Source organism: Marinitoga sp. 1197 (assembly GCF_001021165.1).
Taxonomy (GTDB): Bacteria; Thermotogota; Thermotogae; order Petrotogales; family Petrotogaceae; genus Marinitoga.
On the sequence record NZ_AZAY01000045.1, the window covers coordinates 1 to 56,778 of the forward strand.

At 27.9% G+C, this 56,778-nt stretch carries 55 protein-coding genes, 5 tRNA genes and 1 other RNA gene; 28 read left to right on the plus strand and 33 right to left on the minus strand.

What is annotated here, in order from left to right:
• Positions 1 to 256 precede the first annotated feature (256 nt).
• Entirely contained in the window at positions 257 to 2,455 is a 2,199-nt protein-coding gene (gene rnr, locus X275_RS09315) for a ribonuclease R (protein ID WP_047268555.1), read from the minus strand.
• Positions 2,456 to 2,651: 196 nt separating this feature from the next.
• Positions 2,652 to 4,046: a replicative DNA helicase gene (gene dnaB, locus X275_RS09320; RefSeq protein WP_047268556.1), complete on the minus strand. Its 1,395-nt coding sequence runs from the start codon at positions 4,044 to 4,046 to the stop codon at positions 2,652 to 2,654.
• Between the two features lie 81 nt (positions 4,047 to 4,127).
• Here dnaB and X275_RS09325 point away from each other — a divergent pair, with 81 nt between their 5' ends.
• Positions 4,128 to 4,319, plus strand: coding sequence for a hypothetical protein (locus tag X275_RS09325; RefSeq protein WP_047268557.1), 192 nt, complete (start codon positions 4,128 to 4,130; stop codon positions 4,317 to 4,319).
• 88 nt (positions 4,320 to 4,407) lie between these two features.
• On the plus strand, positions 4,408 to 4,881 hold the full coding sequence (locus X275_RS09330) for a QueT transporter family protein (protein WP_052913827.1): 474 nt from the start codon (positions 4,408 to 4,410) through the stop codon (positions 4,879 to 4,881).
• Between the two features lie 43 nt (positions 4,882 to 4,924).
• On the opposite strand, the gene X275_RS09335 is transcribed toward X275_RS09330, so the two are convergent.
• The 7 genes from X275_RS09335 to X275_RS09365 form a co-directional block, all read right to left on the minus strand.
• Positions 4,925 to 5,653 (minus strand): ABC transporter ATP-binding protein, encoded by a 729-nt coding sequence (locus X275_RS09335; RefSeq protein WP_047268559.1) that lies wholly within the window; start codon positions 5,651 to 5,653, stop codon positions 4,925 to 4,927.
• Positions 5,637 to 6,479: an ABC transporter ATP-binding protein gene (locus X275_RS09340; protein WP_047268560.1), complete on the minus strand. Its 843-nt coding sequence runs from the start codon at positions 6,477 to 6,479 to the stop codon at positions 5,637 to 5,639. The genes X275_RS09335 and X275_RS09340 overlap by 17 nt, the downstream gene beginning before the upstream one ends.
• Positions 6,476 to 7,564, minus strand: coding sequence for a branched-chain amino acid ABC transporter permease (locus tag X275_RS09345; protein ID WP_047268561.1), 1,089 nt, complete (start codon positions 7,562 to 7,564; stop codon positions 6,476 to 6,478). The genes X275_RS09340 and X275_RS09345 overlap by 4 nt, the downstream gene beginning before the upstream one ends.
• Positions 7,565 to 7,568: 4 nt before the next feature.
• Positions 7,569 to 8,477, minus strand: a complete 909-nt coding sequence (locus tag X275_RS09350) for a branched-chain amino acid ABC transporter permease (protein ID WP_084825178.1) — start codon at positions 8,475 to 8,477, stop codon at positions 7,569 to 7,571.
• Between the two features lie 63 nt (positions 8,478 to 8,540).
• Positions 8,541 to 9,647 carry an ABC transporter substrate-binding protein gene (locus tag X275_RS09355; protein WP_047268562.1) on the minus strand — a complete coding sequence of 369 codons (1,107 nt, stop codon included), beginning with the start codon at positions 9,645 to 9,647 and terminating at the stop codon, positions 8,541 to 8,543.
• A gap of 211 nt (positions 9,648 to 9,858) precedes the next feature.
• Positions 9,859 to 10,866, minus strand: a complete 1,008-nt coding sequence (locus tag X275_RS09360) for a 6-phosphofructokinase (protein WP_047268563.1) — start codon at positions 10,864 to 10,866, stop codon at positions 9,859 to 9,861.
• Positions 10,867 to 10,878: 12 nt separating this feature from the next.
• Positions 10,879 to 12,858 carry a sodium-translocating pyrophosphatase gene (locus X275_RS09365; protein ID WP_047268564.1) on the minus strand — a complete coding sequence of 660 codons (1,980 nt, stop codon included), beginning with the start codon at positions 12,856 to 12,858 and terminating at the stop codon, positions 10,879 to 10,881.
• 123 nt (positions 12,859 to 12,981) lie between these two features.
• Here X275_RS09365 and X275_RS09370 point away from each other — a divergent pair, with 123 nt between their 5' ends.
• The gene (locus tag X275_RS09370; RefSeq protein ID WP_047268565.1) at positions 12,982 to 13,320 is read left to right on the plus strand and encodes an STAS domain-containing protein; all 339 of its coding nucleotides are present in this window, start codon (positions 12,982 to 12,984) and stop codon (positions 13,318 to 13,320) included.
• 37 nt (positions 13,321 to 13,357) lie between these two features.
• Here X275_RS09370 and X275_RS09375 read toward each other — a convergent pair whose 3' ends face one another.
• The 8 genes from X275_RS09375 to X275_RS09410 all read right to left on the minus strand — a co-directional run bounded on the left by X275_RS09375 (position 13,358) and on the right by X275_RS09410 (position 21,889).
• The gene (locus tag X275_RS09375) at positions 13,358 to 13,789 is read right to left on the minus strand and encodes a hypothetical protein (RefSeq protein WP_047268566.1); all 432 of its coding nucleotides are present in this window, start codon (positions 13,787 to 13,789) and stop codon (positions 13,358 to 13,360) included.
• Positions 13,789 to 14,361 (minus strand): aminoacyl-tRNA hydrolase, encoded by a 573-nt coding sequence (gene pth, locus X275_RS09380; protein WP_047268567.1) that lies wholly within the window; start codon positions 14,359 to 14,361, stop codon positions 13,789 to 13,791. Before pth ends, X275_RS09375 begins: the two co-directional genes overlap by 1 nt.
• Positions 14,362 to 14,364: 3 nt before the next feature.
• Entirely contained in the window at positions 14,365 to 14,979 is a 615-nt protein-coding gene (locus X275_RS09385) for a 50S ribosomal protein L25 (protein WP_047268568.1), read from the minus strand.
• A 37-nt stretch (positions 14,980 to 15,016) separates the two neighbouring features.
• The gene (locus X275_RS09390; RefSeq protein ID WP_047268569.1) at positions 15,017 to 15,973 is read right to left on the minus strand and encodes a ribose-phosphate pyrophosphokinase; all 957 of its coding nucleotides are present in this window, start codon (positions 15,971 to 15,973) and stop codon (positions 15,017 to 15,019) included.
• Positions 15,974 to 15,977: 4 nt separating this feature from the next.
• Complete coding sequence (glmU, locus tag X275_RS09395; RefSeq protein ID WP_047268570.1) at positions 15,978 to 17,327, minus strand: bifunctional UDP-N-acetylglucosamine diphosphorylase/glucosamine-1-phosphate N-acetyltransferase GlmU; 1,350 nt, start codon at positions 17,325 to 17,327, stop codon at positions 15,978 to 15,980.
• Positions 17,328 to 17,395: 68 nt separating this feature from the next.
• Positions 17,396 to 17,953 (minus strand): Holliday junction branch migration protein RuvA, encoded by a 558-nt coding sequence (ruvA, locus tag X275_RS09400; RefSeq protein WP_047268571.1) that lies wholly within the window; start codon positions 17,951 to 17,953, stop codon positions 17,396 to 17,398.
• On the minus strand, positions 17,953 to 19,269 hold the full coding sequence (locus X275_RS09405; RefSeq protein WP_052913829.1) for a bifunctional folylpolyglutamate synthase/dihydrofolate synthase: 1,317 nt from the start codon (positions 19,267 to 19,269) through the stop codon (positions 17,953 to 17,955). The genes ruvA and X275_RS09405 overlap by 1 nt, the downstream gene beginning before the upstream one ends.
• 1 nt (position 19,270) lies before the next feature.
• Positions 19,271 to 21,889, minus strand: a complete 2,619-nt coding sequence (locus X275_RS09410; RefSeq protein WP_047268572.1) for a valine--tRNA ligase — start codon at positions 21,887 to 21,889, stop codon at positions 19,271 to 19,273.
• Positions 21,890 to 22,085: 196 nt separating this feature from the next.
• On the opposite strand from X275_RS09410, the gene X275_RS09415 reads away from it, so the two are divergent.
• Together X275_RS09415 and X275_RS09420 are read left to right on the plus strand one after the other, a co-directional pair.
• Positions 22,086 to 22,523 (plus strand): hypothetical protein, encoded by a 438-nt coding sequence (locus X275_RS09415; protein WP_047268573.1) that lies wholly within the window; start codon positions 22,086 to 22,088, stop codon positions 22,521 to 22,523.
• A 9-nt stretch (positions 22,524 to 22,532) separates the two neighbouring features.
• Entirely contained in the window at positions 22,533 to 23,342 is an 810-nt protein-coding gene (locus tag X275_RS09420; RefSeq protein WP_047268574.1) for a DUF4895 domain-containing protein, read from the plus strand.
• 42 nt (positions 23,343 to 23,384) lie between these two features.
• On the opposite strand, the gene rplT is transcribed toward X275_RS09420, so the two are convergent.
• From rplT to X275_RS09480, 13 genes are all read right to left on the minus strand, one after another.
• Positions 23,385 to 23,741: a 50S ribosomal protein L20 gene (gene rplT, locus X275_RS09425; protein WP_047268575.1), complete on the minus strand. Its 357-nt coding sequence runs from the start codon at positions 23,739 to 23,741 to the stop codon at positions 23,385 to 23,387.
• Positions 23,742 to 23,768: 27 nt separating this feature from the next.
• Entirely contained in the window at positions 23,769 to 23,963 is a 195-nt protein-coding gene (locus X275_RS09430) for a large ribosomal subunit protein bL35 (RefSeq protein WP_047266916.1), read from the minus strand.
• An 18-nt stretch (positions 23,964 to 23,981) separates the two neighbouring features.
• Positions 23,982 to 24,533, minus strand: coding sequence for a translation initiation factor IF-3 (infC, locus tag X275_RS09435; RefSeq protein WP_231588316.1), 552 nt, complete (start codon positions 24,531 to 24,533; stop codon positions 23,982 to 23,984).
• A gap of 237 nt (positions 24,534 to 24,770) precedes the next feature.
• A tRNA-Lys gene (locus X275_RS09440) sits at positions 24,771 to 24,846 on the minus strand.
• Positions 24,847 to 24,859: 13 nt separating this feature from the next.
• Positions 24,860 to 24,935 (minus strand) — tRNA-Trp (locus X275_RS09445).
• A 20-nt stretch (positions 24,936 to 24,955) separates the two neighbouring features.
• Positions 24,956 to 25,029: transfer RNA gene (locus X275_RS09450), tRNA-Gln, on the minus strand.
• 52 nt (positions 25,030 to 25,081) lie between these two features.
• Positions 25,082 to 25,876 carry an energy-coupling factor ABC transporter ATP-binding protein gene (locus X275_RS09455; protein ID WP_047268577.1) on the minus strand — a complete coding sequence of 265 codons (795 nt, stop codon included), beginning with the start codon at positions 25,874 to 25,876 and terminating at the stop codon, positions 25,082 to 25,084.
• Positions 25,867 to 26,646, minus strand: a complete 780-nt coding sequence (locus X275_RS09460) for an energy-coupling factor ABC transporter ATP-binding protein (RefSeq protein ID WP_047268578.1) — start codon at positions 26,644 to 26,646, stop codon at positions 25,867 to 25,869. Before X275_RS09460 ends, X275_RS09455 begins: the two co-directional genes overlap by 10 nt.
• On the minus strand, positions 26,643 to 27,365 hold the full coding sequence (locus X275_RS09465) for a class I SAM-dependent methyltransferase (RefSeq protein WP_084825179.1): 723 nt from the start codon (positions 27,363 to 27,365) through the stop codon (positions 26,643 to 26,645). Before X275_RS09465 ends, X275_RS09460 begins: the two co-directional genes overlap by 4 nt.
• Before the next feature lies 1 nt (position 27,366).
• Complete coding sequence (locus X275_RS09470) at positions 27,367 to 28,035, minus strand: hypothetical protein (protein WP_047268579.1); 669 nt, start codon at positions 28,033 to 28,035, stop codon at positions 27,367 to 27,369.
• A gap of 21 nt (positions 28,036 to 28,056) precedes the next feature.
• Positions 28,057 to 28,156, minus strand: an RNA gene (gene ffs / locus X275_RS11400) — signal recognition particle sRNA small type.
• Positions 28,157 to 28,200: 44 nt separating this feature from the next.
• Complete coding sequence (gene glnA / locus X275_RS09475) at positions 28,201 to 29,526, minus strand: type I glutamate--ammonia ligase (RefSeq protein ID WP_047268580.1); 1,326 nt, start codon at positions 29,524 to 29,526, stop codon at positions 28,201 to 28,203.
• Between the two features lie 89 nt (positions 29,527 to 29,615).
• Entirely contained in the window at positions 29,616 to 31,928 is a 2,313-nt protein-coding gene (locus X275_RS09480) for a methyl-accepting chemotaxis protein (protein WP_047268581.1), read from the minus strand.
• Positions 31,929 to 32,373: 445 nt separating this feature from the next.
• On the opposite strand from X275_RS09480, the gene X275_RS09485 reads away from it, so the two are divergent.
• Positions 32,374 to 33,867: a hypothetical protein gene (locus X275_RS09485; protein WP_047268582.1), complete on the plus strand. Its 1,494-nt coding sequence runs from the start codon at positions 32,374 to 32,376 to the stop codon at positions 33,865 to 33,867.
• Positions 33,868 to 33,899: 32 nt separating this feature from the next.
• On the opposite strand, the gene X275_RS09490 is transcribed toward X275_RS09485, so the two are convergent.
• The 3 genes from X275_RS09490 to X275_RS09500 form a co-directional block, all read right to left on the minus strand.
• Positions 33,900 to 33,976, minus strand: a tRNA-Arg gene (locus tag X275_RS09490).
• Between the two features lie 20 nt (positions 33,977 to 33,996).
• Positions 33,997 to 34,086: transfer RNA gene (locus X275_RS09495), tRNA-Ser, on the minus strand.
• A gap of 26 nt (positions 34,087 to 34,112) precedes the next feature.
• Positions 34,113 to 35,858, minus strand: coding sequence for a proline--tRNA ligase (locus tag X275_RS09500; protein WP_047268583.1), 1,746 nt, complete (start codon positions 35,856 to 35,858; stop codon positions 34,113 to 34,115).
• 404 nt (positions 35,859 to 36,262) lie between these two features.
• Here X275_RS09500 and metG point away from each other — a divergent pair, with 404 nt between their 5' ends.
• The 22 genes from metG to X275_RS11575 form a co-directional block, all read left to right on the plus strand.
• The gene (metG, locus tag X275_RS09505; RefSeq protein ID WP_047266925.1) at positions 36,263 to 38,206 is read left to right on the plus strand and encodes a methionine--tRNA ligase; all 1,944 of its coding nucleotides are present in this window, start codon (positions 36,263 to 36,265) and stop codon (positions 38,204 to 38,206) included.
• A gap of 19 nt (positions 38,207 to 38,225) precedes the next feature.
• Positions 38,226 to 40,655 (plus strand): DNA gyrase subunit A, encoded by a 2,430-nt coding sequence (gene gyrA, locus X275_RS09510; protein ID WP_047268584.1) that lies wholly within the window; start codon positions 38,226 to 38,228, stop codon positions 40,653 to 40,655.
• A complete protein-coding gene (locus X275_RS09515) occupies positions 40,648 to 41,016 on the plus strand; it encodes a hypothetical protein (RefSeq protein ID WP_047268585.1) in 369 nt (122 codons plus the stop codon). The genes gyrA and X275_RS09515 overlap by 8 nt, the downstream gene beginning before the upstream one ends.
• Positions 41,017 to 41,033: 17 nt before the next feature.
• Positions 41,034 to 41,489 (plus strand): HTH domain-containing protein, encoded by a 456-nt coding sequence (locus X275_RS11190; protein ID WP_052913832.1) that lies wholly within the window; start codon positions 41,034 to 41,036, stop codon positions 41,487 to 41,489.
• Positions 41,467 to 41,910, plus strand: a complete 444-nt coding sequence (rpiB, locus tag X275_RS09525; protein ID WP_047268586.1) for a ribose 5-phosphate isomerase B — start codon at positions 41,467 to 41,469, stop codon at positions 41,908 to 41,910. Before X275_RS11190 ends, rpiB begins: the two co-directional genes overlap by 23 nt.
• Positions 41,907 to 42,875 carry a histone deacetylase family protein gene (locus X275_RS09530; protein ID WP_047268587.1) on the plus strand — a complete coding sequence of 323 codons (969 nt, stop codon included), beginning with the start codon at positions 41,907 to 41,909 and terminating at the stop codon, positions 42,873 to 42,875. Before rpiB ends, X275_RS09530 begins: the two co-directional genes overlap by 4 nt.
• Before the next feature lie 10 nt (positions 42,876 to 42,885).
• Positions 42,886 to 43,881 (plus strand): hypothetical protein, encoded by a 996-nt coding sequence (locus tag X275_RS09535; protein WP_047268588.1) that lies wholly within the window; start codon positions 42,886 to 42,888, stop codon positions 43,879 to 43,881.
• Positions 43,881 to 44,645 carry a hypothetical protein gene (locus X275_RS09540; RefSeq protein ID WP_047268589.1) on the plus strand — a complete coding sequence of 255 codons (765 nt, stop codon included), beginning with the start codon at positions 43,881 to 43,883 and terminating at the stop codon, positions 44,643 to 44,645. The genes X275_RS09535 and X275_RS09540 overlap by 1 nt, the downstream gene beginning before the upstream one ends.
• The gene (locus X275_RS09545; RefSeq protein ID WP_047268590.1) at positions 44,632 to 45,138 is read left to right on the plus strand and encodes a ComEA family DNA-binding protein; all 507 of its coding nucleotides are present in this window, start codon (positions 44,632 to 44,634) and stop codon (positions 45,136 to 45,138) included. The genes X275_RS09540 and X275_RS09545 overlap by 14 nt, the downstream gene beginning before the upstream one ends.
• The gene (locus X275_RS09550) at positions 45,135 to 45,932 is read left to right on the plus strand and encodes an epoxyqueuosine reductase QueH (RefSeq protein ID WP_052913834.1); all 798 of its coding nucleotides are present in this window, start codon (positions 45,135 to 45,137) and stop codon (positions 45,930 to 45,932) included. Before X275_RS09545 ends, X275_RS09550 begins: the two co-directional genes overlap by 4 nt.
• Before the next feature lie 9 nt (positions 45,933 to 45,941).
• Positions 45,942 to 46,361 (plus strand): ATP-binding protein, encoded by a 420-nt coding sequence (locus X275_RS09555; RefSeq protein WP_047268591.1) that lies wholly within the window; start codon positions 45,942 to 45,944, stop codon positions 46,359 to 46,361.
• Positions 46,362 to 46,364: 3 nt separating this feature from the next.
• Complete coding sequence (locus tag X275_RS09560; protein ID WP_052913837.1) at positions 46,365 to 47,747, plus strand: DUF342 domain-containing protein; 1,383 nt, start codon at positions 46,365 to 46,367, stop codon at positions 47,745 to 47,747.
• A 7-nt stretch (positions 47,748 to 47,754) separates the two neighbouring features.
• Entirely contained in the window at positions 47,755 to 48,951 is a 1,197-nt protein-coding gene (locus X275_RS09565) for a hypothetical protein (RefSeq protein WP_047268592.1), read from the plus strand.
• Positions 48,944 to 49,627, plus strand: a complete 684-nt coding sequence (gene thyX, locus X275_RS09570; RefSeq protein WP_047268593.1) for an FAD-dependent thymidylate synthase — start codon at positions 48,944 to 48,946, stop codon at positions 49,625 to 49,627. Before X275_RS09565 ends, thyX begins: the two co-directional genes overlap by 8 nt.
• The gene (locus X275_RS09575; RefSeq protein ID WP_047268594.1) at positions 49,624 to 50,001 is read left to right on the plus strand and encodes a DRTGG domain-containing protein; all 378 of its coding nucleotides are present in this window, start codon (positions 49,624 to 49,626) and stop codon (positions 49,999 to 50,001) included. The genes thyX and X275_RS09575 overlap by 4 nt, the downstream gene beginning before the upstream one ends.
• The gene (locus tag X275_RS09580; protein ID WP_231588320.1) at positions 49,985 to 50,932 is read left to right on the plus strand and encodes a CBS domain-containing protein; all 948 of its coding nucleotides are present in this window, start codon (positions 49,985 to 49,987) and stop codon (positions 50,930 to 50,932) included. The genes X275_RS09575 and X275_RS09580 overlap by 17 nt, the downstream gene beginning before the upstream one ends.
• 17 nt (positions 50,933 to 50,949) lie before the next feature.
• A complete protein-coding gene (locus X275_RS09585) occupies positions 50,950 to 51,285 on the plus strand; it encodes an iron-sulfur binding hydrogenase (protein ID WP_047268596.1) in 336 nt (111 codons plus the stop codon).
• Between the two features lies 1 nt (position 51,286).
• On the plus strand, positions 51,287 to 52,006 hold the full coding sequence (locus tag X275_RS09590; RefSeq protein ID WP_047268597.1) for a PHP domain-containing protein: 720 nt from the start codon (positions 51,287 to 51,289) through the stop codon (positions 52,004 to 52,006).
• Positions 51,994 to 52,545 carry an ATP-binding protein gene (locus X275_RS09595; protein ID WP_052913839.1) on the plus strand — a complete coding sequence of 184 codons (552 nt, stop codon included), beginning with the start codon at positions 51,994 to 51,996 and terminating at the stop codon, positions 52,543 to 52,545. The genes X275_RS09590 and X275_RS09595 overlap by 13 nt, the downstream gene beginning before the upstream one ends.
• On the plus strand, positions 52,542 to 54,821 hold the full coding sequence (locus X275_RS09600) for a POTRA domain-containing protein (RefSeq protein WP_047268598.1): 2,280 nt from the start codon (positions 52,542 to 52,544) through the stop codon (positions 54,819 to 54,821). The genes X275_RS09595 and X275_RS09600 overlap by 4 nt, the downstream gene beginning before the upstream one ends.
• Before the next feature lie 143 nt (positions 54,822 to 54,964).
• A complete protein-coding gene (locus X275_RS09605) occupies positions 54,965 to 55,630 on the plus strand; it encodes a hypothetical protein (protein ID WP_047268599.1) in 666 nt (221 codons plus the stop codon).
• 10 nt (positions 55,631 to 55,640) lie between these two features.
• On the plus strand, positions 55,641 to 56,778 hold a 1,138-nt coding region (locus tag X275_RS11575), incomplete at its 3' end, for a hypothetical protein (protein ID WP_047268600.1).

The following is a 56,778-nucleotide window of genomic DNA, read 5'->3' on the forward strand; positions in this document are numbered from 1 at the left end:
AAATACCTCTCTGCTTGATTTAGCAAAGAGGTTTGTCTTCAATCTGAAATAAAAAAATCCTGCTTTGCAGGATTTTTTTATTATATTTTTGTATTTTGTGATTAAAAATGACTATGTTACAAAATTTTGAATTTAAAAAGTCAAGTGTTACTTTTTTGTGTTTTTATGGTATAATAAATAATGAAAATAAAAAATACCTAAGGGGGGTATAGGGGCCGCCGCATTGGTAATCCATGCCGTGCGGCTCTTTTTTATTTTATTTTCTTTTTTTCTTTCTTTTTATTTTAACTTTTGCATTAGGAAATGTTTGTTTCAATTTCTTTTCGATATTGTCTTCATCTTTTTCAACGATTTCAAAATCTATTTCAGCTGTTAATTTATTTGCGTTTATAACTTTAGCATTTAATTTATCTCCAAGCCTATATATCTTTTTAGTTTTTTCTCCAATCAAAACATTTTGTTTTTCATTATATACATAATAATCATCCATTGAAGAAACATGTATAAGTCCCTGTATAAATTTTTCTGGTATTTCAACAAACATACCAAATTTCATTATATTTGTTATATAAACCTCAAATGTTTTACCTAAATGATTTGTTATATATTCAACTTTTTTCATATCATTCAAATCCCATTCGGCTTCATTAGCAACTCTTTCTCTTTTAGAACTATGGGAAGCTATTTCTGGAAGTAATTTAGAATATTTTTCAATTTCTTTACTTTTTAGAGTACCTTTATTTTTTAAATATTTTTTTAATAGCCTATGTACAATTAAATCCGGATATCTTCTTATTGGGGATGTAAAGTGTGTATAATTTTGTGATGCTAATCCAAAATGTCCAACATTTAAATCAGAATATACTGCTCTTTTTAAAGATCTTACAAGCAATTTTTGAATGCTTTTTCTTAGTGGATGATCCTTTAAATGTTCCAACATATCCTGCAATAATTTAGGATGTATGTTTTTAGGAAATTTATATCTCAATCCCACTATTTCTAAGTAATTTTTAAGTTGTAATAACATATCAGGGTCAGGTTCTTCGTGAATCCTATAAATAAAAGGTAATCCCTGAGAATCGAATATGGAAGCAATTGTTTCATTAGCTTTTATCATAAATTCTTCTATTATAACTTCTGATATACCTCTTTCAACAGGAATAATATCTTCGACATTACCTTTTTCATCAAAAATAAATTTAACCTCTCCACCTTCTATGTCTAAAATAGCACCTCTTCTTCTTCTGTTTTCTCTTATAATTTCCATTAATTCTTTCATTAATTCCAAGTTTGGTCTTAACCATCCAATTTCTTTTTCGAGTTCAGAGTCAGCATCATTATTTAATATTTTATTCACCTTATTATATGTTAATCTTTTTTTACTATTAATAATGCCATTATATACATCAAAATTAACAACTTCTCCATCCTTATCTATCTCCATTAACAAAGACATAGTTAATCTATCTTCACCTTCAACCAGAGAACAGATCCAATCAGATAGTTCATGAGGTAGCATAGGTATAACTGTATCTATTAAATAAATACTTGTACCTCTTTTAAATGCCTCTTTGTCTAAATTAGACCCTTCTTTTACATAATTTGAAACATCAGCAATGTGAACACCTAATAGATAATTTCCGTTGTCTAATTTTTTCACCTGAACAGCATCATCGAAATCTTTTGCATTATCACCGTCAATAGTTACGATTAATTCGTCCCTGAAATCTTTTCTTCCTTTTAAATCTTTTTTCTGAATTGTCTTAGGTATAGATAAAGCTTCTTTCATAACATTTTCAGGAAATACACCAGGTTCTGGTAGATCGTGTTTTATTATTACAATAGGTAGATCAACCTTTGGGTCATTAACATTTCCTATAATTTTAGTTATCTTTACTTCAGGGTTTTTTCTTGTATATTTTATTATTTTAGCTTCAACTATTTGTCCCGGTTTGGCTTTATTGAAATTTTCAGGTGAAACATAAAAATCTGTATTTATTTTTTGATCAATTGGCAAGACAAAGCCAAATAACTTTTTTTGTTCAAAGATACCAACAATTTTTGTAATATTCCTTTTTAATACTCTTAAAACTTTTCCTTTTGGCAAATCACGCCATGACCCTACTATTTCTATTAATACCAGATCTTTATGCATAGCATTTTTTGTATTTTCTAAAGTAATGGCAATCTCTTCTCCTTTTTTTGTAGTTACAAATGCCATACTTCCACGTCGGGTAAATTCTATAATACCGATTTTCATATTATTTCCAACAATGCAAAACCTATTTTTTGAATTTTTATAGACTTCTCCTTCTTCCTGCAAATCTTTCAATATATTTCGTATTTCTTTTTTTTCATTTTTATTTTTAGCTTTTAATTTATCATATAATTCTTTTTGTAAGAGTGGTTTGTTTTTTATTAGTTTTAAAATTTTGTTTTTTAAATTTTCTTTCATGCTTTCTCCTCCGTATTATCAATAGCACACCTGCGGTGTTACACGCTTACAACGGTTTTTTGGATTAAAAATTGTATTTTTCAAAAATAAAAAATTCTTAAATAGTACGCCGTAATTATTTAACTTGCGGTGGGCTATTGGTTTAAAATTCTTGTTTTCTATCTGAATGAATTTAACTTTTTAGACATAGTAATAATTAGTAAGAATCACTATGAATGCTATCTTTTTCGTAAAATAAGGTTACTTTTGGATCAAACATTAATTTAATAGTACCAACTGGTCCGTTTCTTTGTTTGCCTATAATTAATTCCGATTCATGGGGATGATTTAGTATTAGATTTTCGTTATTTTTATCTTTTTTGTCACTTTCTTTTTTTCGTTTGTAGTAAGCATCTCTATATAAAAACATAACCATATCAGCATCCTGTTCTATAGCGCCAGATTCTCTTAAATCACTTAATCGCGGTCTTTTATCTTCTCTTTGTTCAACAGCACGAGATAATTGTGATAGAGCAACAATAACAACATTTAATTCTCTCGCTAATAGTTTTAATGAACGTGATATTTCTGAAATTTCCTGTTGTCTGCTTTCAGAACCTCTATTTTTAGATGACATTAACTGCAAGTAGTCAATAAAAATAGCTTCAATTCCATATTCTCTTTTCATTCTACGAGCTTTTGCACGTAATGTTCTAGGATCCAATCCAGGTTCATCGTCAACAACAATTTTTGATTGTGAAAGTTTATGTGCAGCATTTACCAATTTGTCCCAATCATCATTGTTTAACATGCCAGTTCTAACCTTTTGCAAATCTACTTCTGCTTCTGCGCATAAAATTCTTTGAACTAATTGTTCTTTTGACATTTCCAGATTGAACATTGCTATGGGTATTTTATACTTTATAGCAAGGTTACTGGCAACATTCAAAGCAAATGCTGTTTTACCCATGGAAGGTCTTGCAGCAATAATTATTAAATCAGATCTATGAAAACCAGATGTTAATCTATCCAGAGAAATAAAACCAGTAGGTAGTCCAGTAACAAGAGCATTTGGTTCAATAGATGCCCTTTTTTTTAATTCATCTAATTTCTCAAAAACATCATGAACAATATTAGGAACTGAATCATATGTTCTTGTTGCACGAGATTCGGCTATTTCAAATATTTTTTTTTCTGCAAAATCTAAAATTTCCTCAGCTTCACCAATAGTTCTTGTAGCTTCAACAATTTCAGAACTAACACTTACAAGACTTCTAAGAAGTGATTTATCTTTTACAATTTTAGCATAATACAATACATTCGCAGGAGTGGGAACCACTTCTGCTAAATATATAAGTTTATCTTCCCCACCAGCTTTTTCAAGAAGATTAGCATTTCGTAAATTCTCCATAACTGAAATAGCATCAACAGGAAGTCCTCTATCAAATAAATCTTCTATTATTTTAAAAATAATTTGATATTGTTGATTATAAAAATCATTAGATCTAATTTCTTCCAATACATCAGGTAAAACTTGAGGATCTAAAAATATACTTCCCAATAGAGCTTCTTCTGCTTCTGTATTATGTGGTGGAGTTAATTCTTTATTCAATGTTAATACCTCCTTTTACTATGCATGATATAATTATAATACTTTAATGTAAAAATTCAAAGGATGTGTGGAGGTAAAAAAATGTGGGCAAATATTTTTTTCTTTTTAGGAGTAATCTTTACGCTAAATGGAATATATTTGTTTAATTCTTCTGTAAAAGAAACAAGAAAGGGATACATGAAAAACGAAGATAAAATAAGAAAAAACGATAAACATGCATTAATCTCTCTTGGTATTGGAATTATTTTTTTTATTATCACTTCACTATTTTAACATATTTTTATTTCTCTAATAATAAAATTTAGATATAATTCATCCGGCGGTCGCGGCACCCGCCTTAACAAAACAAGGAGGTGTTATAATGAAAACTAAAAACATGGTATTGGCAGGTGTTGTAGCAGCATTATATGTAGCATTAACGGTTTTATTACAACCCATTAGCTATGGACCGATGCAGGTTAGGGTTTCAGAAGCGTTAACGGTTTTGCCATTTTTGAATCCAGTATTTATTCCAGCATTATATATCGGCGCTATGCTGGCTAATGTGTTTGGAGGATTTGGGGCTATTGATATCTTTTTAGGTAGTGCGTTAACATTATTTGCAGCATATTTAACTTATAAAATGCCAAATAAATATTTAGCTCCTTTACCTCCAGTTATAGTTAATGCTTTTGGAGTTTCGGCATATGTTGCTCCTCTTGCCAATGTTCCGTATTGGCCAACAGTATTTTGGATTGGTATTGGCGAATTTATTGCCTGCTATCTTTTGGGATTGCCGCTTCTAATATTATTAGAAAAAAGAAATATATTAATAAAAAATGACAGTAGCTCCTAATTTTAGGAGCTACTGCTTTACACGAACGGAGTATGACGGCGTATTATGCCATTCCTAAGTAAGCTTTTTGTACATTTTCATCTTTTAATAATAAATCAGAATCATTTTCGAGAATTATTTTACCCGTTTCCAATACATATCCATAATGAGATATTTTTAATGCCTGTGCAGCATTTTGTTCAACAAGTAAAATAGTGCCGCCATTTTCATTTATTATCTTGATAATGTCAAAAACTTCTGATACTAATACAGGTGCAAGCCCTAAAGATGGTTCATCCATCATAATAACATCTGGTCTGCTCATTAATGCTCTGCTAATAGCAAGCATTTGTTGTTCCCCGCCAGATAATGTTCCACCAAGTTGTTTTAATCGTTCTTTCAGTCTTGGAAAAAGGTTATAAACCCAATGTAAATCCCTTTCAATTTCCTCTTTATCAGTCCTATTGAAAGCACCCATCATTAAATTTTCATATACTGTAAGATTTGGAAAAATACGTCTTCCTTCTGGAACTAAAGCAATACCCATTCTATTAATCTCATGAGGAGACTTTCCTGCTATATTATTATTTTTATATAATATTTCACCTTCTTTTGGTTTAACCATTCCAGCAATAGAAGAAAGAGTGGAAGTTTTGCCTGCTCCATTTGCTCCGATTAATGTTATAATTTTACCTCTTGGAACTTTAATATTTATCCCTTTTACAGCGTGAATAGCACCATAATAAATATTAAGATTTTTTATTTCAAGAACAATTTCATTCTGCTTTTGCATTCTTCCACTCCTCTCCAAGATAAGCCTCGATAACTTTTGGATTGTTTTGTATATCTTTTGGCTCTCCTTCAGCTATAATAGCACCATAATCCAGAACCAAAATTCTTTCACATATTCCCATTACAACTTTCATATCATGTTCTATCAATAATATTGAAAGGTTGAAATCATCTCTGATTTGACGTATAAAATGCATTAATTCTTCAGATTCCTGAGGATTCATCCCTGCAGCAGGTTCGTCTAATAACAATACTTTTGGATGTGTTGCTAAAGCCCTTGCGATTTCTAATTTTCTTTGTAATCCGTATGGTAAAGAAGAAGCTTTTTCTTCTGCTAAGTCTAATAATCCAACTTTTTCTAAAAGCAATAATCCTTCTTTAATCATATCTTTTTCTTTATGTATATATCCAACTTTAGTTAAAGCCTTAATAAACCATAAAAAAGAACTTCCTTTCATTTTTTTTCCGTGTTTTTTGAGAATTTTATCCACATCAGTATTTGATAACATATGATGTTGAGCAACTATGACATTTTCTAAAACAGTCATGTCTTGAAAAAGTCTGATGTTTTGAAACGTTCGTGCAATTCCAAGATGAGTAATTTCATGAGGTTTAAATGGTGTGATATCTATTCCATCAAATATTACTTTTCCTTTTGTTGGTATATATATGCCAGTAATAACATTAAATGCAGTTGTTTTCCCAGCTCCGTTAGGGCCTATTAAACCAAGCAATTCACCTTCATATAATTGATTATGAAAGTCATTAACAGCAATAAGTCCCCCAAATTGCATGGTAATATGGTTCATTTCAAGAATTTTTTTCATTCAACATCACCTTCTTTTTTCATATATAACTCAACTATGGAAGTTTTTTTAACCTTTATTCCAAATAATTTTAAAAATTTTTCCCATGAAAATTCTGCTCTTCCCATAATACCTTTTTGCCAAAAAATCATAATAAATATAAATATAGCAGATATGACTAACATTCTCATTCCAGGAATACCTGGAACATGAACGCCAAATATATCAAAAGGTTCTTCTAAAGAACGTAAATATTCAAACATTAATGCAAATACACCAGCTCCTATGATAGATCCTGTTATACTTCCTAATCCTCCAAGCACTACCATAATTAAAATATAAAATGTTAACAGCGGTCCAAATGTTGTAATTCTTGGATCGATAGTTGTTAACCAATGTGCATATAATGCACCAGAAATTCCAGCAAAAAATGCTCCGAAAACAAAAGACATAAGTTCGTGTTTGAATACATTTATTCCCATTGATTCAGCTGCAATGGAATCTTCTCTGATAGCTATTAATGCTCTTCCATAAGAACTTTTAATTAAGCTTATTATAGCTATTAAAGTAATTAATAACCAACCCCATGACCAATAAAGATTAGTGTAATTTGGAAGTCCTTTTAATCCTAAAGGACCATTTGTTACGCTTATTAAATTATTGGCTAAAACTCTTGCAATTTCTGCAAATCCTAAACTTGCAATTGCTAAATAGTCACCTGATAATTTTAATGTTGGCCATCCAATTAAAAATGCAAATATAGCAGCTATAAGGCCACCGGCCAACGTAGCTATAAGGAAATTAGAATGTAAATTTAATAACCATGGTTGAATAGGTACTATTATATATGAAATTTCCTTTTGAAATGGTTCAAGAGTAAGTAATGCGGAAGTATATGCACCTAATAACACGAAACCAGCATGACCTAAAGAAAAAATGCCTGTAATACCGTTTATCAAATTTAAACTTACAGCCATAATTGCATATATAGGTATAAGAGTAAAAATTCTTAAAGTATAATCACTAAAATTTCCTTGAGCATAATATAGGAAAAGTGTAAATAAAGCAATAAATATAATGGTTAAAGTATAATTTAATTTCTTCATACTATCACACCTTTACTACGGACTTTTTACCCAATAGTCCATCTGGTTTTATTAATAAAATAACAATGAGTATTATAAAAGCAAAAGCATCTCTGTATCCAGCAGCAGATGGCATTAAAGCGACGAGGAATATTTCTAACACTCCCAATAAAAACCCTCCGACAACTGCGCCTGGAATAGAACCTATTCCCCCCAATACGGCAGCTATGAAAGCTTTTAGTCCTGGCATGAATCCCATATACGGCTGAACATTAGGATATCTCATAGCCCACATAATTCCTCCAGCTGCTGCCATGGCTGAACCGAGTGCGAAGGTAAATCCTATAACCATATCTACATTAATTCCCATTAAAGAAGTTGTAGGAATATCTGAAGAGATAGCCCTCATAGCCATACCAATCTTTGTTCTATATACTATCCAGAATAAAAGCAAGAATAATAAAGCAGTTATAAAAAATACTATAAAAGTTAATATGGGAATTCTTGCACCACCAATATTCCATGTTTTGTCCAAAATCCATCTGTTTTTTTCATTAAAAACAGCTGTAAATGATTTTGGAACAGCCCCGAAAACAACAACAGCAAAACTTTCTAAAAAGAAACTCATACCAATAGCTGTTATTAAAGCAGAAATTCTTGGGGCATTTCTTAAAGGTTTATATGCAATTCTATCAATTAAAAATCCTAAAATTGAAGCGCCAATGACCCCTATTATAACAGCAAGCCATAATGGAGCTCCAGCAATTGAAGCATAAAGAGCAAAATAAACGCCCATCATCATAATATCTCCATGAGCGAAATTTATCAATCGTAATATACCATAAACCATGGTATATCCAACCGCTAAAAGAGCATATAATCCACCAAACATTATTCCATTAAATAAGTTTTGAAGAAAAATAGAACCACTCAATGCCGACACCTCCGTTTTTTTAAAAAATCCCCGGGAATTCCGGGGATTTATTTTATTTATATATTATTCAGCTGCAGGATTTACAGTTGTAACATATGTAAATTCTCCATTTTTAACCATATCAATAACAACAGATTTTTCTGCATCCCCGTTCTTGTTTATTGTTATCATACCAGTAGCACCTTCAAAATTCTTAACTTGTCTGATAGCTTCTGCTATAGCCTTTGGGTCAGGTTTTCCAGCCATTTCAATAGCTTTTCTTAATACTAAATATGCATCAAATCCTAATGCGTGCATTGCGCCAGGTTCAGAACCAAATTTTTCCCTGAATTTTTCAACAAAAACCTTTGTCATTTCGGTTGCAGCACCTTTTGGATGGAAATGAGTTGTGTAATATAATCCTTCTACTGCATCTCCTCCGATTTTTATTAATTCAGGAGCTTCTGCACCGTCACCGGCTAAAATAGGACCTTTAAAACCTAACATTCTTGCTTGTCTTGCAAATAATGAAATTTCTGGATAATAACCTGTGATGTATAAAACATCAGGATTTTTGTTAATGGCATCTGTCAATTGAGCACTGAACTCTTGATCACCAGTTTTGAAAAATTCGATAAAGTAATTTCCGCCTAATTCTTGGAATTTCTTTTTAAAGAAATTTGCTAATCCTACACTATAATCTTGTTCAACATCAATAAATACAGCGGCTTTTTTTGCGTTTAAATTTTTAAATGCAAAAATTGCAGCGGCAGCACCCTGATAAGGATCAATAAAACATACACGTGAAACATATTTTTTTCTGTTAGTAACCAATGGGTTTGTTGAGGAAGAAGTTAACATAGGAATCTTCTTTCTTTCTGCAACAGCACCACCAGCCAAAGAATGAGCGCTTGCAACTTCACCAATAATAGCAACAACCTTTTCTTTATCGATAACCCTACTTACAGCATTTGCGGCTTCTGTTTTTTCTGATCTATTATCTACTAATACAAGATCAATTTTTTCGCCTAAAACTTCTGGATACATTTCATGAGCTAATTCCACACCCTGCCAGCTCATTTCACCAAAAGCTGCAATTCCTCCAGTCATTGGTAATACTACACCAATCTTGATATTCGCATACAATACCATAGAAAGGACTAAAACCACTGCCACTAAAATTTTTTTCATAGAATCCCTCCCTATTCAAATGTATTAAACGTAAAAACTTGTTTATATTTTACTATATTTTAATATACTTGTCAAGTATGAAAAAAATTTCATTTCTTATATTAACATAAGAAATTAATTATTAACTTTACGAACCATTATATATATATATATATATATGAAGAATAAAGAATTTGATGCATAAAAATAAAAAAAGCCCGTACGGGCTTTTTTAGAAAAATATTTTTGCCATTTCATAAATTCTGGAGTCAATTTCTTTATTGTTTAATAAATCTTGTGAAAAAGGTACACTCGATATTTCGAAACCTTTTAGAGATAGTGCAATATTGACTTTTCCTTTTTTTATGTATTCAATAGCCTTTGTTGAAAACATTGTTGCGATCAATCTATCAAAAGATACAGGTGTTCCTCCCCTTTGCATATAGCCCAGATTAACATTTCTGCATTCAACTCCTTCAATAGTGTTTTTAATATATCTTGAAACTATTTCAGAAGGGGAACTTTCAGGTAATTTTTCTTTAATAATTTTTAATCTTTCAGATAATGAACATTTTTCTTGTACTACAACAATGGAGAATTTTTTACCTTCTTCGTATCTTTTTCTTATATTTTCAATTAATTTATCAGGATTAAATTTAATTTCGGGAATTAATATATAATCAGCTCCGCCGGTTAAACCTCCTAATGTAGCCAGCCAACCAGCTTCATCGCCACCAACTTCGACAACAATAACTCTATGACCGGCGCTAGCTGTAGAATGAAGAGAGTCAAGAGTTTTTGTTACTGTTTCTAAAGCTGTAAAAAAACCTATACTGAAATCGGTCCATGGTAAATCATTATCTATTGTTGCAGGAATTATAATTGAAGGCATACCTTCATCCGATAATTTTATGGCTATTTCTGTACCAGTATGTCCACTCATTATTACAAAGGCAGTAATCTGATATTTTTCAAAATTTTCTTTTAATTTCAACAGATCGTTAGAATTTTTTGTAGGATCAAATTTAGAAGAGCCTAAAATAGTTCCACCACGTTCCAATATTCCTGATACATGTTCTTTTGTCATTACAAATACTCTATCTTCTAAAAAACCTTTAAAACCATCATATACTCCTAAGACTTCAATGTCTTCCATAGCGGATTTTCTAACTAAAGCTCTAATAGCACTATTCAAACCAGGACAATCTCCACCAACATTTAAAACGGCAATTCTTTTCATATTAATCCTCCTTTACCCGAAGATTTTTATTAATATTGGAATAACAACAATTGATATTATAGACATAAGTTTTATTAATATGTTTATTGCTGGTCCGGCAGTGTCTTTAAAAGGATCACCAACAGTATCTCCTATGACAGCAGCTTTATGAGCAAATGTACCTTTTCCTCCAAAGTTGCCTTCTTCTATATATTTTTTTGCATTGTCCCATGCACCACCAGAATTTGCCATAAATATTGCAAGCATTACACCTGAAACTGTCGTTCCCACAAGCATGCCTGCAACAGCTTCTTTACCTAGGATAAAAAACATTAAAATAGGCATAAAAACAGCAAGTAATGAAGGTAAAACCATTTTTCTCAAAGCACCTTTAGTAGCAATTGAAACACAGGCAGAATAATCAGGATCAGCTTTTCCTTCCATTAGACCGACAATTTCTTTAAATTGTCGTCTTACTTCCTGAACCATTATTTCAGCGGCATCTCCAACTGCTTTCATAGCCATTGAAGAAAATAAAAATGGTAGCATACCACCAATTAAAGCTCCTATGAATACTTGTGATTTTGATAAATCGATGATGCTTAAATTAGTAACTTTTGTATATGAGGCAAATAAAGCCAGTGCAGTTAAAGCAGCAGAACCTATAGCAAAACCTTTTCCTATAGCTGCAGTAGTATTACCGACAACATCTAATTGATCTGTTCTATCTCTAACATATGAATCAAGCTCGGCCATTTGAGCAATACCACCAGCATTATCCGCAATAGGTCCATAGGCATCAATTGCCAGAGTAATGCCGAGAGTAGCCAGCATTCCAACACCAGCTAAGGCTATTCCGAATAATCCAAGTAAATTATATGAAATTATAGTTGCAAAAGATATTAATATAACAGGAATAGCAGTAGATTCCATTCCAATAGCCATACCACTTATCAATAAAGGTGCGGCACCACTAACCGCGCTTTTAGCAAGTTGTTTAACAGGTTTTTTTGCAGTATAATATTCAGTAATGTTACCAATAATCATTCCAACAATCATTCCTAAAAAAATAACAAAAAATGGATTTATAGTTTTAAGATAAATTAATGATAAAAATAATACTCCTATAAGCGTTAATCCATTTGCAATATATGTGCCGAAATGCAACGCTTTTGAAGGATTGACATTTTCTTTATTTTTCAAACTTAAATTAAAAATTATTATACCGATAATAGCTGATAATATGCCAATAGACGCGATTAAAAAAGGGAAAACAGATCCTTTTTCATTAAATAAGATAACACCAAGTGCAGAAGCTGAAAATATGGATCCAACAAATGATTCATATAAATCTGCGCCCATACCTGCAACGTCTCCAACATTATCTCCAACATTATCAGCAATTACAGCAGGATTTCTCGGATCATCTTCTGGAATTCCAGCTTCAGTTTTTCCAACTAAATCTGCACCGACATCAGCAGCTTTGGTAAAAATTCCTCCACCAACTCTTGCAAATAATGCAACTAGTGATGCCCCCATAGCATATCCACTCATAGCAATTGTATCGCCATCTGTCAAATAATAGATTAAACCCAGACCAAATAATCCGAGCGAAGCTACAGTCATTCCCATTACTGCTCCACCATTAAAAGCTATTTTTAAACCTTTACTCAAGGATTCAATAGCACCTTGAGCGGTTCTAGTATTGGTTTTTGTTGCAATACTCATGCCAAAAAAACCTGCAGCAACGGATAATGTTGATCCTAAAAAGAACGATAAAGCCATTATCCAATTATTTGTAAATCCAAGCAATAGGAAAATAAGTAATACAATAATATAAAGAATTTTATATTCTGAAGTTAAGAATGCCTTTGCCCCAGTTTGAATAGCTCCTGATATTTTTTGCATTTTTTCATTTCCTGGAGAGTTTTCCAATACTTTAAAAGTTAGAAAGACAGTAAAAATAATTCCAATCAGGCCAAAGATAATACCACTTAAGTTTATAACGTTCATTAAAATCCTCCCTTCTTTGCGAATCTAAACAATTCGCTATTTTTTATATGGTTATTATATCATAAATTTCTAATATTAAAGCAAAAACTTTTAAAAGACGATTATATATCAGGAGGGATAGATATGAATGAATATTTTATATTGGAAAAAAAGAAGAATTTTTTTAAAGTAAGATTTTTAAATAATATTACAGTTGAAAATAGCCAGAAAATAAAAGAAGCATTAAATAAAACGCTAATGCTTAAAGATGCTAAAATAATTGTAGATTTTTCAAATGTTTATTTTATAGATAGTAACGGTCTTGGGATAATAATTTCTTTAATCCAAAAGGCAAGGACATATAACAATAAATTGATTTTTATAAATATTAATGCTTTAATAAAAGATATTTTAGATATTACTAAAGTTAATAGATTGATGAATATTCTCGATACGTATGAAGAGGCAAAGATTATGTTATAAATAAAAAAAACAGGCGCATTGTGCCTGTTTTTTATATTTATAACAATTTTTTTATTTTGTTCAATATATCTTCTATTAATTTCATTCTTTCTTCATTCATTTCCTTTTTTGCAATTTCGTATTCATTTTTCCAAAATTCGAATCCGCGTTTTATTAATGTTTGAGTGTTTCTGAGTTTTGAATTATCATCATCTGAAAATAATAAACTTTTTATAGCTATTGGAAATTCTATTATTACCCGGCTTTTGACATTTTTAATTTCTATTGATTTATTTTTGACTGGAAATCTATTTTTAAAAAAAACATTGGTAGAAAATAAACTTAATTTATTTTTATTTACAGGAATAGTATGAAATTTAGCCACGTCATTTAAACAGTTTTGACAGTATCCGATTTTTGTTTCAATGCCGTCATAATCGAATTTCTGTATTATTTCAGCATTATTTTTTTGACATAAATGGCATTTCATTAAATGTCATCTCCAGTAAGCATTTTATTATTATATTTATTCATAGCCTCAACGATTTTATTTTCCAATATTAGATCTATTGTGGGGATTATCTTATCTATTACTTTATTTATTTTATAATATTCATCATTTGAAAATTCGCTTAAAACATAATCTGCAAGATCTATATATTCTGGTTTTGGACCAATTCCTACACGAATTCTTGGAAAATCTGTACTTTGTAAGGTAGATATTATAGATTTTAAACCGTTATGTCCTCCTGATGAACCGTTAGGTCTAATTCTTATTTTTCCTAATTCTAAAGCAACATCGTCATATATTACTATTATATCCTCTGGATTATCATAATATTCTTTTAATTCATATAAAACTTTTCCACTTAAGTTCATATATGTAAGTGGTTTTACCAGGATTATTTCATTATTATAATATCCTTCAAAAGATCTTTTTTCTGTTTTTTTAAATTTATCTTTATTTATTTCATAATATCTATCTACAACCAAAAACCCCACGTTATGTTTTGTAAATACATAACGTGGGCCTGGATTACCTAATCCAATTATTATTTTCATATATTAAGCTTCTTCTCCCTCTTCTTCTGTTTCTTCAGTAGTTTCAGAAACTCTTCCAGCTACTGGAATTGATACAATAATTTCATCTTCATCCAATAAAACATCTATAGATTCAGCAATATTTAAATCTTTTACTGTTAAATGGTCGTTAACATCTAAATCAGTTATATCAACAACAAATTTTTCAACAATATCTCTTGGTAAAATTTCAACAGGTAATTCATGATGGTGTATATCTAACATACCACCTCTGGATAATCCTTTTGCTTCTCCAACAAATTCTATTGGGATATTAAGATGCATTTTATGTCCTTTTGAAGGTACATAGAAATCTGCATGAATAGGTTTATCCGTTACTTTATGTCTTTGAACAGTTTTTAAAAATGTTGTAACTTTGTATGTTTCGCCATTTTCCTTTTCAATATTCAATTGAATAGGTGTAGTTTCTTCAATTTTATCAAGCATTAATATTGTTTCAACTGAAGAAATTTTTAAATGAATGTTTCCTTCTAAACCAGGTCCATACACTACTGCAGGGATAAAACCCTCTTTTTTTACATGATTTGATTTTTCTCCATCTTTCCTTTCAATAGCTTTTAGTTGGTATACTTTTGCCATTTGAATCCCTCCTATATGAATAAATTATTTTGTTTAATTATTTAAATAATATACTTACAGATAGATTATTTTTAATTCTGGCTACAGTTTCTCCGAGAAGTGACGCTACCGATAATACATGAAATTTACCAGGCAAATCATTATGATATATTGTATCTGTAACATATACTTTTTCAATTACTGAATTTTGTAACTTTTCTTTTGCATTTTTGGAAAGAACGCCATGCGTTGCACAAGCAATAACTTTTTTAGCTCCCTTTTCTTTCAACATCTCAGCAGCTCCAACCAAAGATCCACCCGTATCTATTATGTCATCAAAAATGATAGCAGTTTTATCTTTAACATCACCAATTATATTTACAATTTCTGCAACATTATCTTTTGGTCTTCTTTTATCAAGGATAGCAAGAGGTAAATTCATTTTTTCTGCAAACTTTCTTGCCCTTTTTACACCACCAACATCAGGTGATACAACAACTGATGAATTGGAATCGAAATCTTCACATTCATTTTTAAAATAATTTACGAATACAGGAAAGCCCATTAAATTATCCACAGGTATATCAAAAAAACCCTGAATTTGTTCAGCGTGTAAATCAATCGTGACTATTCTTGTTGCGCCAGCAACAGTTAAAAGGTTTGCAACTAATTTAGCTGAAATAGGATCCCTTCCTCTCGCCTTTCTATCCTGTCTTGCATATCCAAAATATGGGATAACAACAGCGATCGAATTTGCAGAAGCTCTTTTTAGAGCATCAATCATAACTAATAATTCCATTAAATTTTCATTTACTGGAGAAGATGTTGATTGAATAACAAATGTATCCAATCCTCTAACAGTTTCACCAATTCTCAAATTCACTTCACCATCAGCAAATCTTTTTAATTCAACTTCACTTAATCTTATGCCTAAATATTGAACAATTTTTTCAGCTAATGTGGGATTAGAATTCCCGGTAAAAATTTTAATTTCGTGGGCCATTGAAAAAGGCATTTTTTTACTCTCCTTTCTCCCTCTTTTTAAATACCCAGTTTTCTTTATTTATCTGTCGTGCTCTACCAAGAGCCAACGCTCCTTCTGGGATGTTTTCAGTTATTGTAGAACCAGCTCCTATTAGAGCATTATTTTCAATTTTTATTGGTGCAACTAAAGCTGTGTTGCTACCAACAAAAACATTGTTTCCAATATATGTTTTATGTTTATTTTTCCCATCGTAATTGCATGTTATTGTTCCTGCTCCAATATTTGTGTCTTCACCAATAAATGCGTCACCTAAATATGTTAAATGTTGTGCTTTGGTATTTTTACTTATAGTGGTTTTTTTAGTTTCTACAAAATTTCCAATTTTTACATTTTCTTTTAATACCGTACCTGTTCTTAACCTTGAATATGGCCCAACAGAAACATTATTTTCAATTATGGCTTCCTCACATTCAGACCTGAAAATTTTTACAAAATTACCAATCTTACAATTTTCAATTCGAGTCATTGGTCCTATTTCGCACTCTTCACCTATTTCAGTTTTTCCGTAAATAAATGTCATAGGATAAATTATAGTGTCCTGTCCAATTTTTACGTCAGGAGATATATATGTTGTATCAGGGTCAATAATAGTAACTCCGTCTATCATCAAATTAGTTAGAGTTCTTTTTTTCATTATTTTTTCAGCTTCAGCAAGTTGTATTCTGTTATTTATTCCAAGTGCTTCTGAAAAATCTTCTAAAATATACGTTTCAACATAATTTAAGTGTTTTGCTACATCAGTTAGATAATATTCACCTTGATTATTATTTGGTTTAATTTTTGCTAAACCATCTATTAGTTTCTTGCCTTTATATATAACAAATCCAGAATTTATTTCTTTTATTTTCTTTTGTGTTTCATCAGTATCTGCTTCTTCGATGATATCTATAAAATTTCCTTTAATATCTTTTAATATTCTTCCATATCCTGTTGGATTATCTAAAATAGCAGTTAATATAGTTGCATCAGCATCAGTTGAATTATGTTTTTCAATAAGCTTATTTAATGTGTTAGCAGTTATTAAAGGCGTATCTCCGTATAATATTAATATGTTTTCATCGTTTATAAAATCCTTAGCAGACATTACAGCATGGCCGGTACCTAATTGCTCTTTTTGATAGTAAATTTCAACATCTTCTGGAAGTATATTTTGTATCATCTCACTTTTATGACCTAAAACCACTCCTATTTTTGTTGGATTTAGTTTTCTTGCTGTATCGATAACCCAGTTTACCAATTCTTTTTCCATTATTTTATGCATAACTTTTGGATATTTTGATTTCATCCTTTTTCCCAAACCAGCAGCTAAAATTAAAATCCTCATAGTACACCCCCAATTGTATATCAATATATATTTTAACATTATTTTCATTAATTAAAATTAAGATATTATCACAATTTCTTCAAGGCTTGTGTAATAATATTTTCTAAAGAAAGACTATTAAGATCTAAATCTTTTAAGATAGTATAAATCTTATTTCTATCAAATCCTAAGGTTTCTAAGGCGTCTAAAGCATCATTAAATTTATTATTATTGTCTGTTGAAATAAAAGATTCAAATTTATTTTTTAATTCATTGGCGATTCTTTCAGCAGTTTTTTTGCCAATTCCGGGTAATTTTGATAATCCATTTATATCATTTGTGGAAATCATATTAGCTATATTTTTCGCATCAGCGTTTTGAATTATTTTAATAGCACTTTTTGCACCTAATTTAGAAACTTTTTTTAAAGATAAAAACATATTTCTTTCAAATTCATCATAAAATAAATAAAGAGATATATTCCATTCGTTTATATCTAAATATGTTTCGAATAAATATTCCTTATTTTTTTCGCAATTTTTTAATATTCTATATGTTGGAATGCTTTCAAAGTAAAAATTTCCCGATTGTATAATTATTTCAGATGTGGTTAATGTTTGTATTAACCCGGTAATTTTTCTAATCATCAAATTTCCTCCAGATTGAATATATATCCGCGTATTTTTCCAACTAAATACAAAGACCCAGTGACAAAATAATAATCATATGGTGAAGAAAGCAAATTGTTAAAGGCTTCAACAGGATCTTTAATGAAAATAACATTTTTATTAAATTTTTTAAATAATTCATATACATATTCTGGATTATTTGAACGCTTATTTGGAACTTGAGTAATGATAATATAATCGAATTCGTTTGCTATAATATTAACCATTCCTTCAATATCTTTATCGTCCAATATGCCAACTAAAGCAGCTTTTTTAAAGCTTTTTATATACGTTTTTATAGAATTTTTTAAAGCTAAAGCACCAGAAATATTATGTGCACCTTCTAAAATAACATTTTTATTTTTATATTCTAATAGTTCGAATCTACCTTCCCATAAAAAACCTTTTAGAGCTTTTTTAGTTTTATTAATATCAAGTTTTTTATCTTTTTTCTCAAAAAAACTTTCAACAGCCATTATAGCAGTTGAAATATTATAAGGCTGATATGTCCCATTGGCTTTATAAATCAAATTATCAATTTTATTATATTTACTCTTATAATCTATGGAATTCCAGTTCAAAGAAAAAGCAGGATTTTTAAAAGTAAAATCCTTTTCAAATTCAAAAACATTATTAATTCCAACTTCATTAGCTCTTTGAAGGATTATTTTTTTGGCAGAATCCGTTATATTACCCAAAACTACGTTATTGTTATTTTTTATTATTCCCGCTTTTTCAAAAGCAATTTTTTCCAAGGTATTTCCCAATAAATTCATATGGTCATATTGAACGGTAGTTATAACAGAAACATCAGAAACTACAACATTTGTAGCGTCTAATCGACCTCCTAAACCAACTTCTAATACGGCAACATCTACATTTTGGTTTGAAAAATATTTTAAAGCAAGTGCTGTGATTATTTCAAAAAAAGAAGGAGACATTTCATCTTTCATATTATCCATTTTTTCAATAGAGAAAATCATTTCATTTAATATTGCAATAAATTCACTATCTTTTATTGATTTTCCATTTATCTTTATTCTCTCAGAAATATGAGTTAAATGAGGTGATGTAAACAAACCGACTTTTAAACCATGTTCTTTTAAAATATTGTGTATAGCTTTAGATGTACTACCTTTACCATTTGTACCTGTGACATGAACAACCGGGAAATCCCTTTCAGGATTTCCCAATAAATCACATAATTTATTGATTCTATCTAATCCATATTTGATTCTTGTTCCACCACGTCTATCATATATATATTCAACAGCTTCTTTTAATGTTGAAATCATACTATTTTAGCTCCTCTATTAATTTTTCTAATTTTTCTATTTGTGTTTTTACTGTTGAATACTTTTCTTTTACATCCTCTATTACATCCTCTGGAGCATTGGAAATAAATTTATTATTTTTCAATTTTTTATCATATTTTATAAATTCTTTTTCTAATTTTTCCTTTTTCTTATTTAATCTAATTTTTTCTGCATCGATATCTATTAATTCTCCCAATTTAACATATGCTTCTATGGTTTCATCAACATATGATGTAGCAGATTTTTCTGGTTTTTCATCAACAACATTTATTTCCGTAACAAAGGCTAATTCCTTTATTATTGATTCGTTATTTTTTATCCAGCTATTATCTCCTAATGTTTTATATGCAATTTCTATTTTTGTGATTTGAGGTATATTTATATCGGCTTTAACGTTCCTTATGCCTCTAATAAAACTTTTTATTTTTTCAAACTCATATTCTTCTTTTTCAAAATCATGTTCAGGATTAAATTCAGGCCATTTTGCAGTTATTAAATACTTTTCTTCATTAATTTTTGGTAAATTCTGCCATAATTCCTCTGTTAAGAAAGGCATGAATGGGTGCAAAAGTCTTAAAGACGTATCTAATACTCTAACTAAAACATTTTGAGCAATTAGTTTATTTTTTGATTTTAATCTATTTTTTACAGCTTCTATATACCAATCACAATATTCATTCCAGAAAAAGTCATATAAAGCTCTCGCAGCGATATTAAATTCATATTTTTTTAGAGAACTTGAGACTATTTTTATTGTTTTGTTTAATTTAGATAGCATCCATTTGTCCTCTAATTCCAGCATATCTGGAGTAAGTTCAATTTTTTCAAAATCATCCATATTTAATAAAACAAATCTTGTAGCATTCCAGATTTTATTTGCGAATTTTGAATATGACTCAAAGGATTTAGGATCAAGTTTAATGTCTCTCCCTTGAGCTGCTAAAATAGCTAATGTAAATCTCATAGGATCAGCACCAAAATTTTCTATAATTTCTAATGGATCAATGCCATTCCCAAGGGATTTTGACATTTTTCTTCCATGTTTGTCTCTGACTAATTGGTGTATATATACATCAGAAAATGGTTTGTTTTTCATAAATTTTTCGCCCATAACTATCATTCTTGCTACCCAGAAAAAGATGATATCAAATCCTGTTACAAGTAAATCTGTAGGATAGTATTTTTTTAGGTCATCTGTATTTTCTGGCCAACCAAGTGTAGAGAATGGCCATAATGCTGAACTAAACCATGTATCTAAAACATCTTCATCTTGTTTTATGTTTGTAGAACCGCATTTTTGACACTGTTGTATATTTTCTTCTGAGACATTTATATGGCCACAGTCTTCACAATACCATACTGGAATTCTATGTCCCCACCATAACTGTCTTGAAATACACCAATCCCTGATTTCATTCATCCAATTCAAATATACCTTTTTCCATCTTGAAGGATAGAATTTAATATCAGATTTTTCAACAGCTTCAATAGCTTTTTCTGTTAAAGGTTTCATTTTAACAAACCACTGATCAAGTAAAAAAGGCTCTACCACAGTATTACATCTATAACAATGACCAACTGAATGTTCTAATTCATCTATTTTTATTAAATAACCTTCTTTTTCCAGGTCTTCAATAACCGCTTTTCTTGCTTCTTCTCTGTTTAATCCGGAATATTTTCCTCCATTTTCATTTATTTTTGCATATTCATCCATTATTTGAACAGATTCTAAATTATGCCTTTGTCCAAGAAGATAATCATTTGGGTCATGTGCAGGGGTTACTTTTAAAGCACCTGTTCCGAATGATGGATCAACGTATTTATCTGCTATAATAGGTATTTCTCTTCCAACTAATGGTAATATAGCGGTTTTACCAACGTAATCTTTGTATCTTTCATCCGATGGGTGAACAGCAATAGCGGTATCCCCTAACATTGTTTCTGGTCTAGTTGTTGCGATAATTATATAGTTATTCTCACCTTTTAAAGGATATTTTATATGATATAATGCGCCTTTTTCATCTTTGTGTTCAACTTCTTCATCAGATAATACAGTACCACAGCTTGGACACCAATTTACAATATATTTTCCTTTATATATTAATCCTTCATTATATAATTCAACAAAAACTTTTCTTACAGCTTTATTAAGCCCTTCATCTAATGTAAATCTTTCCCTTGACCAATCAACAGATGCACCTATGGCCATAATTTGTTTTTTTATATATTCCTTATATTCATTAGCCCATTTCCAAACTTTTTCTATAAATTCTTCTCTTCCATATTCTTCTTTTCTTTTTCCCTCGCTTTTTATTAAAAACTTTTCAACAACATGTTGAGTCGCAATACCTGCATGATCTTCTCCAGGAAGCCATAAGGTATCTTTTCCCTGCATTCTGTTGAAACGGGTTATTATATCTTGCAAGGTTATATTAAGAGCATGTCCCATATGTATTTTTCCAGTTATATTTGGAGGAGGTATAACCATTGAAAATTTTCCATTTCCTTCTCCCTTTGCTTTGAATAAATCGTTATCAAGCCAGAATTTATACCATTTTGTTTCTATTTTATCTGGTGTATACCTTTTTCCAATATCCATATTTTTACCTCCTAATAACATTTGTCATTATTTTATCAAATGTTTATTATAAATCATATTTTCTTTAGAATTTTCAGGTAGTCTATTATAAATAAAAAATCAAAATCTAAAATCTATGTTTTAATACAATTATACTTTAATGATGTTAATAATTCAAGGGATTTATTTATACAATTATAGAAAAAATAAATAGGGGGTGAAATATATTAAAGACATACCTGCTAAATATATTATACTTATAATATCAGTTTCAATAATAGTATTATTTCTAATGTTGTCTTTTATCTATTTCTTTTATATAAAAGACATGTTTGAAATTCGTCTTACTGACGAAGAATACATAAATATAATAAAAAATAGTTCTTTTTATGGATATCCAGATAAAAAAATAGGATCATATTTTGATAATTTTTTTTCAAATACAAAATGGTATTGTATAAAAAATTTAAATAAGATTAATGTGGTATTTGAAGGTGATGCATATTATTTTGGGAAATATGTAAAATTTAAAATAATTTTTGATGCAAAGAAAACAATAAAAACTAAAACAATACAACCCATATTTTATACAGCTGATGATAAAAAAATCCTATATACTGATTTTCTTAATTTAATAAATATGATTTTTAGGTGAGGTGACAAAATGCTACTCAAATGCGATTTAAGAGGCTTAACAAATTTAAAGAAAATGGCAATAAAATATTTTAATGAAAAAAAAGATAAATTAGCTGACGAATATACACATTTAGTGGCATTTTCTATTTTTGATATAAACAACAAATTTCCAAGTTTGAATATATTTTTTGATAATGAAGGAAAATATTTTTTATCATTAATGCCGGAAAAACCTTCTAAATACATGAGTTCATTGTATCCGAAACTAATAGATGATGAAATCATAGATTTAAAAGAAATATATAATAATTTAGCAAAAAAATATAACAAAAAAATAAAAATATCTGCAAATATGTCAATTTACCAATCGCCAATTATAATTCCAAGTTTTTTTGTACAGGGCGATGAAATATTAATAAAGAAATATATATTATCGGAAAAATTAAAAGGCTTAAAATATTTATCATTGTATAAATACATTGATGATAAAACACTGGAGAATATTTTAAAAACCTATAATGTATGGCAAAAAGATATATATTATTATTATACTTTAAATGAAGTTCATTTTGTATTTGGTATTCCAGATAAATTTAAAAATAAATCTTTAGTAATAGAGTTTGGAAAATTAGCGAAAGTATATATAAAAAATAAAAATCCATTATTTTTGGAATCATATAAAATTCCAGATATGAATATAAAGGAACCTGTTTTAATGGTATTGAAAACAAAAATCTGGAATTTGAAAAAAATTAATTTAATTGATGTGAGAAATGAGATTATAAGTAAAATAGATAAATCTTATGACTATATTATAAAAATATTTGAAATTAAATAAAATATAATATTTGAGGCACCATCAGGTGCCTCAAATATTATATTATTTAGATAAAGCTTCTTTTGCGATATTAATATATTCTTTGAAAGCTTCGTAATCATTTACAGCTAATTCAGATAGCATCTTTCTATTAATAGTTACGCCAGCTAATTTTAAACCATGGATTAAATCGTTATATTTTAATCCTTCGTTTCTTGCTGCTGCATTTATTCTTGTAATCCATAATCTTCTGAAGTCTCTTTTCTTTTGTTTTCTACCAGCGTATGCATATTTTCCTGATCTAAAGAACTGTTGTTTAGCCAATACGTATCTTCTGCTTAAAGCGCCTCTATAACCTTTAGCGGCTTTTAAATATTTTCTTCTTTTTTTCTTGGCATGAATGGCTCTCTTTACTCTCATTTAAGTCTCTCCTTTCGACTATTTTTATTATTTCAATCCGAGTAATCTTTCAACTTTATCGTTTAAACCTGTTGGGATGTCTTTATACTGATGTAATCTTTTCATTCTCTTTTTTCCTCTTATTCTTGTATTATGTCCAACATTTGATCTTCTCATTCTGATTTTTCCTGAACCTGTTACCTTAAATCTTTTTGCTGATGAAGAATGTCTTTTAATTTTCATAAATAATCCTCCTTTGAATTATTTTTTTGTTTTTGGTGATAAAATCATGTCCATATCTCTTCCAGCCATTTTTGGTGCTCGAGAAACATCTGCAATATCTTCAACCTTTTTTATAACTTTTTCCAATATTTCTTTTCCTCTATCTGTAAACATAATATCTCTTCCTAAAAACATTACGACAACCCTAACCTTATTACCATCCTCGAGGAAAGTTCTAATTCTCCTCACTTTCGTATTAAAATCATGTTCATCAATTCTCAACCTAAATTTCATTTCTTTTAATATTTGTTTTTTCTGTTTTTTCTTCGCTTCTTTTGCCCTTTTTTCTTTTTCATATTTATACTTGCCAAAATCCATGATTTTAGCAACTGGTGGATTTGAATTTGGTGAAACTAAAACTAAATCGAGTCCTTCTTGATAAGCTAATTGTAAAGCTTTTTTTGTTTCCATTACTCCTAATTGTTCTCCCAAATTACTAATTACCATAACTTCCCTTACTTTAATTTCCTCGTTTCTCAAAGTTGTATCTTTTGATTTTTTAATACTTATCCCTCCTGTTCTTTTTCGCATACGCGAAAAGAAATAAAAATAAAAATTTTGATTATATAATAAAACAAAGTATTTATCAAATAACTGATGAAAAAAGAAAACCAAACAGTTTGCTTACATGAGAAATCAAATATATAAAAAATGGGTGGAGTAATCTCCACCCATGTATTTCCCGTAAATTTTAAACCCCTGTCGACTTATTTGTCCGAGGTGGGAAGCTACTGGGTGGCTTCCTCTTTAAAAATAAGAAACAATAAATGGTGGGCCATGCGGGATTCGAACCCACGGCCTACTGATTAAGAGTCAGCCGCTCTACCAGCTGAGCTAATGGCCCACATTCTTAAAAATGGCACGCCCGGAGGGACTTGAACCCCCAGCCTGCGATTTTGGAGACCGCCGCTCTACCAATTGAGCTACAGGCGTGTGCCTAAAACTGTTTAAAATGGCTGGGAGGGGAGGACTCGAACCTCCATCGGCGGATCCAGAGTCCGCTGTCCTGCCATTAGACGACCTCCCAAGACAGATAGTATTATAACATTATTTTTTTAATTAGTCAACGTCTTTTTTTTTCAATATTGAAATAATTTCTCTAATTTTATATTATTTTTTAATGAACAGTAATATAATTTGAGTTTTTCCGAGAAGGAAATATTTTTTTTTCTCAATTCATTTTCCCCAAGAAGTATGAAATCATCAAAACTACCAGTATAATTTATTTCGTGATTATGTATATGTAAAATATTTGGCTTAAAAGGTATTAATTCATCTATCCAGTGTGTTACTATTATAATTGTTTTCCCAAGTTTTTGAAGTTTTTTTATTATTTCCCAGATTTTTTTTCTTCCGCTATAATCCAATCCTACTGTAGGTTCGTCAAATATAATGTATTTTGGATCATAAGATAATATAGATGCAATAGCAACTTTTCTCATTTCTCCTCCAGATAGATTAAATGGATTTCTGTTTAAAAACGAACTGTTTAAACCAATTAAGTTCAATATATTGTATAACTCATTTTTAGAAATACTTTTGTTAAAATTCTTTGGAGCATATAACAATTCCTCTATAACTGTGGGGAGAAAAAATTGATTTTCTGGATATTGAAAGACCATACCAACTTTTTCTCTAATTTTTTTTATATCTGAATCTCTTGTTGATAAGCCATCGATCATTACTTCACCATTTTTTGGAATTAATAAACCATTTAGTGTTTGTATTAATGTGGTTTTTCCAGAGCCTGTTTTACCTAAAATTACCCACATTGAATTTTCTTTAATTTCCCAATTAATATTTTTTAAAGCAATAGATTCAAAAGGAGTTCCTTCAGCATATGTGTATGAAATATCATTTACTTCTATAGACATATATTTCGCTCCAAATCTTTTATAGATTTTCCTGTATATTTTTTTACAATATTTTCAAAAGGTATTTCAACATTGAATTTTTTGTTTTCTGACCACTGATAAAATTTGTCTCTACTATCATAAAATACAACTTTTCCTTTATCTAATGCTATAATTTTTTCTACAAATTGAAGATCTTTTGCATGATGTGAAGCTATAATAACAGTTTTACCTATATTTATAAGATTTTTTATTACTTTATATATTTCATCACGTCCTTCAGGGTCTAACATAGTAGTTGGCTCATCCATTAAAATAAAATTTGGTTGCATAGCAATCATAGAAGCTATTGCAAGACGCTGTTTTTGACCGCCAGAAAGTGTATTAGGGTCTTTTTTTTCTAATCCCAATAGGTCTGTTACACTTAAAGCCCAATTAATTCTTTTTTTTATTTCATTTCTTTCTAATCCCAGATTTTCAAGTCCGAAAGCAATATCTTCTTCAACCGTTACACCGACAATTTGATTCTCAGGGTTTTGAAATATATAGCCAACATTTTTTTTCAAAAATAATAAAGAACTTTCATCATAAAAATTTATTTTTTTATTATACAAAAAAAATTCGCCATTATCAGGAGTCAAAATACCACATAAAATTCTTAACAATGTGGATTTTCCACTTCCATTATCTCCAACCAATCCAATTGGTATTTTACTTTTTAATATGAGATTTAAATTATCAAAAATATTTTTATCTTTATAATTAAAAGTAATATTTTTTAATTCAATCATTGTGTTTTCACCGACTTGTATACTCTAATACCACCCTTTTTCACAATTTCAATAACATTTCCAAATATTTTTTTCATATAATCTTTAATCCTACTTCCGCCTTTATTATGAAAGGCAACTAATTGTAGTGTTCCAAAAATAACTAAATGTTTATATGAATCTTCTATTAATTTCATCCAGACTTTTTTACCTGCAACAATAGGTGGATTAGATATTATTTGTTCAAATAAAAAATCTTTCCATGGGTCGAATAAATATCCCTGCCTGATATCAGCAAAAATATTATTATTTTTTGCATTTATTTTTGAAAATTCCACGGCTCTTTTATTAATGTCACTCATATAAATTTCAATATCAGGGTGTTCTTTTTTTAATGTTATACCTATTACCCCGTATCCACATCCAATATCTAAAATTTTTTTTCCTGTAATATCACCATTTTCCAATAATATTTTAGTAGCTTTATCTATTTCCTTTTTTCCATATACACCTGAAGGTGCTTTAAAAATATAAGTATGTCCATTTTTTAAAGTAAGGGTTAATTCTTTTATTGTTAATTCAGATTCTGGATTCTCAACATAATAATGTTGAAATTTTGAAATAGTTTTTTTTTCTTTTTTTTCAGTTTTATATTGTTCTTTGTATAAACTTACAACTTGTTCCGGAGATAAATCTTTTAAGTCTTCAGGCCCAAAAATTTTTTCATTTTTTTCTCTCATTTTAGTCCTCCTGTTTAAGCAAATCATTTATAGTTAATAATATCCCAAAATTATAATTATTTTTAAATTGATACAAAGTTAAGCCGTTCGGAAAACTTATATAGTTTGTACCGAAGTTAAAAAAGACATTAATTTTGTTATTGTCAATTAAATACGAATAATCTATGCCTATTGTAAATAATACAGAATCTTCAAATGTTCCTGAAAAAGAAGGAAGATTTGTTACAACAGTTCCTGTTTTTATCCAGTTTAAGGCTTTTAGATTCAAAAAAACATTTAATTTTAAATTTTCTATTTCTGTAGAAAATCCTGTAGAAAATCCAGCATCACCAATATTAACAGTAGAGGTAGATTCTTTTGTTGAATTTAAATCATTAAAAACATTCCAGAACCCAGAATAGACAGTAATATTACCAAAAGTTATACCTATGTCAGAGGAAATATAATTATTTAATTGTGGATTATTCAGGTTAAAATCAGCAACCAAATTATACTTAATATAATCGTTATTATTTGAATAAGATAAACCAAATGTTGGAAAACCTGCTTTTATTTTTATTTTTTCAATTGGAAATTCCATGAATATACCGTTTGAATAGATTCCGATATTCAAGGAAAAAGTTAAAATTGAAATAATTATAAAAAAAGATAAAAAATAAAATTTTTTCATAAAAGCCCCCCTAAAAATAAAGATGGCCGGGCACCCCCGCGGCACACAGGAAGTACCGCTTATGGCTGCTCCCTTCCGGGCCTGACCAGGTTCGCGGGTTCCCGTTGCGCGGGACCCAGCCTATAGTAGGTCCCTAAAACCATATGATATTATAATAGAAAAATGTTACATAATCCATAAGTATTTATTAATTTCCCAATCAGTTACATTAATAGAGTATTCTTTCCATTCTTTTTCTTTTAATTCAACGTATTTTTCAAAAATATGCATTCCAAGAACATCTTTTATTAATTCATCCTGTTTTAGTTCATCTATGGCTTCTTTTAAATTTGAAGGTAGATGGTCAATGCCAACTTTATCTCTTTCTTCAGCTGTCATATGGTAAATGTTTGAAATTATTGCTGCAGGAGGTTCTATTTTTTTCTCTATACCTTCAAAACCTGCCGCTAATAAAGAAGCTAATAATAAATAAGGATTTGCAGTAGGATCTGGACTTCTTACTTCAATTCTTGTACCCATCTCACGCGATGCAGGAACTCTTATCAGAGCGCTTCTGTTACTTGGAGACCAAGCTATATTTACCGGAGCCTCATATCCAGGGACCAGTCTTTTATAACTGTTTATAGTCGGATTAGCGATAGCTGTAATTGCTTTTATATGTTTTAAAATTCCGCCAACAAAATATTTTAAAGTATCACTAAGTTCGAATTCTTTATTTTTGTCATAAAAAGCATTCATATCGTTTTTAAATAAACTCAAGTGAGTATGCATTCCAGAGCCATTTGTACCAAAAAAAGGCTTTGGCATAAATGTTGCGTGTAATCCATTTAATAAAGCTATAGTTTTTACAACAAGTTTAAATGTCTGGATATTATCGGCTGTTTTGAGAGCTTCATCATAAGTGAAATCTATTTCATGTTGTGAAGGAGCAACTTCATGATGAGAAGCTTCAACGTTGATTCCCATCTCCTCTAAAGATAGAACGATATCTTTTCTTGTTTCTTCACCCTGATCTATAGGTAATAAATCGAAGTAACCGCCTTCATCTAAAAATCGTAATATTGGTTTATTTGTTTTTTCATCTTTTGGAAGTAAAAAGAATTCTGGTTCTGGTCCAACATAAGCAGAAAATCCTTTTTCTTTCAATTTATTCAGGACAAGTTTTAATCTATATCTTGGATCTCCTTCAAAAGGTGTGCCGTTTGAATTATAAACATCACATATTAGTCGTGCAGATTTATATCCTTTATCTGTCCATGGATAAATGGCAAAAGTATCTGGATCAGGTCTTAAATACATATCAGATTCTTCTATTCTAACAAATCCTTCTATTGAAGAGCCATCAAACATAGTTCCTTTTTTAAAAGAATGTTTAAGCTCATCCCATGGAATTTCAACATTTTTTAGTAAACCATTAATATCTGTAATTTGTAATCTTATAAATTTTACCTTTTCTTTTTCTACAATTTTTAAAACATCTTCCCTCTCCACCAATAAACACCCCCTATAAAAATATGAAAAAATTATATCATATTTTGAGATTTTTTTCAATAAGTACTAATAAATTAGTTTAATTAAATCTAATTGACTTTAAAAAAAGAAATAATATCGGTTAGTTTTTCAGAACTTTTTTGGAGTTTTTCAGATTGTTTTATTAATGTATTTATGACCTCTGTTTCGTTATTTATTACTTTAGTAAAATCTAAAATTTCTTTTTTGGATACTTTTAAGAAAGAATTTACTTCGCTTTTGCTTTTATCGAATGATTTCAAAACATTATTTTGTTCTTCAATGATATTTTTTAGAATATCAAAAATTCTGTCTAATTCTACCGTAAGATTATTTATTTCATTCATATCTTTTTCAAATTTATCCATTATTTTATCTAAAGAAGTAATATTTTTTTGTGAGGATTGAACTTCATTTAATAATATTTTCATATCATTACCAATTAAACCAATCTGACTTGAAATATCTTCAGCAATATTATTTGTTTCAATAGATAAGCTTCTTATTTCATCTGCAACAACTGCGAAACCTTTTCCTGCTTCACCTGCTCTTGCAGCCTCTATTGCAGCATTTAATGCTAATAAATTTGTTTGCCTGGAGATGTCAGTAATTTTTTCAACAAAGTCAAATATTTGTTCTACCTTTTTATTAAAGTTTCTAAAGCTATTAGAGAGATTTATAGTTAAATTATTTATTAATTGTGTGGAGCTTTTTGTTTTGGAAGTCATATCTTTTGTTATCGTATTAAATTCACTTAATTTGTTTATGGTTTTTTCTATAGTATTTGATTCATTTAATATATTATTGCTATTTTCAAAAAGAATTTCCATGTTTTTATCAAGAGAACTAAGAAAAATTTCAAGATCATTCATAAGTTTTTTAACGCTTGTAACGATATTTTCTATAGTATTTTTTGTATTCTCTAATTTTTCTGAGGAAGTGTCAATCTCTTTTGTAGCAGCATTTAGTCTCTTTACATTTTCATTTAAATTCTTAAACATAGAAATCAGGAAATCAATAGTATCATGAATTTTTTTCATCATATGACCAATTTCGTCATTTTTTCTTTTTTGCAATTTTTCAATATCTTTTAAATTACCCTGAGATATATTATCAAGGTTTTGGGCCACAATATATAAATCCTTTGAGAACCTCTTTCCCATATAAATAGATATTATTATTGAAATTATAATAATTATTGCAATGATTAACAAAATAATATTTAGAATTTTTCTCATGTCTATGTTTAAATTTATAGAAATACGTTGTGTTTTGAATTCTGGCAAGGAAAAATTGCTTTTTAAACTTATATTTAAATCAGTTTTTGCTTTTATCAGTGGTTTTGATATCTGGACATACATTAAAGGAAAAATTTGTGAAGTTGTATAAAAACTCCTCGTATCTTTTTTTAGCAATTTTTCAGTAATAAATTTATTTATATTGGAAAGATTGAATTTTAAATTAGATGTTGGAATATTGCCGAATAATGGGTGTCCGGATGATGAATATATAACGATATATGCATTTATTAAATTTCCTATTTCAACAATATCGTTATATCCGAATTCTTTTAATCCGACCAATAATCCTGTTATTTTTTGTGTTGAAACAGGATCATATACAGGTGTTAAAATAAGAAAATAAGGTTTATTTTCTATGAAAGTCACTTTGCTTAAACCATAAGATAAATTTTTTGAAATTATTTGAGATGAAATCATTTTAACCAAACTAATAATATTTAAATTTTTTAAATTATCTTTACCAGCCATATAACTTTCAGCTTTTTTCTGGATTTTATATATTTCACCTCTTATTGAAATTTCAAAAGAATTTTTTCTTGTAACAATTTTTGGATTAACCAACCACAATTGAATACCATCAAATTTTTGTAAGTCTGCATAAGGCTGTAATAAACTATATCTATCAACAATAGAAATGGACTTTGAAGCTGATTTTGTTTTTAAGTCTGAACTTCTACTAATAGCATTTAAAAAATCTTTTAAATTCTTTATGTTTTCTTTTATTTTGTTTTCAAATATAGAAAATAAAGTTGATAAATTTTTATCATAATTCTCTATAAAAAAGTCTTCAAATTTTTTATTTACAGAATCATTTAATTTCTCTATTTGTCTTGAGATATCCATATTATATTCTTTTATCTGTTTTTCCAGAAGTTTATTATATTCATCAAATTGTTTTTTGTAATTATTTTGAATAACAGATATTTGTGAATTTACATTTTGTTTTATAATATTTTCCTGATTTTTTATAGAATAATTTACGAAAAAAGTAACAATTAATAAAGGAATGATGGATAAAGAAAGGATTATAATACCAATCTTAAAACCTATAGAATTAAATATTTTAATATTAGAATTTTTCACAGTATCCCTCCTAAGTTTGATATATTTAAAACAATTATATCAAAAAATCTTCACTAAATACAAGTATGGCAAAACAATTTTCTTAATTAATTATATATAATTACTATTAATTATTATTAAATAAACGTGATTATAGATAATAAATAACATGTCAAAAAAATAAAAATATTATGGTGTCCAATTAGTAAAGTAAGCGAAAACTCGAAAATTGCCTGAAAAAATAGCATATGAAGCCGGTCAATTTTGCATGGATGCAAAATTGAGTGAAGCCGAACATGGATGTGAGTCTGATACGACCGGCGAAAATATGCTATTTTTGAAGATTGGCAATTAAGGTTTGAGCAATTTTACTTTTTGGACATTGTAAAAATATAAGAGTAATTTAAATTTTATGGTATAATGGTAATGAAAATCGGAATTATTCCAGATAAAGAGGAGGAATAATATGAATGATAATGAATTTAAAAGAGAAGAGAAAATTGAATTAAATATTGAACATTCTAAAAATGCTGAAGTTGGAAAAAATCTCCAATTGAATAAAACTTTGTCTAGAATTTTTATAATAATTTTGCTGATTAATGTAATTCTTTTAAGTGGAATATTGTATACAATAATTGAACAATATAATTTTAAACAGCTGTTAAAAAATGATATAGAAAATATAAAAGAAAAAGTAAATGGACTAAGTGATTTAAACAAAAATCTCGAGAAATTGAACAATAATTTTCAAATTCTGGATATTATTAATTCCAATACACGCCAAATTCCAGAAATATTAATGGGATTAGAAGAAAATAATAAAATTTTAGAAACATTAAATATAAATGAAACATCTCGGGGACAAAAAAATAATATTAGCATTGATTTGAAAAATGAAATGAATAATTTAAAACAATATATAAAATCAGATATAAACAAAGTTTTAAGTGAAAAAACAAATAGAATATTAAATGAGATTAATAAAATTGAAAAAAATATAAATGATAAATTAAGAGAAACAACCGAAAAAATAGACGGGGTTTCAGTAAATTTTGATAATATTGAAAAAGTAATTGAAGGTAAAAATATAAAAATTCTGGATAGAATCAATACAATTTCTCTAAATACAAAAGGGTTAGAAGATCTTATAAATGAAATTAATTCAAACATTAAAAAAATAAATTCAGGAAATAAAAATATTTACGATAAGGTTCAAGAAATAGATGAAAAAATAAAAGAGATTGAGGAAAATGAGGTTGTTACAAAAGAAATAGAAGAGATTAAAAATATGGTGATAATGATTGATAAAAAAATATCAGACTTAGAAAATGATATTTCCAAAAAGCAGGAAGAATATTATAAAAAACTTGAATACCTAATGAATAAAGAAGATATTTTATCATTAATTGATAAATTAGATAATTATATAAAAGGTAAAGAATTTAAATTGATAGAGATGATTAATATATATAATAATATAGTTTTGAGATATAGTGATTTTTCTAATGATAGTGATGTAAAAAAGAGTTTTTTGAAAATTTCAAAAATGGTATACAGCAAGTATTTAACAATAATAACAGATGAAATTTCATATATGGAAAGATCGATGTATAGTGAAAATATAAAAAAAGATGTCAAATATTTATTGTATGTATTTGAAAGATTTCCGGAAAATACTGAATTTAGAGAGGAATATAATACAATTGAAAATTATTTAAAAAAATTAAAGGAGTTAGAAAATCAGAAAAAAATGGAATATAACAATAAAGCAATATATGAGATGAATGAGTATTTAGATCTATTTAAAAAGAAAATGGTTTCTCAAGAAGAAATAATAAAGTATTTTAAGAAAAAAATATTACCAATAAATGAAAATCTTTTAGAGGAAAATGTAAAAGAAAGATATTACAATATTATTGATAAAACAAAAGAGATATTAAAAGATAGATATATATGGTAAAAAAAAATAAAGGGCATATGCCCTTTATTTTTTGGCGTGCCCGACTGGATTTGAACCAGCAACCTTTGGATCCGCAGTCCAATGCTCTATCCAATTGAGCTACGGGCACATAAAAATTGATAAAAAAAATGGCGGAGAGGGTGGGATTTGAACCCACGGAGGGTAATAACCCTCACTTGCTTAGCAGGCAAGCGCCTTCGGCCGCTCGGCCACCTCTCCGACGCAAAACAATTATAACATGAAGATCAATCTTTGTCAATAGAATTAAGGTAAATTTTTGGGTCGTATTCGTTTAATTTTTTTTCAACAATTTCTAATAATTTATTGAAGGATTCCGATATATCAACTTCTAAAGCATTTTTTTCATATCTTAATTTTAATTCGACTTTACCATCTTTCATTTTTTTACCGATTATGATTTTCAACGGAATACCTATTAAATCAGCATCTTTAAATTTAAAACCTGGAGAAGCATCTCTATCATCGTACAAAACATCATATTTATCTTTTAATAAATTATAAATTTCTTCTGATTTTTTAACCAATTCTTTTTGTTTTATAGATACTGGTATAATTACAATTTCAAATGGAGCAATACTTCTTGGCCACATCATTCCGTAATCATCATGTAACTGTTCGACAATTGCACCTAAAGTTCTTGAAACTCCCCAGCCATAACATCCCATAATAAAAGGTTTTTGTTTTCCGTTTTCTGCTGTATAATATGCATTTAACTTTTCAGAATATTTTGTACCCAATTTAAAAACCTGCCCCACTTCTATACCTTTTATTTCTTTTAACGGAGAATTACATTTTGGACATGGTTCGCCTTTTGAAACCACTCTAATATCAACAAAATCGTCAACTTTAAAGTCTCTATTCAAATTTACATTCATATAATGAGTATCTTTTTCCATTCCACCAACAACAAAATTTTTTAAATTTTTAACGCTTAAATCAGCTATTATTTTAACATCTTTAATTCCAATAGGTCCTATAAAACCAGTTTCTACACCAAATGTACTTTTTATTTCAGCAGGTTCTCCTAAAGTTAAAGTTTGGTCCCCGAAATATGCTTTAAGTTTTGAAACATTTAATTCAAAATCCCCTCTTATTAATGCTAAAATCCAACCGTCTCTTCCTTTAAAAAGCAGTGATTTTACAATTTTATTTTTCTCAACATTCAAAAAAGATGAAACATCATCTATTGATTTGACATCTGGTGTATCCATTTTTTTAATTTCTTTAATATTTTCATTTATTTCATCGAAAACAATATTTGACTCGGCTTTTTCATCAGTTGCAGCATAGCCGCAATCGCAATAATATATAGTACTTTCACCATATTCAGCTTTTATTTGAAACTCATGAGAATTACTTCCGCCGATGGCACCAGTATCAGCTTCTACTACTAAATAATCTACGCCCAATCTCTCTAATATTTTTTCATAGGCTTTATAAAAATCGTTGTATGCCTCGTCAAGTGATTTTTCTGAATCGTGAAATGAATAAGCGTCTTTCATTATAAATTCTCTTGCTCTTAAAACACCAAACCTTGGTCTTATTTCATCCCTGTATTTATTTGCGATTTGAAATAAAGAGACTGGCAATTGTTTATATGATCTTAATTCATTTTTTATAATAGTGGTAATCATCTCTTCATGTGTAGGGCCTAATGTGAAGTCTCTATTATGCCTATCCTTTAGTTTCATCATTTCAGGTCCATAATCATCCCATCTGCCACTTTCTTTCCAGATTTCAGCGGGTTGAATAATTGGCATTAATATTTCCTGTGAACCAATTTTTTCCATTTCTTCTCGTACGATATTTTCAATTTTCTTAAGAACCTTTGTACCTAAAGGTAAGTAAGTATAAACACCGGATGCGCTTTTTCTTATAAAACCGCCTCTTATTAATAATTCGTGACTTTTAATTTCAACATCATTAGGAACTTCTTTTAAAGTTGGTGCATAAAATTTAGACATTTTCATAACAATTCCTCCTGTATTTATATTTTTTTGTTTTATTTATTTTAACATATCATTTTAAATAAAACAACTTTAGAAAGTAAAAAAAATATGAAGGTCAAAAGATATAATATGCTGTCCAAAAAGTAAAGTCGCTCAAACCTTGATTGTTAATCCTCAAAAATAGCTCATTCTCGCCGGTCGTATCAGACTCACATCCATGTTCGGCTTCACTTAATTTTGCATCCGTGCAAAATTGACCGACTTCATTCGCTATTTTTTCGGACAATCTGCGAGTTTTCGCTTGCTTTACTAATTGAACACCCTAGATATAAAAATATGACTGAAATTTTAAAAACTTCTTAATTATACTAAAGTGAGTATATGGTATAATATAAAAAAATAAAAAATTATAGGAGGTTGAGAAAGTGAAAAAATTTTATGTAACTACTCCCATATATTATGTTAATGCAGAACCGCATATAGGATCAAGTTATACAACAATAGTTGGAGATATAATAGCAAGGTATAAAAGAATGAGAGGATTTGATGTATTTTATTTAACAGGTACAGATGAACATGGTCAGAAAATAATGCAAGCTGCTAAAGCTAAAAATATAGAGCCACAGGAATTATGTGATGAATTAGCAGGGAAATTTAAAACACTGTGGGAAAAATTGGATATTACAAATGATTATTTTGTAAGAACTACAGATGAGCAGCATATGAAAACAGTTCAATATATAGTAAAAAAGATGATGGAAAATGGAGATATATACAAAGGCAAGTATGAAGGTTGGTATTGTGTGCCATGTGAAACTTATTGGACAAAGGATGAAATTGAAGAAAAGAATGGAAAGAAAATATGTCCCTCTTGTGGCAGAGAGGTGAATTGGGTAGAAGAAGAAAATTATTTTTTCAAACTTTCAAAATATAATGAACCTTTAAAAAAACATTTTGAAGAAAATCCTGATTTTGTGGAACCAGAATTCAGAAAAAATGAAATGTTGAAAATATTGGAAAGTGGATTAAAAGATTTAAGTATAACCAGGACAACTTTTAATTGGGGAGTTCAAATGCCTGATGATCCAAAACATGTAATTTATGTTTGGGTTGATGCTTTGATAAATTATGTCAGTGCTCTTGGATATCCGGAAAATAAGGAAATGTTTGAGAAATATTGGCCAGCAGACTTGCATTTAATAGGGAAAGAAATAAATAGATTTCATTCGTTAATATGGCCAGCAATGCTGATGTCAGCAGGTTTACCATTGCCTAAAAAGATTTTTGCTCATGGATGGTTAACTGTAAATGGAGAAAAAATATCAAAATCCCTTGGTAATGCAATTGATCCAAGAGTTTTAGTTAAGTCGTATGGAAATGATGTTATAAGATATTATTTAATGAGAGACATAGTTTTTGGGAAAGATGGCGATTTTTCAGAAGATAATTTAATAACAAGATATAATTCAGATTTAGTGAATGATTTAAGTAATTTAGTTCATAGAACTTTATCCATGGTTAATAAATATTTTGATGGAATTATACCACAGCTAAAAGAAAAAAAAGATGTAGATAATCAATTATTTAAATTAATAAACGAAACAGTGAAAAAGTACGAAGAAAATATGGATAAATATTTATTCACACATGCGTTGGATAATTTGTGGGAATTAGTAAGATTTACAAATAAATATATAGATTTAACAGAACCATGGTTATTGGGAAAAGATGAATCAAAAAAAGATAGATTATCAACTGTTATGTATAATTTAATGGATTCAATTAGAATTATAGCATTACTAATATCGCCAATTATGCCGGATACATCTATAAAAATATTAAAAAAATTAGCTATTGAAAATCCAGAAGAATATTTAAAAAGTGAAAATATCAAAATTGGTTTATTAGTACCAGATAGAAAAATAGAAATAGGTAATCCTATTTTCAAAAGAATAGATGTTAAGAACTGGAAAAAGGTAATAGTTATGAAAAAGGAGGAAAAAGACATGGAAGAGAAAAAGATTGAAGAAAAATTCGAAAATGTTTTGATTGATATAGAATATTTTAAGAATGTAGATTTAAGAGTTGCTGAAATAATTGAGGCAGAAAAAGTAAAAAAATCCAGAAAGTTGATAAAATTACAATTAAATTTAGGCGAATTGGGAAAAAGACAGATAGTTGCAGGGATTGCTAATTATTATGAACCAGAGAATTTAATTGGTAAAAAAATTATAATAGTAGCAAATTTAAAACCTGCAAAATTAATGGGAATAGAATCAAATGGAATGTTACTTGCAGCAAAAATAAATGACAAATTAGTATTATTAACAACAGATGGTGAGATTGAACCAGGAGCTAAAATTTCTTAATTTAGGAGGTTAAATTTTAATGAGTGATATTTTAAATAAATCTTTTGAGCAGGAATTAAAAGAGTCATACCTTTTATATTCATTAAGCGTTATAACAAGCAGAGCAATACCAGATGTTAGAGATGGATTAAAACCGGTGCAAAGAAGAATTTTATATTCAATGGATGAGTTAAATTTGCGCCATACAGCATCATATAAAAAATGTGCGCGTATTGTAGGGGAAGTAATGGGTAAATATCATCCTCATGGAGATGCTGCAATATATGATGCACTTGTAAGAATGGCACAACCATTTAGTTTAAGATATCCACTAGTAATAGGACAGGGGAATTTTGGATCTATTGATAGGGATCCGCCAGCTGCTATGAGATATACTGAAGCAAAAATGCATGAATTAGCAGAATATATGTTAATTGATATTGATAAAAATACGGTAGATATGATGGATAACTTTGATGGTTCATTAAAAGAGCCTTTAGTTTTACCAACAAGGCTACCGAATTTGTTAATGAATGGAGTAAATGGTATTGCTGTTGGTATGGCTACAAATATTCCATCTCATAATTTAAATGAACTAATTGATGGAATAAATCAATTGATAGATAATCCTGAATCAACCATAGATGATTTGATGAAATATATCAAAGGACCGGATTTACCAACTGGAGGAATTATTGTTGATGGAAATAAAATAAAAGGAATTTACGAAACCGGTAGAGGTTCTTTTCACATAAGAGCAAAATATGAGTTGGAAGAAAATAAAAATGGTATGAGTATAGTTATCAAAGAAATACCATATGGTGTTCCAAAATCAGATTTAATTACACAGATAGCAAATTATGTTACAAAACAGAAAGAAAATAAAAAAGATGTAGGAATAAAAAATATCCGTGATGAATCAGACAAAGAGGGAATCCGTGTTGTAATTGAGCTGAAAAAAAATGTAAATCCTCAAAAAATAATAAATCAGTTATTAAAGCATACATCATTACAGATTTCTTTTGCGGTTCAGATGACTGTAATTGATAAAAGAAAACCGAAAGTAATGAATTTAAAAGAAATTTTAGAAGCTTTTATAGAACACAGAATAGATGTTGTGACAAAAAGAACACAATTTGAGCTTGATAAGGCAAGAAAAAGATCTCATATTGTAGAAGGATTAATGAAAGCTTCTGAAGGTATAGAATCGGTTATAGAAATCATTAGACAGTCTGACGGTAGAGAAGATGCTATAAATAGTTTGATGGAAATAATAAATGTTACAAAAGAGCAGGCAAATGCGATTGTAGATATGAGATTAATAAGCCTTTCTAAATTGGAAGGGGAAAAACTGGAAAAAGAATATTCAGAATTAACAAAAAAAATAAAAGAAGCTATGGAAATTTTAAACAATAAAGAAAGAATGTTAGAAGTAATAAAAAAAGAATTAGAAGAAGTAAAAATGAAATTTGGTGATGAAAGAAGAACTAAAATAACAAATCAAGGATCTAAAGTAGAAGAAATGGATAATGTTGAAGAAGAAGATCTTGTAATAGTATTGACACAATGGGGATATATAAAAGCAATGAAAAGTGATGAATATAAGGTTCAAAATAGAGGTGGAAAAGGATCAAAAGCTATAAAAAAATCTGATAATGATTTTATTATCCAGGTTTTACAAACAAATAGTTTATCAAGACTTTTATTTATAACTTCAAAGGGAAAAGCTTTTGAGCTTCATGCGTATAATATAGAAAAGAGTAAAAAAGAAACTAAGGGAAAACACATAAGTTCATATTTATATTTAGATAATGATGAAAAAATAAAAACAATAATCCCAATTGAAAATGAAAAAGATATTGAGAATAAATATATTATGTTATTTACCAAAAATGGGATAGTAAAAAGAACATCATTAAAAGAATTTTCTAATATCAGGAAAAATGGATTAAAAGCGATAACAATTAGAGAAGATGATATGGTAATAGATGCTCTTATCGTGGAAGATAAGGATGAAGTATTGGTGATAAGTAAAAAAGGAATGAGTTTAAGATTTAAAGTATCAGATGTTAGACCTATGGGAAGAGCCGCCTCAGGAGTAAAATCAATAAAACTCAGAGAAAATGATAATGTAGTAAATGCTGTAAAAGTAAATGAAAACAAAAGCATGTTACTGATCACAGAATATGGATTTGCCAAACGTGTGAATTTTGAAGATTTTAGATTGCAAAATAGAGGTGGAATAGGGTTAAAATGCGTTAAAAGTACGTCGCGTATAGGAAATATAGTAAAAGCTTTAACTGTTACAGGAGAAAGCCATATAATAGTATTTACCAGATTAGGGAAAGCAATAAGAGAAGAAGTTTCTACAATATCAACATTGAGTAGATACGCAATAGGAGTTAGGGCAATTAGATTGGACAAAGAAGATATGGTTGCAGATGCTGCTGTGGTGATAGAGGATGAGTGAAGAATTAAAGCATATAGCAGATATGATGTTTGAAATATCAGGAAAAAACACAAAAGAAATTTTAGAGGATTTTTTTGATTCATTAAATAAAATTTTTAAACCGTTAGTTGGTGGTTTGGAAAGTGAGTATAATTATTACATTAATCAAAAAGATATAGATGATATAATATTTGATATAGGAAATTATTCTTTAAATAAAATAAAAGAAAATCAATTTCCTTCAAAAGTAGCCGTAGGAAAAGATCAGATAAAAGTATATTATTCTAAAATAATTGAATTAAGAAATAATGTAGAAATAAAAGGGGTAGTATACCCAGAAGTTTTGAACAAGGAGAAATTAAGAGTAATATTTGATGTATAAGGAGAAATAAAAATTTTATGAAGGAAATTACAGAAAAGCAAAAAAAAATCTTAGAATATATAGAATTTTATATCAAATTAAGGGGATATCCTCCATCTATGAGAGAAATAAAAGAATATTTTGAGTTGAAAAGCGTTTCAACGGTTTATTCTCATTTAAAATCTCTTGAAAAAAAAGGAGTTATAGAATTATCTGGAAAATCTCGAGGTATAAAAATTATACGTAAAGGGAATTCTGGTATTATAGAAATTAATGGTGAATACAAAAAAGGAAAAATTGAGTTATATAGTAAACCTAGATATATAGAATGTATTTCTGAAATTAAATTGGTTAGTTCAGCAAAAATATTAAACCTTATTTCAAAGGACGATTCAGGAGAAGACATCATTTTAATATTTAATGAAAAATTAAAAATTATAGGAAAAATATTGATAAAAGAGGTGATTGAAGATGAAAATAGTAATAGGTTCTGATCATGCAGCTTATAAAATGAAAGAACATATAAAAGAATATTTAAAGAATAAAGGAATTGAAGTTATAGATGAAGGTCCATACTCAGAAGATAGAGTGGATTATCCAATATATGCAAAAAAAGTGTGTGAAAAAGTTGTTAACAAAGAAGCAGATTATGGAATTTTAATGTGTGGAACAGGGCTTGGGATGTCTATTGCAGCAAATAAAGTTAAAGGAATAAGGGCTACTTTGGCTTATTATCCAAAAATGGCAGAACTTGCAAGACAACATAATAATGCTAATGTGTTGGTATTGGGCGGTAGAACAATGGGGTTTGAACTTGCAGAATGGACTGTAGATACATTTTTAGAAACGTCTTTTGAGGGAGGGAGACACGAAAAGAGAATTAATCTCATTTCCGAAATGGAGGAAAATTTATGAAAATAGTTTATGATCCAAGACATGTTTTTTATTCTCCTAAAAGTGAATTTGATGGATTTAAATTAATTGAAAACATGGATAAGCCCGGTAGAATAGAATCAATAAAAGAAGTATTACAATTAAAATATGGTGATATTGTTATAGGGGCAAAAGATTTTCCGCGATCGTATTTATATTTTGTTCATTCATCTGATTATATAAATTGGTTGAAAGAAAAACAATATACTTTAGAAAATAATCAGGAATATTTTCCCAGAATGTTTGGATATGACTTTTGTATAGATACAAAAACACCTGTTAGCAAAAACACATTTGAAATGGCATGGATAAGTGCAAAATGTAGTTTAACAGGTGCGACCTTAATGCTTGAGGGGGAAGAATTGGTATATTCTTGTTCCAGACCCCCGGGGCATAATGCCGGGCTATCATATTGTGGAGGGGGATCATACTTTAACAATGCAGCTCTTGCAACGCGATATCTCCAAAAAAACGGCGATATATATATAGCAATCCTTGATCTGGATTTTTATGCAGGTAATGGTACGCAGGAAATTTTTTATGAGGATAATACTGTTTTGACTATTAGTATTCATGGAAATCCATCAATACATTATCCTTATGTTTCAGGTTTTGAATGGGAAATTGGCGGAAAAGATGGAAAGGGTTATAACATTAATTTCCCTTTAAAAGATAATATAAACGGAAGAGTATATTTACGTGTTTTAGAAAAAGCACTACTTGAAATAGAAGATTTTGATCCGGACTTTATTATAATCCCTTTTGGTAGCAATACGCATGAAAAAGATATTTCAACATCATTTAAATTAAAGGATGGAGATTACAAAGAAATGGGAGAAATGTTATCATATTTAAATATACCAAAACTAATAATTCAAGAAGGAGGTTTTAATTCTCAAATAAATGAAAAAGTTATAAGTAATTTGTTTGACGGATTGAATATTTGAGGTGACCAAATTGAAAAAAACTTTTTTTGAAATAGATGATATACAAAATGTTGAAATTATAATTGATTATAATCATTTTAAAAAATATATCAATGACAAAAAATATAATAATTATATAATTTTTGACAAGAAAATAGAGTTAATAAATAAATTAAATATTAATAATGCAATATCCTTGATTGGAAATGAAAGTTTAAAAAGTTTAGATAAATATCTGACCTTAATATTAAAGCTTTCGGAATATGAAATAAATTCTGTGAATATTTTTGGTGGGTATAGTGTTTTAGAATTTTCTGGATATATTCTTGAAAATTTAGGTATTAAAAAGTATAATTTTTTTCCGACTACAATAAGTTCTGCTATAATGCTTCCAATTAAGGGAGAATTTTTTTTAAATTTTAATTGGAAAAAAGATTATTTAATTCAAAAGGGATATCCGAATAAAATAATTATAGATACTATATTATTTGAAACACTCTCTAATCAGGAAGTAAAAAATATGTTTGTTATACCATACATAATAGGAAAAATACTAAATTCAAAAATTTCCAAACTCGCATTGAATTATTCGAAAATGAATTTTTCAGATATAGATTTACAAGATTTTATTTTTTATTCTTTAAAACAATGGACATATTATATAAAAAATGAACATAAAAATTTTCCAGGCGAAACAATAATAAAGTTATTTTATAATAAAAAATCCGGGTTTAACAAAAATTATACTCAAATTTTCGCAATAAGTTTTATAATCGAACTATATATATCATGGTATTATGGCTTTTTAGATTTTGAAACGTTTGAAAAAATTGAAAAAGAAATTATAAATAATTTTAATGTTCCATATAAATTGATTGAGCACATAGATTTTAAGGAATTTTATTGTAATAACAATTTTGCTCTTTTTACATCATCTGGAAAGATTATCGAATATATGATTCCATATGATGAATTAAAAAATATTTTAAAAGAAGTAAGGGAATATTTTAGAGGTGGATATTTGTGATGAGAAGACAACAAAAAAATTGGACTTTGATTGTGATTACCATATTATTAATAATAATTCCAACAATATTGGCCATAACTACCTCATATACGTTATATTTAAAATATAAAATAAGAAATCTTGAAATCAAGATTAATGAATTAAAAAAAGTACCGGATACTAAAAAAACTGAAAATAATAAATTAAAAAGTAATTTAAATGAAGATTTAAATATTGTTGAAATAGAAAAATTTCTTAATATAAAACCAAAAGGTATAATAGAAAAAGAAAAAGTAGATATGTATTATTTAATAAAAAAAGCAAAAAGTAGTTTTCAAAATTCGGAAAATGGAGGAATTAAATTATTAAATGAAAAAGAAGCATTTTTTCAAAGTATTGATTCTTTAGAACATGAAAAAAAATATTTTTTAACAAAAGTAGCAACAAATTTATATTCTTTTTATTCAGAATCATTTAATTTTGGAATACAAAAGGTCTATACAGTTCAACTGAGACTGTACTTAACAGAAGAGGATGCGTTTTTTACGGCTTTGACTTTACGTAATGCAGGGTTGCCGGTGTTTGTATATAGAGGAAGATTTAAAAATAGTGGTAAAAATTATTTTGCTATTTGTTCTGGATTGTTTTCAGAAATTGAAAATGCAAAGAAATATTTGAAAAGAATAGATGAAAAGAAAATATTACAACTTACAGGACTAAGTGTTAAAGATAGATTTTTAAAAAGTTTTGAATTAGTTGGGGAAAATGAAAATGAGAATGAATAAAGTAATTATAGTTATAATTATTTTTTTAATAGCATTATTAATATATTTGTTTAATAATGAGGAAAGTAGAGATATACAGTATAGTAAATATGAAAAAATTGATTTATCGAATTTCACAATAGATGAAATTGTTAAAATTCCTGGAATTGGGATAAAAAAAGCAACTGAAATAAAAAAATATGAAGAGGAATATGGCTTTAATTCTATTGAAGATTTGAAAAAAGTTCCTGGAATTGGGGAGAAAACATATCAAAAAATAAAGAAATATTTTTATATATCTCAAAATATATATATATTAAGAACAGTTGAGAAAATAAATTTAAATACAGCTTCATATGAAGAATTAATAAAATTACCTGGAATTGGAGAAAAGAGTGCTAAAAAAATAATAAATTATAGAAAAATAAAAAGAATTGAAAATCTGGAAGAATTAAGAAAAATAGGAATTAACAGTTCTCAAATAAAACAAATAAAGGGAGTTGTTGAATTTTGAAAATATTTTTACATGTTTGTTGTGCTCCAGATTTAGTATTAGCTCATAAAAAATTAAAGAAAAACAATATAGAATATACAACTTTTTTTTATAATCCAAATATATACCCATTTGAAGAATATGAAAGAAGATATGAGGCCTTTTTAAAATTGAAAGGAATGTGGAATTTCGACGAAAAGTCAATAGATTATAACCATAAAGAATTTTTAGATTCTATGGAAAATGTTGATGTGAAAAACGAACAAAAAAGATGTTATAAGTGTATGTATATGAGAATGGAGAAAACAGTTATTGAAGCTAAAAAAAATGGATATGAAATATTCTCAACTACCTTATTATCCAGTCCAAGAAAAAATCATGAAGATATAAAAAATATTGCTAAAGAGTTAGAAAAAAGATACAACATAAAGTTTTATTATAACAATTTTAGATCAAATAATGCAATTTCAGAAGGAGCAAAATTTTGTAAAATAAATAATATATATAGGCAACAATATTGTGGATGTGAATATTCCTTAATAGAAGCAGAAAATATCAGAAAAAAATCCTTAGAAAAAAGAAAAAAACTATTATCCAAAATGCTTGATTTTGATTTTACAGAATTAATGAATAAAGATTTGCTGAAAATTCCAGAAGATTTATATCCTGGATATCTTTATGAATATGGAATAGAAGTATTAAAATATTTAAAACCAAAGATTATAATAATGCGAAGAGAAATAGCGAAAGATTTTAATATAAAAAACGGAAGAAACAAAATAGGAAACTGGAAATCAAAAATTATAATTGTTTAGGGGGATATTATGAAAAATTTAGAAAATATTGAATTAAAAATAATGAGCAGAACAAAGTATATAAAAATTCTTAGAGAAGCAATGAAATACTTTTTAAAGTTAAATGATTATAACGAAGAAGAGCAAATATTCTTTATGGAACTTGCTTTAAATGAAGCTGTGGCAAATGTAATAGAACATACTTACAAGTTTGACGAGAATAAGGAAATTTTTATAAAATTTGAAATCGTAAATGAAATTTTTAGTGTTTATATCCGCGATTTTGGTGAGAAAATCGACAAATCCAGCGTAAAATCCAGAGATCTTGAAGATATAAAAGATCATGGTCTGGGAGTTCATATAATAACTCAGGTTTTTGATGAAATGATGTGGAAAGATATAAATGAAGAAGGTAATTTATTGGTACTAAAAAAGAATTTGGGGGACTGAAAAATGGCTATAACCAAAATAAAGGTGTCTGAAGATAAACTTAGAGCATATATGACTTTAATATATGATGGGAGAATTCCTACTGATGGTGAGTTATTAAAAACTCTTCAAACAGCTGGAATAAGACACGGTATAAAATATGACATTTTAAGAAGTTTGGCTCTAAATCCGACATACAATGAATCTATAGTTGTAGCAGAAGCAACAATGCCTGAAAAAGGAGAACCAGGTTATGTTGAATTGTATAAATTAGAAAAAGAAAAGAAAGAAATAAAAAATAATGAAAAGATAGATTTCAGAGAATTTGCTAAAAATATTGTAACGGTAGAAATAGGTGAAAAGATAGGAATTATACATCCGCCAAAATTAGGAAAGCCTGGGAAAGATGTATATGGAGAAGAAATTCCAGGTCTTCCAGGAAATCCTGCAAAGGTTGTGTTGGGGAAAAATGTTGAAAAAGATGAAGAAGGTAATATTATAGCTACATCATCAGGAGAATTGAGAATAAATAAGGATATAGATAGTACTGTACATATAGAAATAGAAGAGGTATACGAAATTAGAGGAGATGTTGATTTTAATACAGGAAATATACAATTTCCGGGTAAAGTTATAATAACAGGTTCAGTAAGGCCTGATTTTATCGTTGAAGCAGAAGGAGATATTGAAATATATGGAGAAGTGGAGCTAGCTAAAGTATTTTCTAAAAAAACTATAAAAGTTAATGGTATAAAAGGTGGAAATAAAGGATATATAAAGGCCAAAAATATAATTGCAAAATTTGCAGAAAATGCTATTTTAGAAGCAGAAGAAAAGATTCAAATAGATAAGGCAATGATTAATTGTAAAGTTCTTTCTGCAGAAGAAGTAATATTGGATGGATATAATAGCAGAATTTTAGGAGGGCATATAAAAGCATTAAATAAAGTAGAAGCATATTATCTTGGAAGTCCAATGGGTGTTTCTACAGAAATAGATGTTGGAGTTGATCCAAAGTTATTTGAAGAATATACAACTCTAATTGAAATCACCAAAAGAGATACTACAGAATTAAAAGCTATAACCCCTCAAATCAATTCTTTATTGAAAAAAATAAAGCAGATGAAAATAAAAAATGAATCAGTGTTATATTTAAAAAAATTAATAGATAGAGCGACAACTATAAAAAGTAGAGTTGAAGAAAATAGAAAAAAAATAGTTAAATTAAAAAAAATAATTGAAGAGTCAAAAAGTTCGGGAGTGGTTATTGCAAGAAAAATGTTATATCCAGGAGTTATTATAAGAATTAATAATAGAATGTTAAATCCTGAAAAAGGGTTAAGTAATGTTCAACTAATGAATATAGATGATGAAATAAAAATTTATGCATATGTTCAGGGGGAATAAAAACGTTATGAAAAAATTTAGAATATTAATAATTGTTATAATGATATCTATTACAACGATATTCAGCGAAGATATAGGAAAATTTTATATAAAAACCTTTGATTCTGATAAAATGATTAATTATAACAAAATAAATATAAAAATATTTGGATATTTAAAGAAATATTTAGAAACGGGATATAGCGGATATTTAAAATCTGCTAATGAATTAAGGGTTACTTATAATAACGAGTTAGATATAGTGGAAAAAAAAGTTTTTGATACGATGTCTTCTATAAATCATCAAACTACAATTGAGCCAATAAAAAGGTTTGAGGAATTAAAAATAAGATATCCTGAATCATTGCTAATAAAAAGCTTACTTTTAGAATTTGAATATAGCCAGTGGTTAATTACAGGAGATCCCAAGTTGGCTAAAATAATATTAAATAAAATTAAAGATATTGAAAATATAATGGGGGAAGCCCCATTTACCGTTTATTATAAAGCTAATTTTTTATATAAGTCCAATATATATGGAGATAAAAAAGAAGCTTATAATATTATAAAAAAAGGTGTTTTGGAGTTTCCGGATAATAAAAAAATAGTTGAAACATTTTTGATAATATCAAGTCAATTAAAAAAGGAAAAAGAGGATAAAGAAATTTTTGAAAAAATAGCTAGAATTTATTTAAAAGAACCTGAAAACAAAGAAAATATATTATTATTAATTGCAAAATATTTTTTTGAAATTGGTAATAAAGATTTTGCAAAAGAAATATTAACTGAAAGAATTCTTAGTAATTCAAGAAATGCGGGAATATTATTTTTAACATATGAATTATTAGGGGATTATGCAGATACAAATATTCAGAAAATGAACTATTATCAAAAAGCATTAAAATATAAATCCGAAAGTTCAAGGGTAATGTCAAAATGGGCGTTATCAATGTTAAAAGTTGATCGAGAAAAATATAAAACATTGGCAAGAATTGCCTTAAACAAAGCTGTGACATTGGATGAAAATATATCAGAAGAAGCTAAGAAAGCACTTTCTGACTTAAGAACAGAAGTAAAAATAGAAGTGTTTTTAAACTATGTTTTACCAATAATATTATTTATTATAATTTCAATAAGCATTTTAATTTATTATGAAAAAAGAAAAGAAAGAAAAGAAAAAGATTTTCTTTTAAAAGTTAGTAAAGAAGGTGAGGATAATGAATGAAAAAAAGGTTCTGGATAAAGGATTTATAAAATTAATAGATATACTTGGTGATGATAAAGCAGCGGTAAGAGCTGCAAGAGTTTCATATGGAAAAGAATTATCTGATAATAATAGAGATAAGAAATTAATTTTCTATTTAATGGAGCATAAGCATCACAGCCCATTTGAGCATCAGGTTTTTACATTTCATGTAAAAACACCTATTTTCATTGCAAGGCAGTGGATGAGACATAGAATAGGAAGTTATAATGAAATTTCACGTAGGTACACAACTAAATATTCAGAAGAATTTTATATTCCGGATCACATAAGAATACAGGATACTAAAAACAAACAGGGATCAATAAAAACAAATGATGCTAAATTATTTGATGAAGCAATAAATATAATAGGAGATTTTTATAATAAAGCATATGAAAATTATAAAAAATTATTGAATATGGGTGTCTCCCGTGAAATGGCAAGAATGGTTTTGCCTGTTGGACAATACACACAATTTTATTGGACGGTAAACACACGAAGTTTAATGAATTTTTTAAATCTTAGAGCAGATTCCCATGCTCAATGGGAGATACAACAATATGCAATAGTATTGGCTAAAATATTTAAAGAAAAATTGCCTTGGACATATGAAGCATTTTTAAAATTTGAATATAGAGGAGATTTATTAATATGAGATTGATAAAAATCGCTAAAATGTTAAATGCAAGATTTTTACACATGCCTGATAATTATGAAAATATTGAAATAACCCATGCTGGTGCATCAGACTTAATGAGTGATTTTTTGGCTTTTTCAAAAACAAACATGTTAATAATAACAGGTTTAGCAACACCTCAGACGTTGACAACTGCTTCAGTTATTGAAGCAAGTGCTGTTTTATTCGTTAGAGGAAAAGTAATTCCTCAAAAATTTTTAAAAATAATTGAAGAATGTGAAATTCCTATTTTAACAACAGATTACTCTATGTATTATACATGCGCAAAATTACACGAATCTGGAATAAAAGACGCAATGGAAACTGATAAGGCTGATGAAAATGAAAAATAAAAATAAAGAAAGTAAACTACTGGAAAAAATTCTAGAGATGTTTTCTGATACAAAAATTGGAGAAATAATGACTTCACCAGTTATTGTTGTTACTCCAGAAACTTCTATAAAACAGGTAAAAAATATAATGAAAATAAAAAAAATATCGGGATTGCCAGTTGTCAAAAAAGGATTGAAAATAGAAGGTATTATAAGTATAGAAGATATAATTAATGTATTGGAGAAAGGTAATTTAAAAGATCCGGTGATGAAATGGATGACGGAAGAGGTTAAAGTATTAAATGAAGAAGATACTTTGGCAGATTTTATACAAATCTCTAAAAAGTATAATTTTGGAAGATATCCGGTAATAAATGATGAAAAAAAAGTTATAGGTATAGTTACAAAATACGATATTATATCGTGGTTGTTTAAAAAACTTGGGACTATATATATTCATGATAACAGAAGAGAAAAAATATTAGATCAGGAATATATCTCTAAATTAACAGATGAAATATTAGATGATAAAAAAATATCGTTTAAATTTGAAATAGACTATAATGATATACAGAAAATTGGAATAGGAGCAACAAAATTAAAAAGTTTTTTAAAAAATAAAAGTATAGATGAAAAACTAATTAGAAAGATTTCTATATCAACCTATGAAGCAGAAGCAAACGTAGTTATACATTCCAACTCATATGGTGAAATATATTGTTGGATTTTTGAAGATAATATAAGATTATTAATTAAAGATTATGGAAAAGGAATTGAGAATGTTGAATTAGCAATGCAAGAAGGATTTTCTACAGCTTCTGAGGATGTCAGATCTCAGGGTTTTGGAGCTGGAATGGGACTGCCTAATATGAAAAGGTTTTCAGATAAAATGACAATAATTTCAGAAAAAGGAAAAGGAGTAATAATTGAAATGTTATTCTATAAAGATTAAAACAACGGGGTGAAAAAATGAAATTGTCAAAAATATTAAAAAATGAATATGTTGAAAAAGTATATATATTTAATGAAAATGTTGAAATAAAAAATGGATATATAGGGGATTTGCTCAGTGAAATAATGCGTAACGCCCCTGCTTGCTCAATATGGTTAACCCATCAAACACATCCGAATATTGTAGCAGTAGCTTCTATTGTTGAAGCAAACACAATAATAATACCAGAAGGATTTGAATATGAAGAAGAAACTATAGAAAAAGCAAAAGAGAATCAAATAAATCTATTAAAAAGCAAATACGATATATTTAAAACTGCAGGAATAATATATAATGAATTAAGAGAGGAATAAAATGGCAGAATTTTATGGAAATTTTCATATACATACTGTAATTTCTCCATGCGCAGATATAACAATGACACCTGACATTTTTCTGGAGTATTTAAATGGAATTAATTGGATTTCAATAACAGATCATAATACAGCAAGGCATATAAGACTATATTCAGAGACTTTAAAAAGAACAGATATAAAAGTTATACCTGGAATAGAAGTTACAACAAAAGAAGAAGTACATATTTTAGTTTATTTTGAAAACATAGAAGATACAGAAGAATTTGGTGAAATTATAGAAAAACATTTAATAATAAAAGATTATGATCAGGAAAAATTCGGATATCAGATTTTGTGTGATGAAAAAGGTGAATTTAAAAAAATAATTGAAACTCCATATTTTGGAAGCGCTACAAATCTATCTATAGAAAAAATATATAAATTATCTAAAAAATATAACTCGTTATTTATTCCGGCACATATTTTCAGATATAATGGGTTAATAACAAATCTGGGTATTCCACCGGAAACCATAAATCTGGATGCTGTTGAAATAAAATCAGAAGAAGAAATGGAAAAAGCTAAAAAATTTGGGTTCCAGAAATTTATTATTAATACAGATGCGCATATACCATATCAACTAAAACCATCGTGTAAAATAATTGCAAATAAAAGGAATTTTCATAATTTTAAAAAAGCTATATATGAAAGTAAGGTGATACCTATTTGGCAACATTGAGAACTATTAGTGATCATATACTGGATATATGTGAGAATGCGATTAAATCTGGAGGAGATAACGGATATTTAGTAATAATTGAAACAAAAGATATATTTAGATTTTGTATAGCGGATAATGGAAAAGGAATGAGTGAAGAAGAGATAAAAAAAGCACTTGATCCATTTTATACAACTAAAAAACAAAGAAAGAAAAAATTTGGTCTTGGGTTGGCTTTTTTGAAATATTCAGCTGAGATAACAAGAGGATATTTTAAAATATATTCTAAAAAAAATAAAGGAACTACAGTTATAGCGGGATTTAATTTAAAACACATAGATTGTCAACCAATTGGAAATATAACAGAAATGTTATTAAATCTTCTAAATAGAAGTAATGGATTTTCATGGAAAATAACAAGATTTTTCTTAAAAAACGGATATAAAATAGAAACAAAATATTTGAACGAAAACTTTGATATAACAAATCCAAGAGAATTATTTGTAATAAAAAAATATATAATGGAGTTAGAAAAAGAAATTAGGGAGGTAGTTAAATGAAAAAAAAGTTACTATTGCTTGTAGTTTTAAGCCTTTTTATCAATATTTTTTCATTAATGACAGTAGAAAAAGTTATCTTTGAAAGTACAAATGGAAAAATATCATTTATTGAAAATGAATTAAAAAAGGTATTATCAGAATATGATATAACAGATAATTCATTAGTTGGTGATATAGATATAAAACTGGCTATAGATAATATTCAAAAAAAATATCCGTATTTTTCATCTATTTCATACAATTATTTAGAAGATGAAAAAGAGCTAAAATTTATATTTAAATTGAATCCTGAAGTTGCAAACGTTAAATTTAAAGTATTAGGAGATAAATTGCTGGATTTATCTAAAATAGCGACAAAGGTATATACAGAAAAAAACAAACCTTTAAATATAAATGAATATAAAAAAGGATTAGAAGAAATAAAGAAATATTATAATAAAAATGGTTATATGTATATAGAAGTATTCAGCAATATAAAATTAAATGCAGATGGAATAACATTAGAGGCAACAAAAATAAATTCTAAAATGGAATCAGATAAAAATACTCTGGTTTATGTCATAAAAGAATATGATTTATGGGATATAGAATTAGATGGAGAAATAAAACAAATAGATAAAAAAGAATTAAAAAAGGTATTTGGATTTAATTTTAGAAAAGATTGGGAAGATAAATTTTTCTTATTCAGATCAGATGTAAAAGAAACTTATCCTAAAATTGAAGATATTCAAAGAATATTTCAGTCATTACAACAGCTTCCGTATTTTTCTAAAGATACAAAAATATCTATAAAACCTATAAATATTGAGAAAACACCAGGTGGAGATTTAACAATAGTTTTATCCGGAAATTTAAGAAAAATACTTGAAAAACCATCTTTGATAAAAGAAATAGATATTGATGGAAATGAGAGTATTCAAAAATTTGAAATTTTGGATAAATTGAAACAATCTAAAATTTCTGAAAATTCAACAATTACAAACATCGAGATATTAAATAGCTTAAAAAATTTAAAAAATTATTATAATACATTAGGATATCCATTTATCAATATAAATGCAGAGTATAAATCAAAAAAATTAACATATAAAATAATAGAATATAAAGTTGGAGAAATAACTATAAACGTTAATCCAGAGAAGAAAACAAAAGATTATTTGATAAAACCAGCAATAAAATTAACTTCAGGTAAAGTTATAAAAACAAAGGATATGCAGGATACATATTATGCATTATCAGGAACGGGATTTTTTGAAAAAGTTAATATATATCCTTATAATCAAATTAGAGATAAAGTGGATTTTAAAATAGACATTACCGAGAAAAATAAACCAGGGAAATTTGTTGGAGGAGTAACATATACAATGCCAGAAAATGCACCATGGTATATGGGATTTCTTGGCCAAATAGAACTTCAGTGGGCTAATCCGCTTGGATTTGGACAGACATTTAACATCTCGACCAATATTAATCCGTTATCCAACACGTATATTTTTAATGGAGGATATGGAATAAAGAATTTATATGGTTCTAAGTTTTCATTTAACACAAACCTACAATATGGAATATATGATGAAAATATTGGAATACCTCAAGAAAATATAAGTGGAGAAGCAACAGTTTCAAATAAAATATCTTTTTCTGTATCTCCTAATTATAATATAGATGATTTTAATAATCTAAATATGAATTTTAGTTATTCTGAAACAAAATTTAATTCGAATACTATTTTACAAAAAAAACAAATAAGTGGCGGAATCGGATATACATATTCGCGACTTGATTATCCATATAGACCTTATAATGGGCTATATAACAATGTTCAGATATTTGGTGGATTGAATACACTAAATACCAGTGAATATTATTATGGTGGATATATGGAAAATAAAATTTTCAAAACGTATTATAAATTCACTCTTGCAAATAGGTTTAAATTAGGTTATGTGAAAGATGATTTTGATTTATATGATTATTATTTAGGTGGAATGTATACTATTAGGGGATATGATTTTTCAACCAGAACAGGAAATATTATGGCATTAAATAATACAGAAATTCAATATCAATTGAATAGAGAGAACATCCCCGTTGATATATATTTATTTTTTGATATGGGAAATGCAAATAATGTGGATTTAACAAAAGAATATTTATGGTCATATGGAATAGGTGTGAAATTAACATTACCAATGATTGGTCCAATTCGATTTGAAGGGGTATTTGATACAAATAATAAATTTAAATGGACATTTGGTTTTGGTCCTGTATTCTGATAAAAGGGCAATTATGCCCTTTTTTTTATACAATAATAGATTATAGTATTTATTAAGATAGCATATATTGATGAAAAAACTTAAAAATTTTGAAAAAATTTGATATACTATACATTGAATAAAAATCAAAAGGAGTGAAAAACGTGGCTAAAGATAAAGAAAAAAAATCTGGAAGATTAAAAAGACTGATTTCCTTATTTTTTTGGTCAACATTTATAACTTTAATAATAATTTCTCTCGTTTACATTAATTTTGAATTTAATAGATTAAAAATATTAAATCTTAGTATAGATAAGGATTGGAAAAGTTTTGTGGCATATATGCTGCAAAAAGTTCCTGTTCTTAAAGATAAAGTGAAATATGAGTATTTAGATGTAGGAAATGCATACATTATACAAGAAAAATTAATTGATGAAAGATTAAAAGAGTTGGATTTGAAAAGTGAGCAAATAAAAAATCAATTGGAAGAATTGAAAAAACTTTCAATTCAAATTCAAAATGATTCAAATAAATTGGAAGAAGCAAAAAAAGTATTTGAAAATGAAAAAAAAGTATTTGAAGAAGAAAAAAAGGTTTTTGAAGATTATAAATATAGAATTAATAAACTTGCAGAATGGTTTGCCTCCTCGACTCCTGCAAATATAGCAGTAGCTTTATCAAGGGATGAAGTGAGTATTGATTTAATCGTAAATGCTTTACTTATATTACCTTCTGATACAGCAGCGGAAATAATACAGGCTTTAGCCCAAATTAATCCAACAAAAGCTGCAAATGTTATTTCCAAAATAGGGGAGGTGAAAAGTAAATAGGAGGGAAAAAATGACAATGAATTTATTAATATCAAAAGTTTTTAATGACAAAGTTAATGTCGAACAAAACAAAAAAATAGAAAAAATCACGAATTCGAAAAAATTTAATATTAATGAATATATAGTTAATAATAAAAATAATACATTAGAAAAAAAGAATAATATACTTATAAAGAAACTTTCAATTAGTATAAAAAAAATCTACTTACCAAAAAAATCTTCTAATAAAATAAAAAAAATTCCATTAGGGAAAACCTTAAAACCTATACAAAAAAACTTCAAATTTAAATCTTTCAGTGTGAACTTTATGAAAAAAAATAATAATGTTAAAAATTTCAATAATGGTAAATTAAAAACTTCCAGAAAAGTTTTTCTGGAAAGTGTTGTTTTTTCAAAAAATTCCAAAAAAAGAAATAAAATAATAAAAGAATTAATAGAGAGAGAAAATAGATTGCCAGAAAGAATAAAAAAAGAAGTAAAAGAAATAAAAGAAATGATAAAAGCGGGAAAGAATGAAAAAAAAGACTTCGAATTAATAAAAGAAATAAAAGTGGAAAATGAAGAAAAAAAAGGACAAAAAGAAAGAATAGAAACAAAGGAAATATCGGCAACAAAGGGAGTGAAAAATAAAAAAACAGAAACAAAAGTAAAAAACACAGAGGAAATAAAAGGAAAGATAAATAAAATAATAAAAGAATTAATAGAAAAAGAAAAGGAATTACCAGAAAGAATAAAAAAAGAAGTAAAAGAAATAAAAGAAATGATAAAAGCGGGAAAAAACGAAAAAACAGATTTTAAATTAATAAAAGAAATAAAAGTGGAAAATGAAGAAAAAAAAGGACAAAAAGAAGGAGTAAAGATAAAAGAAATATTGGCAACAGAAGAGATAAAAAATAAGAAGGTAGAAACAAAAGTAAAAAACACAGAGGAAATAAAAGGAAAGATAAATAAAATAATAAAAGAATTAATAGAAAAAGAAAATGAATTACCAGAAGGAATAAAAAAAGAAGTAAAAGAAATAAAAGAAATGATAAAAGCGGGAAAAAACGAAAAAAAAGACTTCGAATTAATAGAAGAAGTAAAAGTAGAAAATAAAGTAGAAAATGAAGAAAAAAAAGGACAAAAAGAAGGAGTAAAGATAAAAGAAA

Excerpts from the sequence above, each read along its gene's own strand:
- rnr (WP_047268555.1), bottom strand. The coding sequence starts at position 2,455 with ATGAAAGAAAATTTAAAAAACAAAATTTTAAAACTAATAAAAAACAAA.
- X275_RS09325 (WP_047268557.1), top strand. The coding sequence starts at position 4,128 with ATGTGGGCAAATATTTTTTTCTTTTTAGGAGTAATCTTTACGCTAAAT.
- X275_RS09330 (WP_052913827.1), top strand. The coding sequence starts at position 4,408 with ATGAAAACTAAAAACATGGTATTGGCAGGTGTTGTAGCAGCATTATAT.
- X275_RS09335 (WP_047268559.1), bottom strand. The coding sequence starts at position 5,653 with ATGCAAAAGCAGAATGAAATTGTTCTTGAAATAAAAAATCTTAATATT.
- X275_RS09340 (WP_047268560.1), bottom strand. The coding sequence starts at position 6,479 with ATGAAAAAAATTCTTGAAATGAACCATATTACCATGCAATTTGGGGGA.
- X275_RS09345 (WP_047268561.1), bottom strand. The coding sequence starts at position 7,564 with ATGAAGAAATTAAATTATACTTTAACCATTATATTTATTGCTTTATTT.
- X275_RS09355 (WP_047268562.1), bottom strand. The coding sequence starts at position 9,647 with ATGAAAAAAATTTTAGTGGCAGTGGTTTTAGTCCTTTCTATGGTATTG.
- X275_RS09360 (WP_047268563.1), bottom strand. The coding sequence starts at position 10,866 with ATGAAAAGAATTGCCGTTTTAAATGTTGGTGGAGATTGTCCTGGTTTG.
- X275_RS09365 (WP_047268564.1), bottom strand. The coding sequence starts at position 12,858 with ATGAACGTTATAAACTTAAGTGGTATTATCTTTGGCCTGATTGGAATT.
- X275_RS09370 (WP_047268565.1), top strand. The coding sequence starts at position 12,982 with ATGAATGAATATTTTATATTGGAAAAAAAGAAGAATTTTTTTAAAGTA.
- X275_RS09375 (WP_047268566.1), bottom strand. The coding sequence starts at position 13,789 with ATGAAATGCCATTTATGTCAAAAAAATAATGCTGAAATAATACAGAAA.
- pth (WP_047268567.1), bottom strand. The coding sequence starts at position 14,361 with ATGAAAATAATAATTGGATTAGGTAATCCAGGCCCACGTTATGTATTT.
- X275_RS09385 (WP_047268568.1), bottom strand. The coding sequence starts at position 14,979 with ATGGCAAAAGTATACCAACTAAAAGCTATTGAAAGGAAAGATGGAGAA.
- X275_RS09390 (WP_047268569.1), bottom strand. The coding sequence starts at position 15,973 with ATGCCTTTTTCAATGGCCCACGAAATTAAAATTTTTACCGGGAATTCT.
- glmU (WP_047268570.1), bottom strand. The coding sequence starts at position 17,327 with ATGAGGATTTTAATTTTAGCTGCTGGTTTGGGAAAAAGGATGAAATCA.
- ruvA (WP_047268571.1), bottom strand. The coding sequence starts at position 17,953 with ATGATTAGAAAAATTACCGGGTTAATACAAACATTAACCACATCTGAA.
- X275_RS09405 (WP_052913829.1), bottom strand. The coding sequence starts at position 19,269 with ATGATTTCAACATTAAAAGAAGCTGTTGAATATATATATGATAGACGT.
- X275_RS09410 (WP_047268572.1), bottom strand. The coding sequence starts at position 21,889 with ATGGATATTGGAAAAAGGTATACACCAGATAAAATAGAAACAAAATGG.
- X275_RS09420 (WP_047268574.1), top strand. The coding sequence starts at position 22,533 with ATGCTACTCAAATGCGATTTAAGAGGCTTAACAAATTTAAAGAAAATG.
- rplT (WP_047268575.1), bottom strand. The coding sequence starts at position 23,741 with ATGAGAGTAAAGAGAGCCATTCATGCCAAGAAAAAAAGAAGAAAATAT.
- X275_RS09430 (WP_047266916.1), bottom strand. The coding sequence starts at position 23,963 with ATGAAAATTAAAAGACATTCTTCATCAGCAAAAAGATTTAAGGTAACA.
- infC (WP_231588316.1), bottom strand. The coding sequence starts at position 24,533 with ATGCGAAAAAGAACAGGAGGGATAAGTATTAAAAAATCAAAAGATACA.
- X275_RS09455 (WP_047268577.1), bottom strand. The coding sequence starts at position 25,876 with ATGTCTATAGAAGTAAATGATATTTCATACACATATGCTGAAGGAACT.
- X275_RS09460 (WP_047268578.1), bottom strand. The coding sequence starts at position 26,646 with ATGATTGAATTAAAAAATATTACTTTTAATTATAAAGATAAAAATATT.
- X275_RS09465 (WP_084825179.1), bottom strand. The coding sequence starts at position 27,365 with ATGAGAGAAAAAAATGAAAAAATTTTTGGGCCTGAAGACTTAAAAGAT.
- X275_RS09470 (WP_047268579.1), bottom strand. The coding sequence starts at position 28,035 with ATGAAAAAATTTTATTTTTTATCTTTTTTTATAATTATTTCAATTTTA.
- X275_RS09485 (WP_047268582.1), top strand. The coding sequence starts at position 32,374 with ATGAATGATAATGAATTTAAAAGAGAAGAGAAAATTGAATTAAATATT.
- X275_RS09500 (WP_047268583.1), bottom strand. The coding sequence starts at position 35,858 with ATGAAAATGTCTAAATTTTATGCACCAACTTTAAAAGAAGTTCCTAAT.
- gyrA (WP_047268584.1), top strand. The coding sequence starts at position 38,226 with ATGAGTGATATTTTAAATAAATCTTTTGAGCAGGAATTAAAAGAGTCA.
- X275_RS09515 (WP_047268585.1), top strand. The coding sequence starts at position 40,648 with ATGAGTGAAGAATTAAAGCATATAGCAGATATGATGTTTGAAATATCA.
- X275_RS11190 (WP_052913832.1), top strand. The coding sequence starts at position 41,034 with ATGAAGGAAATTACAGAAAAGCAAAAAAAAATCTTAGAATATATAGAA.
- rpiB (WP_047268586.1), top strand. The coding sequence starts at position 41,467 with ATGAAAATAGTAATAGGTTCTGATCATGCAGCTTATAAAATGAAAGAA.
- X275_RS09530 (WP_047268587.1), top strand. The coding sequence starts at position 41,907 with ATGAAAATAGTTTATGATCCAAGACATGTTTTTTATTCTCCTAAAAGT.
- X275_RS09540 (WP_047268589.1), top strand. The coding sequence starts at position 43,881 with ATGAGAAGACAACAAAAAAATTGGACTTTGATTGTGATTACCATATTA.
- X275_RS09545 (WP_047268590.1), top strand. The coding sequence starts at position 44,632 with ATGAGAATGAATAAAGTAATTATAGTTATAATTATTTTTTTAATAGCA.
- X275_RS09555 (WP_047268591.1), top strand. The coding sequence starts at position 45,942 with ATGAAAAATTTAGAAAATATTGAATTAAAAATAATGAGCAGAACAAAG.
- X275_RS09560 (WP_052913837.1), top strand. The coding sequence starts at position 46,365 with ATGGCTATAACCAAAATAAAGGTGTCTGAAGATAAACTTAGAGCATAT.
- X275_RS09565 (WP_047268592.1), top strand. The coding sequence starts at position 47,755 with ATGAAAAAATTTAGAATATTAATAATTGTTATAATGATATCTATTACA.
- thyX (WP_047268593.1), top strand. The coding sequence starts at position 48,944 with ATGAATGAAAAAAAGGTTCTGGATAAAGGATTTATAAAATTAATAGAT.
- X275_RS09575 (WP_047268594.1), top strand. The coding sequence starts at position 49,624 with ATGAGATTGATAAAAATCGCTAAAATGTTAAATGCAAGATTTTTACAC.
- X275_RS09580 (WP_231588320.1), top strand. The coding sequence starts at position 49,985 with ATGAAAATGAAAAATAAAAATAAAGAAAGTAAACTACTGGAAAAAATT.
- X275_RS09585 (WP_047268596.1), top strand. The coding sequence starts at position 50,950 with ATGAAATTGTCAAAAATATTAAAAAATGAATATGTTGAAAAAGTATAT.
- X275_RS09590 (WP_047268597.1), top strand. The coding sequence starts at position 51,287 with ATGGCAGAATTTTATGGAAATTTTCATATACATACTGTAATTTCTCCA.
- X275_RS09600 (WP_047268598.1), top strand. The coding sequence starts at position 52,542 with ATGAAAAAAAAGTTACTATTGCTTGTAGTTTTAAGCCTTTTTATCAAT.